Here is a 46,183-nt window from a genome sequence, read left to right on the forward strand (position 1 = left end):
AAATATGACCACTATGTTTGTGCATTATGGCAAAGAAAAAGAAGCTCTGTTACGAGCTTCCTAAAGAATGAACGCTAAATCGACTGTGAATAGTAACTAACGGCTTAGAGAATTATAGGAAAATATTTGACGACCCTATTCTGGCAAAGGGAATCAAAAACACACTTATTTTTGCTTTTGTGACGGTTACCGTACAGAGCCTGATCTCTCTGCCCGTATCGGTATTTCTGAATTCAAAAATCAAAGGGAGCAATATCTACCGCGCCATTTACTTTGCGCCGGCAGTTTTGAGCACTTTGGTTGTTGGTTATCTGTGGAAATATCTGATGTCCTCCAGCGACTACGGTTTTATCAACCAGGTACTTACCGGAATGGGATTTGAGAAGGTGAATTTTCTGGGCAATGCGCAAATTGCACTGTTCGCTATTATTACGATTTCTGTGTGGCAGTGGTTTGGCTGGTCCATGGTGATTTATCTGGGCAGTTTACAAAGCATTAGTGAAGAGCTGTATGAGGCCGCCTCGGTGGATGGGGCGAACGGATTGCAGAAGTTCTGGCACATTACAATTCCGGGACTGGCGCCGGCCATTAAGATCAATTTTGTAACGAGTACTATATCGGGCCTGAAGATATTTGACCTGATTCTGGCAACTACAAACGGGGGACCGGCACATCAGACGGAGACGATTCTGTCCCTGATGTTCTCCAAGTTTTCGGATGGAAATTATGGGTATGCATCGGCCTTTGGAATGGTATTTTTGTTAGTCAGCATGCTGGTTGCGGCAGTGATGCTGGGAGTATTTAAGAAATGGGAGGATCGGCTGGGATAATGAAGAAGAAAAAGATTTATATCAACGTTTTGAAGCATTTAGTTTTAATCGCGCTGGCGGTTGTTGTCCTGATTCCGGTCTATTATCTGATTGTGACTACTTTCAAATCAGGGGCCGAGGCTGCCCTGAATCCGATGGGACTTCCGTCCTCTATAGATTTTAGCGGTTACATAAAGGCATTTCAGGATATGCAGTATCCACGGGCATTTAAAAATACGCTGATCATCACGGCATGTTCGGTTGTGGGAATTATATTTACCAGCTCCATGTGCGGATATGTACTGAACAGAAAAGGAAAATATAGAATCACACAGTTCGTATTCCTGCTGATCTTATCAGGCATGATGTTTCCCTATCAGATGTCAATCATGGGACTTTACAAGCTGATCCGCGGGATGGGGCTTATGAACTCGCTGCTGGCTGTTATTTTAATCGATATTGCAATTAATATTCCATTTGCCACATTTTTGATGAAAAACTTCATCTCCACCGTCCCGATTGAGCTGGAGGAGGCTGCCAAGATCGACGGCGCGGGAGTATTCCGGACATTTTCAACGATCACATTTCCGCTGCTTAAGCCGGTGATTGCTACCGTGGCGATTTTGAATACATTGAATGTATGGAATGATTTTATGGGGCCGCTGTACTTCTTACAGACAAGGGAAAACGATGTCATCCTGCAGGAGGTTTACCGGAACATCGGCCAGTTTTCCACGGACTGGACCAGCCTGTTCCCGATGATGGTGCTGGGCGTACTGCCTCTTCTGGTCTTTTATCTCTTCATGCAGAGATTCATCATTAGCGGTGTAATGGCCGGGTCAGTCAAGGGATAGGAAGGAGTGTCTGCAGGATGAAATGGAAAACCAGCTGGGGGTATGAGCCCATTGACTATGGAAAAACGATCGGGCGGATAGAAGAAACGGCTTGCAGGATGTATGCAAAAAATAATCTCTCAGGAAATCGCGTAAGAGTCAGATTTTCAAATCGTTATGGAAATACGCCGCTTCATTTTCAGGCGGTCAGGATTTCAGACGGACGGAGAGAGCAGGCGGTTACGTATCAGGGGAGAGCAGAGATAACCATTCATGCGGGTGAAGAATTTTATAGTGATGCTGTGAACCTGCCTGTTCAGGCCGGAAATGAGATTATGGTTGATATCTTTGTTGGTGAAGTGCTCGAAATCGGCTCTGTCTGTACTACATTTTCGGCAGGGGGATGGTCTGCGTGGTACAGGAGGCGCCAACCGGAAGGGGAAAGCAGCGCCGGGAGGGAACTGGAAGAGATATTTCCATTTGTGAAGGAAGAAGCAATAAAACCTCAAATCATATTCGGTTTCACGGAAATCCAGGTATTGACTGACAGCAATGTGCGGGAAATTCTTCTCTTCGGCGACTCCCTTACTCATATGTCATTTTATTCGGATGCACTGGCGGAACGGCTCTATAGAAAGTATCCGGGAAAGGTATCGGTTATCAACGGAGGAATATGCGGGAACCGGGTCTTGCGCGACGCAATGGAGGTGGAACGTTTTGCGGGAAATGGCAGAGAAATGGGACGATCCGGCATCGGACGGGCAGAAGGCCAATACAGAGGATGTACGGATATTGCGGTCATACTCGAAGGGATAAATGACATACTGCAGCCATATGGTGAGAATCGGCTGGAGGAGGCTGTGACCTCCGGCGAATTGATTCAGGGCCTGTCACAGTTGATCTTCCTGCTGAAAAAAACAGCAAGGCAGGTTTACATAGGGACGCTGCCTCCGTTCCAGAGCAGAGATGCAGCATGGCCGTACCAATGTGAGAATATCCGGCAGGAATGTAATCAATGGATTCGGGAGCAGAGGTTAGCGAACGGGTTTGTGGATTTTGACAGAGCGGTTGCAGACCGTGTAAATCCATGCCGTATGGCGGAAGGGCTGCATCTGGGAGACGGCGTGCATCCCAATACAGAAGGTGGGATTTTGATGGCTGAGGAAGTCATGCATAAGTGTTTTGGTGAAAGGGGAAACGTATGAAAATAAAAACGGATCACAGAAAATGGAATCAGGCATTTGTGACAAAGGAAAATGAAGGAGGCTATCTGACATTTTTAGGACATAAAGACGATCAAGCGGGAATGAACTGGATCGAAGGCGGCAGGCTGTGGGGGGAGGTAATATGCCCGGATGGCATACAAGCCGAGGTGTCCAGGGAATTTACGGAGGCCGGGAACTTAAAGGAAACCTACCGGTTTCAGAATGTCTCCGAATTTCCCGTTTTTCTGCAAAAGACGGATACCGGGATCTGCACTACCTTTAATGACAGCTACGAAGAGGCGGAGAAGTGCCTTGCTTATAAATGCCATACGCACCTGTTCTGTGGAAATCATGCGGCCTATGTTATGGCGCTTCGAATGTCCGGGGAGGGAGCAAACCTGGGGTTAAAGCTCCTGCAGGGGAATATTGGGTCATACAGTATCGAACGGGATCTGAATCAGAGGAGTGACGACAGGGGGGACTTTATTCTCCACCCTGTAATCGGCTGTATCGAACCGGGGGAGGAGGCGGTGGTTCAATGGGAACTTTTCTGGTTTGACACGAGGGAGAGGTTTTACAGTGAGCTACTGGAGGTGCCGCATTTCCCCGTAGTATTTTTAGAGCGGAGTACGTATTTTACCGGTGAGACTATGTGTTTTAAAGCCGCGGTAAAGGGGGAGGCTGATCCAGGGGCAATCAAAATTATGCTGGGAGCCAGGGAAATTCCTTTTGCTATAAAGAAAGAGAAGGAGGTTCTCTGGATATCGGCGGAATATCCGGCAGAACAAGAAGGGGAATACCGGTTTCGAATAAACATGTATGGCAAAGAAACCTTTGCGTTATTGTATTGCGCTGCCGGACTTGAGGATATGGTGGACAGGAGGTGCAAATTCCTGGCTGAGAAACAGCAGTTTCACGGCAGCAGTACTTCTCTGGACGGGGCATATCTGATTTATGACAGGGAGGAAGACTGCCGCTATTACGATCATACTGCGGATGACCATAACGGGGGGAGGGAACGCCTGGCTATGGGGGCTTTGATGGCCTTATGGCTGCAGCGCCGCCGGGACGGGGATCTGGAAAACAGTCTGAAGGATTATGTAACATATGTCTACAGAGAGTTGTACCGCAGAGGTGAGGGGATTGTATACAACGATATTTCCTATAATCTGGATTGGCACAGGATGTATAACTATCCCTGGATGGCGGTTTTTCAGCTTGAGCTGTTCCGGCTTTGGAAGAAACAGGAGTATCTGGAGGATGCTTATCAGGTTATGAAGCGGTATTATGAACAGCGGGGAACCGAATTTTATGCAATCGGAATCCCGGTTTATGAACTCCGGGAAGAGCTGCTGAAAGCAGGTTTGTCCGGGGAGGCGGAAGTAATGGCACATTATGCCAAGGTGCATGCGGATCATATTTGCAATAACGGAGTGTACTATCCGGCATCGGAGGTTTCTTATGAACAGAGTATCGTTGCCCCGGCGGTGTCATGCCTTCTTCAGGGATACCAGATAACCGGGAAGGAAGAGTATTTAAGAGAAGCAGAAAGGCAATTACGCATATTATCATTGTTTAACGGAAGACAGCCGGATTACCATCTTTTCGAAAACGCGATCCGGCACTGGGACGGGTATTGGTTTGGGAAAAACAGGATGTATGGGGATACATTTCCGCATTACTGGAGCGCGCTGACAGGGGTGGAGTATGCCAGATACGGAGCGGTTACCGGGAACCACTGCATGGATGCGCAGGCTTCGGCATCGCTGCGGGGATGCCTGAACCTGTTCTTTGCAGACGGCTGTGCATCCTGTGCCATGGTCTTTCCGGAAAGGGTGAATGGGAGAAAAGGGCATTACTATGATCCCTGGGCGAATGATCAGGACTGGGCATTGTATTATGCGTTGAAGTATCGGGAGATTACGGAGGGGGGACGCTTAAAAACCAAGAAGCCTGCCCTATACCAGGAGAATGGGGGAAAATAGCTCCAGAGTATACTTTCTGCGGGCAGCGCTTTCAGCCAAAAAAAGAAGTATAATTAATAATATAAGCCATTGTTAGTTTTTGGCTGACAATGGCTTTAGCTCTGGCAAGAAATTATATTTTATGATGAATGAACGCTTTAAATTTCCCCATACGTCTCCTTCGCTATCTGCGTATACTTGGCAACAAAATCCGACTTCGAGTCCGTATAACTATCCCTGTCATGTTCAAACTCCTTCCAGAGCCTCAGCTTCAGCCGCTCATATTCATGAGCAATATCCGGATTTTCAATCAGATAATCCCTGAAATACAATTCGTCATGATCCCCAATATATCTCAAATGCAGATGAAATACCCTTTCAGCAAATCCATTTTCCGTGTAACCTTTATTAAAAGAAATTCTGCGGTTTCCCCGGGACATGCATAGATAACCATTGTCTTCTAATATGGAATTTATAAGCTCCATATCAGAATCATCCGGCACTTCTATCAAAATATCCACAATAGGCTTGGCCCAAATCGTACAAACAGAGGTACTTCCAATATGGCTGATCCGCATTGTCTCACGATGCGGCAGAATCCCCATAAGAAGGCTTGTCTCCTCCTCGTACCATTCCTTCCATACTGCCTGATGAGGTTCTAAAAAAATAGGGAACAATTCCCATAAATCTTCCAAACTCATCTCCGAAAGCGTACTGCTCATTAATAAACCTCCTAAATAAAATAACAGAATATCACGTTGCTTTAACAAAAATAAATGCCAATTTATTATAGCATAAAGGACAATTATCATAAACAACCTAAAATAAAGTACATCGTAAATATAACAAAAATAAAAGTAGTATTTTTGTGCAATATGTTAGTTTTCAGTATAATTTTACAAAATTATTGACAATATTAAATGAATAATATATATTAAATGTATCATACATTTGAGACAAATAAACAGGAGGTTAGTTATGGGGAAAGGTAAGGTATCGAACGTAAGCGGAAATGGCACGCTTCTTAAAAATTTAAAGGCAATGGGAATTTTGTGGGCGTTAATTTTAATTTGTATCATTGCAGCTATTATTTCCCCAAATTTTCTGAGACCGGCGAATATGGTCAATGTGGTGCGCTCGGTTTCTTTGAACGGAATTATTGCAATGGGGATGACATTTGTCGTACTGACCGGAGGCGTTGATCTGTCTGTGGGTTCCACTGTGGGCGTGGTGGCTGTATCTGCCGCGATTATGATGCAGAAAGGGATTCATCCGGTTGTTACCATAGCAGCAAGCCTTCTGATCGGAATAGTTCTGGGACTGATCAACGGGATCGGCGTTACTGTAGGAAAACTGGCCCCGTTCATTATGACGCTGGGTACCATGACGGCTCTGCGCGGTGTTGCAAGGTATATCGCGAATGGCTCTCCGCAGAACTGGAGGGATTCCGGTATAGATTTTTCCTTTCTGGGACAGGGCAGCATCCTGGGGATTCCGGTGCCGGTGTACATATTTCTAGCGGTATTTGTGGTAGCATTTTATGTGTTAAAGTATACGGAATTTGGACGGAGCGTTTACGCGTTGGGGGACAGCCGCGAGGCGGCAAGGCTGTGTGGGATCAACACGAAGAAGGTAGAGACGCTGTGCTTTGTAATCACTGGTTTTCTTTCTGCGTTATCCGCTATTATCTTTATCTCAAGGCTTGGCATCGGACAGCCGGAAGCGGGCGAGGGTTATGAACTGGATGCCCTGGCTATGGTTTACATTGGCGGTGCAAGTACGGCTGGAGGCAGCGGAAGTGTAGTGGGCACACTGATTGGCGCGTGTCTGATCTCTGTAATCAACAATATCCTGAACCTGATGGGCATTTCTCCATTTATTCAAAAGGTAATCCAGGGTGTCATTATTATTCTTGCGGTCTTGCTGGAGCGAAGGACCAAGAAGAACAGATAAGTAACGGCAGTTTAAATATAGAACAGCAGTATAGGACTAAAGAGTTTGTTTAGACAGAAACAGCGGCTCTTTAGATAGAGGGAGCAGTGCGGATAAAGGCTAACAGCACATAAGTGCTTTAGTACATATCAAATTCAAGAATTATAAGAGGAGGAACGGTGAATGAAAAAGAAGATTTTCAGTGTAATGTTATGTATGGCAATGGCAGCGACCATGGCGGCGGGGTGCAGCAATGGAGCCTCCAAAGAGACGAAGGCTACGAACGGGGAGGCAAAGACAGAAGATACGGATAAAGCTTCCGACAGCGGTGATAAGAAGTATGTGATCGGTGTATCGCAGGGAACAATGAACCACCCATTCCGTGTGGCCATGGTAGATGAAAATGTAAAATATGCGGAGGAAAATTATCCGGAATTTGAATGTATTACAACGGACGGACAGAACGATTCCGCAACGCAGGTGCAGGATGTGGAAGACCTTCTGGCCCGCGGCATCGATCTGCTGCTGATTTCTCCGCTCACCTCAGATGCGCTGACGCCTGTTTGTGAGAAGGCAATGGAGCAGGGCATCCCGGTTGTTACGCTGGACAGAAATGTGGAATGTGACGTTACCTGTTTTATCGGAGCAGAGAACAAGCCGATGGGCGTGGCTTCTGCAGATAAGCTGGCTGAGGCTCTGGACAAGAAGGGAAAGATCGTGGAAATTCAGGGTACGGCAGGCGCATCTGCGACAATTGACCGTCACGATGGCTTTGCAGAGCAGCTGGAGAAGGAATATCCAGACATGGAAGTAATTGCAACCCAATACTGTGACTACCTCCGTGAAGATGCAATGGCATTTATGGATGATACTCTTCAGAGATTCGGACCTGGTGAGATCGACGCCATCTACTGCCACAATGATGAGATGGCACTGGGCGCGCTGGAATCGCTGCGTGCGGCAGGCCGGGAGGATGAAGGCATCCTGCTCGTCGGAATGGATGGTACGGAGGTTGCATTTTCAGAGATTGAGGATGGCAATATGTTCTTCACTGTTGTATATCCATACTGTGCACCGGAAGGAATGCAGGCTGCATATGAGATTCTGGAGGGCGACGGAGTGGAAACCCGCTGGGAACTGGATACAACAATTGTGGATAAGGATAATGTAAAAGACTGGATAGGTAAAGGACTGTAAACAGGCACAGGAGGTGGCAGGGATGCTCAAAATGAACCATATTTCTAAAAGCTTTCCGGGAGTGAAGGCGCTGGATGATATATCAATTTCTGTTGAAAAGGGTGAGATCCATGCGCTGGTCGGCGAGAACGGAGCCGGAAAGTCTACCCTGATGAAGATTTTATCGGGGGCTTATTCTCTCGACAGCGGGGAGATTCTGCTGGACGGGGAAAAGATTGAGAATACATCGCCTGCGAAGATGATTGAGAGGGGAATTGCGGTTATTTATCAGGAGCTGATGCTGCTGCCTCACCGTACTGTAGCCGAGAATATTTTTCTGGGCAGGTACCCTAAAACAGGCTTAGGAAAGATCGATTATAAGAAAATGGAGCGGGATGCGAAGGCGGTCCTGGATGAATTGAAGCTGGAGCTGGATGCCCGGGCGGTGGTGGAAGATCTGAGCGTTGCAAAGAGACAGATGGTAGAGATTGCCAAGGCGATGTCCCGCAATGCCAAGATTGTCGTGTTGGATGAGCCGACCGCGGTTTTGGGCGACAGTGAGCTGGAGGGATTGTTTGATATTGTGAAGCGGCTGGCGTCGGAGGGGGTCACATTTATCTATATATCACATCGGCTGAAGGAGATTTTTGAACTCTGCACGAGCCTGACGATTATGAAAGACGGGAAAATGGTAGAAAGCGGACCTGTGGAGCAATATACGACAGAGATCCTGGTCAGCAGGATGGTCGGCCGGGATGTGAAGGATATTTATCCAAAAAGAACGCGGAATATCGGCGAGGTGGTGCTTTCGGTCAAAGGACTGACCCGGAAAGGGGTTATAGAGAATATTAATTTTGACCTGCATAAGGGAGAGATTCTGGGGATTGCAGGCCTGGCAGGAGCCGGGCGCTCGGAGATTCTGAGGGCAGTCATCGGGGCGGATCCCATAGATGAGGGTACCGTGGAGCTGGAAGGCAGGCCGGTGAAGTTTAAAAATGTGAAAGAAGGCATTCTGGCCGGGCTGGGAATTGTTCCTGAGGAGCGCAAGGCGGAAGGGCTGATGCTGCAGCAGAATATGATTTTTAATATGACCGTGCCTGCGCTGAGAAAGTATAAGAACCGCTTCGGCAGGCTGACGCCGGCAAAGGAGGCGGAAGTCACCAGAAAGTATATTGAGACGTTCCACATCCGGCCCGGTTCCGCTCATACAATTACCAATTTTATGAGCGGCGGCAACCAGCAGAAGGTGGTATTGTCCAAATGGATTGCCGCGGACTGCAAGATTCTGCTGGTTGACGAGCCGACCAGAGGTGTGGATGTGGGGGCGAAGGAAGAGATATATGAGATACTAAACCAGCTGATTGAAAATGGGCTTTCGATTCTTATGGTTTCGTCGGAACTGCCGGAGCTGCTGGGCACATGCGACCGGATTATGGTGATGAACGAAGGACGGCAGACAGGACTGTTTGATATTGATGAATGTTCGGAAGAGACACTGATGACATTTGCAACAAATTAAGGGCAAGGTGGCAGTATGTTTGATTTATGTGCAATCGGGGATGCCCTGATTGATTTTATCCCGGCGCCTCAGTATACTTCCGAGGCGCCAGTTTACCAATGTGAGGTGGGGGGGACGGTGGCGAATCTGCTGACGGCCGGAAGTAAACTGGGACTGAATACGATGTTTGTGGGGAAGATCGGCGAGGACTGTATGGGCCGTCTGATCCGGGAAAAGATGGCGGGCTATGGGGTCAGTATGGACGGATGTGTTATGGATCCGATGCATTTTACGACCCAGGCATTTGTGACGCTGGATAAAGACGGGGAGAGAAGCTTCAGTTTCTCCCGGCGGTTCGGTGCGGATATCTGGCTCCGGGAAGAGGAACTGCCGATAGAAAAGGCTGTGGCATCTTCCATGGCTGCTTTTTCGGGAATGTGTATGACGGATGAGCCTGTGCGTTCTGCAACCTGGCGGTTTTTGCGCGCGGTGTACGACAAGAAGATACCTATCGTATTGGATGTAAATTACAGATACAATCTCTGGAAAAGTGAAGAAGACATGATACGGATTATGCGGGAGACGCTGCCCTATGTAACGCTTTATAAATCCTCGGAGGAGGAGGCCTGTCTGCTGGCAGGCGCCGAAAGCTGGGACAGGGCCGCGGAGATGCTCTCGGGATATGGATGCAGAATCGTTATTATAACGCTGGGGGAGAAAGGGGCTTATTACTATATGGATGGCAGGTCCGGCCTGATTGAATCTTATCCGATAGAGGCCGTGGACACGACAGGGGCAGGAGACTGTTTCTTTGCCGGACTGCTCTATCAAATTAAGATAAAAGGCGGCATTGACAAGATCGTTCCGGAAGATTTTCCGCAGATCCTAAGCTTTGCGAATGCCGCCGGTGCTTTGGCTGCGACAAAGCGGGGCGGTACAAAAGGTTCACCCTCACTGCAGGAAGTTACAAGCTTTCTGGCTAAGCAGAAATAAGCTGGGTGGCAGGTAATCCTGCTCGTGTTTGGATTCATTTACAGAATGGGCTTTGGTTTAAAATCTGTATTCAGATAAGTAAGAGTAATATTAAAATGAAATTAACTCTAAATAAGAGTTGATAATAAATCATAAAAAGACAATAGGAGGAGACAAAATGAAACCTGATAAAAAGGCGTGTGACATGACAACCAGAGAGCTGGCCGCATACATTGATTATTCGGTCTTAAAGCCGGAATTCACTGAGGAAGAGATCATTGAGCTGACAAAGGATGGAGTAAAACTGGGATGTGCAACAATCTGCATTAATCCAGGATATATGGAACTGTGTGAACCATACGTAAAAGGGACAGACACCATGCTCTGCCCGGTAACAGATTTTCCATTTGGAACAAGCTCCACAGAATCCCGTGTACAGCAGATCGAAAATGTAGCAAAATACGATACTGTAAAAGAAGTGGATATCGTAGCAAACTTCGGATGGATTAAAGCAGGATTATACGATAAAGTTACCGAAGACTTGAAAAAGTGCGCAGAGGCGGCACACAAATACGGAAGAGAAATCAAGGTTATCCTGGAAACAGATGCCTTAAATGAGGAGCAGGTAAGACGGGGGTGCCACTGCTGTATGGATGCGGGGGCAGACTTCGTAAAAACCAGTACCGGTTTTCTCACCGGTTTTGAAGCCCATGGAGCTACACCGGAAATTATCAAAGTGATTATGGAAGAAGTGAACGGAAAGGCAAAAGTAAAAGGAAGCGGATGCATACGGACGAGAGAACACTTTCTTCAGCTGATCGATATGGGAATTGACAGAATGGGTGTGGGGTATAAGTCGGTACCTGTTGTATTGGGAGAAGAGGTTTAAAGGGGTCTGACCCTTTTGGACTCCATAGTCAGAAAATAGCAAAAAGATGCGGGAATTTTCCGGCATCTTTTTGCGTTATATAAAGAGAAAATACAAAGTGGTTTAGGAAACCCCTTAATTAGTGGGCGTATAATAGAATTTGCAAATTTGCCGGCAAAATAAAGATTCAGAATTGATGGAAAACGGAAGGCAAAGGGGTCAGACCCCTTTACTGTCTTGTCACCTGTAAACTTATGTGCTATAATGATGAGAATTTACCGCAGAAGTTTTTCTGCAAAGGAATACATAAGCCCCAAGGGGCGGGAGAGGTGTGAAAAAGATGACAATAGCCGATGAGATTAACAAGTTGAAGAAGGAAAAGAATGCTGTGATTCTGGCTCACTATTATGTGAATCCGGAGGTGCAGGACATTGCGGACTACATAGGGGATTCTTTTTATTTAAGCAAGGTTGCAGTAGAGCTTACGGAGCAGACGATTGTGTTCTGCGGGGTTTCTTTTATGGGAGAAAGCGCCAAGGTGCTGAATCCTGGGAAGACGGTGTTGATGCCGGATGCTTCGGCGGACTGTGCAATGGCGCATATGGCGGATACTGACACGATTAGGAAAATACGGGAGCAATACGAGGATTTGGCTGTGGTGTGTTATATTAATTCCACTGCAGAACTCAAAGAGCATTCGGATGTCTGTGTGACGTCGGCAAATGCGGTTAAAATAGTGAAGGCCCTGCCCAATAAAAATATCTTTTTTATCCCGGACAGAAATCTGGCCCATTTTGTGGCTGAGCAGGTTCCGGAAAAGAATTTTGTTTACAACGAGGGCTACTGTCCGGTTCATGAAAAAATGAGTGTTGCGGAGATCAGAAAAGCGAAGAAGATGTATCCGGAGGCGGAGGTTCTATCCCATCCGGAGTGTCCCAAGGCAGTGCTGGAGCTTTCTGACTACATAGGCAGCACCACCGGGATCATCGACTATGCGGGCAAAAGCAACAGCAGAGAATTTATTATCTGCACAGAAAATGGTGTCCGTCACAAGCTGGAGAATGATTATCCGGAAAAAAAGTTTTATTTTACGGAGACCGAGCCTGTATGTGAGGATATGAAGACGATTACACTGGGAAAAATACTGCATGTACTGAAGACCGGAGAAAATGAGGTCCGGGTATCGGATGAACGGAGAGAGAATTCCAGAAAACCACTGGAAAGGATGCTGGAGTTGGCGAAATAGGAAAGGCTGTGGGGCTGTTATGGAAATGAAAACAGAAGTCGTAATTGTTGGTACTGGTGTGGCAGGATTATTCTGTGCGTTGAATCTGCCGCGGGATAAGCAGATCCTGATGCTCACCAAATCGGATGTGGAGAGCAGTGATTCTTTCCTGGCCCAGGGCGGTATCTGCGTTCTCCGGGACGAGGATGATTACGACAGTTATTTTGAAGATACAATGAAGGCAGGGCATTACGAGAACCGCAGGGAGTCCGTGGATATTATGATACGGAGCTCCCGGGAAATCATAGAAGACCTGGTTAGATATGGAGTGGAGTTTGAGCGAAGCAAAGACGGTTTCGCCTATACGCGGGAGGGCGCGCATTCCACTCCCAGAATCCTGTATCATGCGGACATTACCGGACAAGAGATTACGGGTAAGCTTCTTGCCCAGGTTAAGAAGCTTAAGAATGTCACTATTTTGGAATATACAACCATGACCGATATTATAGAAGAAAACGGAATATGCACCGGGGTTCTGGCAGAGTCGGAGGCAGACGGCAAGATAGAGATCCGCGCGGATTTTACGGTCCTGGCAAGCGGGGGAATCGGGGGAAATTATAAACATTCCACTAATTATCCTCATTTAACAGGGGATGCCATAGAAATCTCGAAAAAACACGGCATCCGTCTGGAACATCTGGACTATGTGCAGATTCATCCCACCACGCTGTATTCACGGAAACCGGGCAGAAGATTTTTGATTTCCGAGTCAGTAAGAGGAGAGGGGGCCGTCCTTTACAATAAAAAAGGGGAGCGTTTTGTAAATGAACTCCTTCCACGCGATGTTGTGACAAAAGCGATTCACGAACAGATGGAAAAGGATGGAACAGATTATGTATGGCTTTCGATGGAACATATTGATAAAGAAACCATCATGAGCCATTTCCCAAATATCTGCCGGCACTGTCTGGAAGAAGGCTATGATGTAACCAGGGAATACATTCCGGTGGTTCCTGCCCAGCACTATTTCATGGGCGGTATCTGGGTGGATTCCGACAGCCAGACATCCATGGACAGCCTGTTTGCCGTGGGAGAAACTAGCTGCAACGGCGTCCACGGCGCCAATCGTCTGGCCAGCAATTCCCTGTTGGAGAGCCTGGTATTCGCAAAGCGGGCGGCTGGAAAGGTCAAAGAACTGTATGGGACAGAAACCCAAAAGGAAGAAACGGCGTGAACAGCGGGAAAATGGCACAGACCTGCCTTAAATGGAACGTTTGTGGTGGACCGGATTAAAAAATCAGTAAATAGAAGGGAGAACAGGACAAATGAATGATATTACAATGACATTACAGGCTGACCACCTGATTTTAGAGGCGCTAAAGGAGGACATTTCCAGTGAGGATGTTACCACCAATGCAGTGATGAAAGAAGACGTGAAAGGTGAGGTAGAGCTGATCTGTAAAGAAGACGGAATCATCGCCGGACTCCATGTATTTAAACGGGTATTCGAGCTGCTGGACAGTCAGGTTATGGCAGAGTTTTACTGCAAAGACGGCGATCAGGTCATGAAAGGCCAGCTCATGGGAAAAGTAACAGGGGATATCCGGGTGCTCTTATCAGGCGAGCGGGTGGCGCTGAATTATCTGCAGAGAATGAGTGGAATTGCAACCTATACGCATTCCGTAGCGGCACTCCTGGAAGGAACGAAGACAAAATTACTGGATACAAGAAAGACCACGCCTAATATGCGGATTTTTGAAAAATACGCTGTGCGGGTCGGCGGTGGATATAATCACAGATATAATCTGTCAGACGGTGTTTTACTAAAAGATAATCACATCGGCGCAGCGGGCAGCGTGGCGAAGGCCGTGCAGATGGCGAAGGACTATGCACCATTTGTGAGGAAGATCGAGGTTGAGGTTGAGAACCTGGATATGGTAAAAGAAGCGGTTGAGGCCGGTGCAGACATCATTATGCTGGACAATATGACGACAGAGGAGATGCAGGAAGCTATCCGCATCATAGACCACAGGGCCGAAACAGAGTGTTCCGGAAATGTGACAAAGGAGAACATCGACAGAATTACCGCGCTCGGCGTAGACTATGTTTCCAGCGGGGCGCTGACACATTCCGCGCCGATCCTGGATATATCGATGAAGAATCTTCATGCAGTATAAATCCGGACAGACAGAAAGGCAGGTGAAAGCATCTCATGATGACAGGTTCTGAACGCAGAAATGCTATAGTGAGCCATATAAAAAACAGTGCCATACCGGTATCCGGCAAGACACTGGCACAGGAATATGAAGTGAGCCGTCAGGTTATCGTGCAGGATATCGCCCTGATCCGCGCAGCCGGACACGATATCATTTCCACAAACAGGGGATATATTCTGAATGCGCCGAAGTCCGCCGGCCGGGTGTTTAAAGTGAACCATACGGACGATGACCTGGAAAATGAGCTGTGTTCCATCGTAGATCTGGGCGGCCGGGTCGTCAATGTTATGATTAATCATCGGGTATACGGGCACATGGAGGCGGAACTTAACATCAATTCCAGAAGAAAAGTCATGGAGTTTATGGAAGACATCAGGAGCGGAAAATCCAGTCCGCTCAAGAATATAACATCGAACTATCACTATCATAAAGTGGAGGCGGATAATGAAGAGACCCTGGACATGATAGAAGATATGCTCCGAAGAAAAGGATACCTGATCGAGCCTTAGATGGAGTTTCCTAATATCATAAAAAAGCCGGGGCTGTGAGCTCCGGCGGAGAAAGGTATGAAAAAGAAAATTTATCTGAAAAAGCATCTCTGCTTTGTATGATTATAATTTAAACAAAAAATGTGACAAAATTGTGATATCAGCATTAATAGTTTGTAAAAGAATCATTTAAACTTTATGAAGGGATCTTTAGAATTTATAAAGTCATACCCTTGACATTCGCAAATTGCTGTGATACGCTTTTTAACAGACCAAACAGAAATGAAAAACGCAGTGACGGAGAGAGTAGTCCGCAGGACATTCCACAGAGAATTCCCACAGTTCCTCAACATAGGAACGAACGCTGAGAGGGATGAATGAAGGGCAGATGAAGATGGCTTCTGAGCGGCGCACCGAACAGAGAACAGACGTGAGGCAGTCTGAGGAATTCTTAAGTATTTAAGTATGCCGCCGGAGGTTCTGTGCAAGGCTGCGATGGGTTCGCCCTTTACAGCGAAGGAGTGCTGGCTGGCACTTACTGAGGCTCTGTCCGTGAGGTCAGGGTGAATTGGAAGTGGTAACACGGATAGGATCCGTCTTCTTAATATTAATTAAGAGGGCGGTTTTTTGTGTTATAAGAGTACCAGTCTAAAGCGTTTTGGTACAGGTCAACAGTGAAATCGGGGCGTCCCTTCCACGGACAGGGCGGCGTTCTTAAAGGAGAGAGAATCATGTCAGAAAAACAAAAGTATTACATTACAACAGCGATTGCCTATACATCCGGCAAACCGCATATTGGGAACACCTATGAAATCGTCCTTGCAGATGCGATTGCAAGGTACAAAAGAAGCCAGGGGTATGATGTGTTCTTCCAGACAGGTACAGATGAACACGGTCAGAAAATCGAGCTGAAGGCAGACGAGGCTGGGATCACCCCTAAGGAATTCGTGGACAATGTGGCAGGTGATATCAGAAGAATCTGGGATCTGATGGATACATCCTATGACAAATTTATCCGCACTACTGACGAAGAACACGAAAAACAGGTGCAGAAGATTTTCAAAAAGCTGTACGACCAGGGTGATATTTATAAAGGGCATTACGAGGGCATGTACTGCACTCCGTGCGAGTCCTTCTTTACAGAGTCCCAGCTTGTGGATGGAAAATGCCCAGACTGCGGGCGCGAGGTTCAGCCTGCACAGGAGGAGGCGTATTTCTTTAAAATGAGCAAATACGCGGACCGTCTGATCGAGCATATTAATACACATCCGGAGTTTATCCAGCCAGTGTCCCGTAAAAACGAAATGATGAACAATTTCCTTCTGCCCGGCCTGCAGGATCTGTGCGTATCCAGGACATCATTTAAATGGGGAATTCCTGTGGAATTCGATCCCAAGCATGTGGTATATGTATGGCTGGATGCGCTCACGAACTATATCACAGGTATTGGGTATGACTGCGACGGAAACAATACAGAACAATTTAAAAAAGACTGGCCGGCAGATCTTCACCTGATCGGTAAGGATATTATCCGTTTTCATACGATATATTGGCCGATATTCCTGATGGCGCTGGATCTTCCGCTGCCGAAGCAGATTTTCGGGCATCCGTGGCTGCTGCAGGGCGACGGTAAGATGAGCAAATCCAAGGGAAATGTGCTGTATGCGGATGAATTGGTTGATTTCTTCGGCGTGGACGCCGTGCGTTATTTTGTACTCCACGAAATGCCTTTCGAGAACGACGGCATCATCTCCTGGGAACTGATGGTAGAACGTCTGAATTCGGACCTCGCAAACACCCTGGGCAACCTGGTAAACCGAACCGTGTCCATGACCAATAAATACTTTGGGGGAACGGTATGCGATAAAGGCGCTGCGGAGGATGTGGATGCAGACCTGAGAGCGGTCATGGAGGGGACGCCAAAGGCAGTGGAATCTAAGATGGAGGGACTGCGCGTAGCAGATGCCATTACGGAAATCTTCAACTTATTCAAACGCTGCAACAAATACATTGACGAGACCATGCCCTGGGTTCTTGCAAAAGACGAGGCCAAAAAAGACAGGCTGGAAACCGTACTGTGGAACCTGATTCAGGGAATATCCGCAGGAGCCGTACTTCTGGAATCCTTCATGCCGTCCACCAGCAAGAAGATTCTGGAACAATTGAACGGGGGCCATGTCACAGATAAACCGGAAATTTTGTTTCAGAGGCTTGATCTGGAAGAGGTACTGAAAAAAGTAGAAGAACTCCATCCGCCTGTGGCAGAGACCGGGGCAAAAGATGCGGAAGAAACCGTCATTGACATAGAGGCAAAACCAGAAATTACATTCGAAGATTTCGGAAAAATGCAGTTCCAGGTCGGAGAAATTATTGCCTGTGAAGAAGTAAAAAAATCCAAAAAACTGCTCTGTTCCCAGGTAAAAGTCGGAAGCCAGGTAAAACAGATCGTATCGGGAATCAAGGCATACTACAAACCGGAAGAGATGGTAGGCAAGAAAGTCATGGTGCTTGTCAACCTGAAACCAGCAAAGCTGGCCGGAGTACTGTCAGAGGGAATGCTGCTCTGCGCAGAAGACGCAGATGGCTGCCTCGCACTGATGACACCAGAGAAAGACATGCCGGCCGGTGCCGAAATCTGCTAAAAGGGGTCTGACCCTTTTGCGGAGGGGTCTGACCCCTCTGCAAAGGGGACAGACCCCTTTGAACTATCGAAACCCTTCTTCTCTCTTTACAATATATAGAGGCCGCTTTTTTGTTTCCATGTAATCTTTTGAGATATACTGCCCCAATACGGATATAAAAAGCAGCTGTATCCCGTTCAATCCCAAGATGAGCAGCACCACAAGCAGGATTCCGCTGGCTGCATAGCCTAAGATAAACGTCCGTACAGCCACGGCAATTCCGAGCAGCAGGGCGGCAGCCAGCAGGAGGCTGCCGGTTGTTCCGGCAAGCGTAATCGGGGCGGTTGAGAAGGAGAATATTCCGTCCAGGGCATACCTGAACAGGCTTCTAAAGCTCCATTTGCTGTTTCCCGCGGCACGTTCCACGTTGCGGAATGGAATCCATTTGGTATCAAAACCGATAAATGAAAAGATTCCTTTCATATATCGGTTATATTCCTTGAATTCCAGGATGGAGTCGGCCATCGCACGGTTCATCATGCGGTAATCCCCGGCCCCGTCACTCATGTTCATATCACAGATTTTGTTAACGATTTTATAGAATCTGCGGGAAAGAAAGCTTCTGACCCGCCCTTCTCCCTCACGGTCTTCCCGGAATCCGGCACAGCAGTCATAGCCCTCATTTTTCAGTACCCTGTACATTTCCCTGAGAAGCGAGGGCGGGTGCTGGAGATCCGCATCCATAAATACGCAGTAATCGCCGGAAGCATGCTGCAGACCGGCATACATAGCGGCCTCCTTGCCAAAATTCCGGGAGAACGACAGGTATTTGCAGCGTTTATCCCGATAAACCAGGCTTTGCAGTATTTCGGGTGTGTGGTCCCTGCTTCCGTCATCAATAAAAATGAATTCACACTCTGCAGTCTCTATGCCGCGGACTGCCTTGTCTGTTTCCTGATAGAACATGGAAAGCACCTGTTCTTCATTATAGCAGGGAACGATAATGCTGATTTTATCCATGGTTCATTTCCTCCTTTTGGAAAATCTTATACTTACACAGCACATAATTCGATAATACAGTGATTACGTTTACTATGATCTTAGAAGGCAGAGGCGGTATGCCCAAGGCGCCTGCTGTCAGACAGAGCAGGGCATTTTCCACCAGAAGCGTCAGGAACCTTAAACAAACAAAGGAAGAGAATTCCTGCAGGATCTGTTTCTGCGAGTGGAACACCAGTCTGCGGTTCAACAGATACGCCGTGATAACAGCTCCTCCCCAGGCCAATGTATTAGCTGCAAGGTACCCCACAGATATTTTTAAAAGCGCATAGTAAATTAAATAATTTACAAATGTTGTTACACCGCCGCTTAAGCAATAGAGTACAAGTTCCTTTTTGGTTTTCAGCATCCCGAGAAGCGCAAGCCTAGGAGCCCGGAGTGCATAAAGAAGATAAATCAAAAAGCTGCCAGTCGTAATAATAAATCCGGCCAGCTGTCCCGGCGCATGGAACCGGACGCTGATTTCATGAACTCCTCTTGTCAGATGAACACCTGCAAATGCTTGGTTCAAAGTAAGGATAGGAACATTTTTCCCGTCAACCAGGATTTCCATACCCCTTTGTACAGGAATGGAGGTTACAAAAAAGCCGTCCTCATCAAGAGATGCCCTGCAGGATAATATTTCACCGGATCGTGGCGCCTGTTCTTCAACCTCCGTATACTGTTTTTCCGCGAGGTTTTGTACGTCATAGGTATGCCAGTTTATATGCTTTATCAGATATTTTCCTTTGGAAAATGTAATAGTAAGCGTGTGAAGTCCCTCTTGAGAAGGACTGGTAAACTGGTAATGGAAAGTATTGTTTCCGTTGGGGTAAGGGGCGCCCGGACCGGACAGCTTATTTCTCATATGGTTTATATCAATGACAACCGCGTGCTGTCCCTGATTCTCAACTTCAAAATCCAGCAGCAGAATCTGTTCTTTCAAAGACTGGCTTAGTTTGAGCGCAGCTGTTGTTTCTTTCTTTACATTCAGAAGCCACCCCTCGTCCGTTTTTTCAGCCTGAATTGTGTCCGGCAGCTGAAGATCTTCAAAGGAAGGCTCATAAATCTTCATATTAGATTCCGCTGCGTCAGCAGGCTGATCGGCAGTATCGTTCCCAGGAACAATGGTATATCGGGTTATGGCATCAAGTCGGTCGTATTTGTTCAGTTTTTCATACTGTGACTGGCTCATGAGAGAACTGGTCGTATAAGCAACAGGCAGCACATTCTCATTTTCAGCCAGAACAGGAAGGCTTTTGCCGGCCGTGTTTTTTTCAGTGCCTGCAGCTTTCACGATTTGATATCCGGCAGGCACTTGATCCTGAAAGGTCTCAAGATAACGCACCCCGAGGAAATTCAGTAAAAACGGATTGGAAGAGGGCAGGATCGCCAGCCTGTTATTAATCTGAACGGGGGACAGCAGCGTATCATAATAAAAGTCAGAGTATCCCTCATTAGAAATAGAGGAGTACATGGCACTTTTCTGCTGCCTGCCGTTTACCGCAAGATTGCCGGTATTGAGTACGTCAGTCAGTGTGTCGTATCTGTAGAGAGGAGATCCGCCATACACCGGGCTGCTGTCCAGCACAGAGTTGTCTGTGAATACATCTTCTTTCTTTACAAACTGTTCCTTCTGCATGGTCTGGTAAAACAGCATACAAGGCATGAAGCATAGCAGAACCCGGCTGGTCACATACCTGTACTTCAGTAGGGGTTCTTTCACCTTTATTTTGCTGACCAGTACAACAAGTAGGAGGATTCCAAGGTCAGCAGCTATCCATGGAAATGTATTCTTTGAACGGAAAAAGAACAAGCATGAAGCGGCAATCAAACAGGGCCAAAGCTTCCAGGTAATTTTTTCCATGCGCAGTTCATTTAAAAGTTTCGCGCATTGCAGTACAACGAGCGGTACAAATGGAATCAGAATCTTTGCACGGGCATACAGTGTCCCGTTCAATATCCATGCAGCGGCTCCGCAGAAGGAAACAAAGAGCAGCATAATACTCTCAGTCCGGTACTTTTTATGGCAGAGCCCCAAAAGCAGCAGGTAAAGGCATATTGCGGTCAGCCCCATTCCGTAAGGACTGTACAGGAGTCCGTGCATATCGGCATTTGCCCCAAGTATCTCCATTAGATTCAGATTCTCAGAAGCGCGTTTGTGTTCCAGAATGACCAATGCAGTCGGTATAAGCAGAAGAGCCGCCATACCGATGGAAAGAAAGGCTGATTTTAAATATCGAAGCAATCCATGTTTCCAGAATTCCGTTCCCTCCTCACGCATCCAGTACCAGCCAATGACCGCGAGGCAGGATATGGAGTAATAAAAACTGTTAAGGTAAATCAGCAGCATGCATAGCGGAAGAAACTGAAAACGTTTTTTCTTAATGCACAAAAGTGCCAGCATCAAAAAGGGCATATAATTTACAAACATGATCTGCCGATGGGTCTGAAAAAAACATGCGGCAGTCAGGAAAAACAGGCTGCCAAGAAAGGCAGACCCCTTATCCTGCGTGTGTTTTAGCAGCCAGCAATAGCAGAGCATAACGGAACAGAAATATCCTGCCAGCATATAGCCGATCAGAAAATATACCATAGGAACAAAAGGAAACAGACATCCGATCAGAATGTCCGGCCTCAGGTATCCATAGTAAGAAAACTGATATCCATTACTCCCGCCCCCTAGCGGCAGAAAAGCCGGCACCAATGTACCCTGTTCCAGGCAGGCGCCGCGGATTGTCTCAGCAAGCCGGACATGCTGGCTCAGCCAGTCTGTATAAGATCCATAGAAATATCCCCCCGGAATGGTCAGAATCACCAGCATTATGAAGAGCCCGGCCAGCAGTGCGGGGAAGAAATACTTTTTGTTTGTCATACTCTCTCCTTTTTATGAGCGGTTACAGAATATTGTTTACATTAGTGGATTATACAACCCGTTTCTTAAAGAATTCCCAAACTGAATCTGAAGAATTCTTAAGAGTAACTATATTTTTTCTGAAATCATGTATAATGATATTGGAAACAAGGGGGTTGGTAAAAATGGAAACAGCCAGAATTTTAATCGTAGACGATAACCCGGAGATTCGTGAGATTATCAGAATCTTGCTTCAAGGGGAAGGATATGACATAGAAGAAGCAAAGAATGGAACAAAGGCCCTGGAAATGCTGGGGCTTAAGATGTTTGACCTGATTATTCTGGATATCATGATGCCGGGCATGAACGGATACCAGACTTGTCTGGAGATCCGGAAGCAGAGCAACGCGCCGATTTTGTTTTTAAGCGCGAAGGGACAGGAGAGCGACAAAACTCTGGGATTTTCCAGCGGAGGGGATGATTATCTGGTAAAACCGTTTTCCTATAATGAACTGGTCAGCCGTGCCAAAGCCCTGATCAGACGCTATCAGATATATAAAGGCAAGGAAGATCCTGATTCTGCCGCAGAGGATAGGAACAGCGAGGAAGGAAGCCAGGAAAAAAAGCGCCTGCACTTTCATTATCTTGAGATAGATGAGGAGCAGGAGACGGTGTATGCGGAAGGCCGGGAGATTGAACTGACGGACACGGAATATGCCATGCTCCATTTACTGATAAAGTACCGGCACCAGATATTTTCGGCGGAAAGACTGTATGAGGCTGTCTGGGATGAGCCTTACTATTATGGCGCCAATAATACGATCATGGTCCATATCAGAAATCTGCGGAAAAAGATTGAAAAGGATGCCAGGAATCCCGTTTTGATCAAAACCATATGGGGGAAGGGGTACCGCTGTGATTAAGAAGATGAAGACCGCAGTAAAAAGCTGGAAAATACGGACGAAGCTTTCAATACTTATGTTGGCAGCTGCGATTGCAAGTCTTTCCCTGTTTTGGGGGATCTGGTCTAATATGGGAAATGTATGGAAGTTCCTGTGCAGATTCCCTTCGATCACATGGGATGAGAATGCGCTGATTGAGGAACTGGAAGCAAATGCAAAATACTACGATGTTCCGGATCGGGAGGAAAATAAGGATGCGCAGGCCGAATTCAAGTCGTTCTTTGCTCCTAAGGATGAGTATACGGGTATATATGTTTACGAAATCGGCGGAGACGGGCTTTTCAGGGCAGGAGCATACCCGGAGATAACCGAACGGATGGTATACGGCAGCCTGCTGGATGCAGGATACAAAATCTCATCAGGGGAGATTGAGAACCACGATCAGAGGCCGATGGAGTTCCGCAATGGGAAATACAGCGTGATGATTTATTCCTATCACGCCATGAAAATGGTGTACCCATACCTTCTGTTCAGTGTGCTGATCAGCGTAGGTGCGTTCCTGACAATAAATCTGTTTTTTATTAACCGGAGGATGAAGGACGTTCTCTGCCTGAAGGATGAGGTGCTGCAGATGGCGTCCGGCAATCTAAAGCATCCGGTACCTGACTGTGGAGAAGATGAGATCGGTATACTGGCAGAAGAACTGGACAAACTCCGCACTGCGCTGGATGAGAATATCTGTCAGGAGGAAGAAAGCCGAAAGGCAAATCAGGATCTGATCACAGCCATATCCCACGACCTCAGAACCCCGCTGACGATTCTTAACGGATATCTGGAAGTACTCCAGTTAAAGAAGATACCCAAGTCAATGGAAGAAGAGTACCTGGCAAGATGCCTGCAGAAAACAAGCGATATCAAAGAGATGACAGATAAAATGTTCGAATATGCGCTGGTGTTTGAAGAAACAGAAGCGGTCAATATGGAAAAAGTCCCGGTACAGGATCTGCAGGAAATTCTGCAGGAGAACCTGGACTTCCTGCGTCTGGCCGGATTTGAAGCAGAAGTAAATATCGAAGAAAGCCAGGGGTTCATGAAGGGTGATATCGTAATTTTAAAAAGAATATTCAACAATCTGTTTTCGAACATCTTAAAATACGGGGACAAGAAAAACCCTGTCAGGCTCACCTTCAAAACAGAAAAACAGCAGCTCAAAACAACCCTTATAAATACAGTCAAAAAGGAAGTAAATGAAACCGACAGCAACCGGATCGGACTCAAAAGCGTGGAAAAAATGGTAGAAATCCATGGTGGAGAACTGTATGTGCTGAGTGAGGCAGATATATACACCATACAAGTCTCAATTCCAAGGGGGACGTGAGCGTTGCAGGAGGCGCGGCAGCATTCAGGGGCTGTCGGGAAATGAGATTCATAAGCTGCATATTGAGGCAGACTATAAAGTCAGGCTGCAATATATAGTATGAATCATACATTTCCCGACGGCCCCTTGGTTTTTGCAGGATGATAAAAAAGGATTTAACGGGCCATTTGGAAAATTTTAATTACATCCTCCTTATATAAGGTCTGGAAGAAGCCAACGTGTCCGCCGCCTGTGGCAACGCATTTTTCGGCCATTTCTTCAATTTGTGCATCTGTGGGAGTTACACCCAGTTCACGGAGACTGGTCGGCATTCCGATAGAGCGGCACCAGTTTTCCCAAGCTTCGATACCTTTGAGGGCAGTTGCCTCTGTATCATAGAAGTTCTGTGCTGCATCAAATACACGGACTGCAAACTGTGCGAATCTTGCCGGATTTGTCTTATATACGTATCTTGCCCAGCTCCCCCAGACGGCACAGAGGCCTGCGCCGTGAGCAACATCAAACATACCGCCCAGCTCATGTTCGATTTTGTGAGATGCAAAGTCGGATACACGTCCGGTTCCGGTCAGTCCATTGTGAGAAAGGCTTCCGGCCCACATCAGGGTTGCGCGAGCTTCATAGTTTTCAGGGTCTTTTACAGCAGTCAGGGCAGCTTCACGAACAGATACAAGAAGTCCTTCTGCCATACGGTCGATCAGGTCGACATCTTTTGTGTTTGTAAAATACCGCTCCATAGTATGCATCATAATATCAGAAGCACCGCTGGATGTCTGATATGCAGGAAGTGTATATGTAAGTTCCGGGTTCATGATCGCAAATTTAGGACGGGCGCAGTCATGGTTGTAAGAACGCTTGAGCATGCCGTCTTCGATGGTGATTACCATGGAGTTGCTTGTCTCAGAACCGGTTGCTGCGATTGTTGAGATACATCCGATAGGTGCAATTTTGTCGGTGGCAGTTTTGCCCAGCAGAAGGTCTTCCAGTTCAAAATCATTTGCAAGGCCGTAACCGATTCCTTTGGCAGAGTCGATTGCGCTTCCGCCGCCGATCGGAAGCAGAAAGTCAACTCCTTCCTCTCTACAAAGCCGGATTCCTTCTTTTACTAATCCAAGTCTTGGATTCGGAACAACTCCGCCCAAATCTACATATTCCAGACCGGCCTCAGTAAGTCCCTGGTGGATACGGTCTAAAGTACCGCTTTTCTGAAGATAATCGCCGCCGAAATGTACAAGTACTTTGTGCCCGCCCATTTCCTTGATGACCTTACCGGCTTCTGCTTCAACACCTTTTCCAAAAATAACTTTTGTGGGGTTATAAAATTCAAAATTAATCATGTGTAAATCCTCCTGATTATAAAAGATTATTGTGCTGTCTATTATTATAGACGTTTCCGAAGAAAAGAATATTTGATAAATTGCACCAACTAAGTGAAAAAGTATAGGCAGAGATACAAAAACACAGAAACAGTGTAGGATAAACGTAACCGGAAATTTGAAAAGTAAATAAAACAAACGAAATATCGGGTAATGTGCACAAAAAGAGGGGGAATAAATTCGACAAATGTGATATATTTACCATTGATTGCACTAAGTTCATTGGTTAAAGTGCAATTAACTGATTTGTAAATAACTGCTGAAACTAGGTATAATATCTACAGAACAGCAAGGAAAGGTGGTCAAATGTTTTTACCAAGAGAAAAGAAAATCCTTCATTTGCTCTATAAAAATGAAAATAAGTTTACCACATCACAAATTGCTGCGGAATTAAAAGTCAGCCCAAGAACAATCAAGGCTGATATAAAGAAGATCAGGGAGATTCTGGAGAAAAATTCCTGCAGTATTAAGACAAAGCAGGGGGTTGGCCTTTGGCTGTATTATGATGAAGCCGGAGAACAGTTTCTGCAGTCAGTCTTGTATGAGATGAAGGATTCCTACATCTCATCGGATGTGAGGAAGTATTATGTTGCTGCTTATCTGCTCTTACATAATAAAAAGTATATATCAATGGAATCAATTGCAAACCTACTTTACGTGAGTAAAGGAACGATTGTGAATGATGTATCGGAGTTGATTTCCTTCTGGGAGAAATTCGGTATTACCTTCATAAAGAAAGTAAAATACGGGATTAAGGCAGAAGGTTCGGAAACACAGATTCGATGGGCGCTGACAGATGTTCTGAAAAAGGTCGGCGGAAAAAGCGGAAGAATTGAAAATGAGAAGATACAGACGCTGTTTACAAAAGTGCGGCTGGAAAGTTTAAAGCGTATCATCCGATTGGCAGAGAATCGGTTCCATTTTGTATTGACGGATATTTCTTTTGATGAACTCTTGATTCAGCTTGCGATTCTGATAACGAGAGTTCAGATGGGATGTGTGACAGAGCCGGAGGAAAAAAAGAAACAGGCCAGTGAAGGAAGAAAAGCCTGGTTTGTAAGCCGTTATATTCTGGAACAGATATATGAACAGTTGGATGTTGAAATTCCGGAATCTGAGATTACATTTTTGATGACGTGTCTTCTGGCAGTCAGATATCAGATTCCTATGACGAAAGAAAAGGACAGAGAGAAAACCCGTGCCAGAGAGCCTCAGATGTTTGATGATATCATGTCACTTCTACAGGAAGTGGACGAACAGTATCAACTGCAGCTGGAGGAAGACAGCGAATTGGCATGCGCGCTGTTCGATCACCTGGAATGTATGGTTCACAGGTTCCAGAGCATGATGTATCTGGAAAATCCGATTTTGGATGCGGTGAAAAAGGAAATGTTCTACGAATATGAGATTGCTTCTTATCTGATATCAAAGTTCGGACAGAAATACGGACTGGAGACGACGGAGGATGAGATCGGCTATGTCTCATTTCACATAGGAGCAGCCATAGAACGAGCACGACAGAAAATGAAAAGAAATCTGTCTGTCACAATTATATGTATGACCGGTATCGGAACGTCACAGTTTGTTTCCATGAAGCTGAAACGATTGTTTCCGGAAATAGAAATCAAGCAGATTATTTCGGGAAACCAGGCAGATAGTTTAGAACCGGAGGCACAGGATTTTGTAATCTCAACAGTGCCTATTTATAAAGAAGGAATCGAAGTGCTTCATGTATCGTCGGTTTTGAGTGAAACGGATATTCAGAGAATCCGAAAATACATTCAGAAAAAAACAAGCCATCTACAGGAAGAAAATACTGAATATTTTTACCTAAAGAAGTTTTTGAATAGTTCCATCTCCATTATGAACTGCGATTTGAAGTCAAAAGAAGAAGTAATCAAACTTCTGGGAGGAAGGATGATCAGCGAAGGCTATGTAGATGAAGGGTATATACAGTCTGTATTTGAAAGAGAAGAACTTTCGGAAACTTCAGTAGGCAGTCTGGTAGCTATACCGCATGCATTTGAAGGGCACATACGTAAACAGGGAATTGGATTCATGACTTTACAGAAACCCATCATATGGGGCTCAGAGAAAGTACAGATTGTCTTTATGCTGGCGTTGGATGCAAAGGTGGAGAATAACTTTCAGCGGATTTTCAGCGATGTGCTGGATCTGACACGAAATATAAAAGATGTTGAACAGGTATTAAGAGCAAAAAAATTTAGCGAGATAGATATTTTGACAAAGGCATAGACATGCAGGAAAGGAATAAACACAATATGAATGTATCAGAAATGGTGAATGAAAAGCTTGTAAATTTTGGATATGAAGCCAAGACAAAAGACGATGTAATCAAAGGACTTGGCAAAATGATGTATGATGCAGGGAAAGTAAATGACCTGAATAAATATATTGAAGGACTTTACGAAAGAGAGGCCGTATTTTCCACGGGGGTCGGAAACGGTGTCGCAATACCCCATTGCAAATCAGACTGCGTCAGAGAAGCAGCATTTACGCTGGTTAAACTAAAAAATTCGGTGGAATGGGAAACACTGGATGGACGTCCGGTTGACTACGTGATTATGCTTGCTGCACCAAACACATCAGATAACGCACATCTTGAAATGCTTTCCAAGCTGGCAGCGAATCTGATGGATGATGATTTCCGGGAAACGCTGAAAGGTGCATCTACAGTCGAGGAAATCAAAGCGTTGTTTTCATCAAAAAAGGAGGAAGAGTAATATGTATATTTTAGGAGTGACAAGTTGTCCGGTTGGGATTGCACATACCTATATGGCAGCATCCAATCTGGAAAAGACTGCAAAGAAAAAAGGTCTGGAAATCAAAATCGAAACGCAGGGGGCTGCCGGTGTTGAGAATGAGATTACAAAAGAAGACCTTAAAAGGGCAGACGCAGTGATTATTGCGAGTGATGTAAGAATAAAAAACGCCGAGCGTTTTGACGACCTGCCGACACTGACCGTCGGTGTCAGCGAAGCAATCAAAGATGCAGAAGGAATTATAAAAGAATTATTGGAGGCGTTAGAATAATGGCAGAAATCAAAAGAAAAACAAAAAAGAAAAGCCAGGGAGCTTTTCTGAGAGATTCTATTATGACAGGTATTTCCTACATGATCCCGGTAATTGTAGGAGCAGGTGTAATTCAGGCAATTGCAAAGGCAATGGGCGGATATGATATCGGAAACCACATGGATCAGATTGATACAATTGCAAAAGCAATCATGCTTCTCGGACAGAATATGATGAACTATGTTGTACCGGTTATTGCAGCATTTATCGCATATGCGATGGCTGATAAACCGGGACTTGCACCCGGATTTGTAATGGGTGCTCTTGCAGGCGCAATCAATACCGGATTTGTCGGCGGGGTTGTCGGCGGTATCATGGTTGGTTATTTTGTACTTATGTTAAAGAAGATTAAGGTGCCAAAGGCAATACAGGGTATCATGCCGATTCTGGTCTATCCGGTAGTCACGACACTGGTCTGTGGTCTGCTGATGTATTATGTGGTAGGACGCCCAATCAGTTGGTTTATGGCATGGCTTACCTCAGGACTGATGGCTCTGAGCGGTGGTTCCAGATTCGTACTTGGTGCAGTAATCGGGGCAATGATTTGTATGGATCACGGCGGTCCTATTAACAAAACAGCAGCTCTGTTCGTAAACGGACTGAATGCTGACGGATTCTTAATTCCTACTTCTGCTAAAATGTGTGCAGGCATGACATCTCCTCTGGGAATTGGTCTTGCATGTTTCATCGGCGGAAAAAAGAAATTTACAGAAGCTGAAAGAGAGCAGGCAAAATCACTGTTTATCCTGTCGTGCTGCTATGTACAGGAAGGGGTTATCCCATTCCTGATGAAAGACCCGGTTCGTGTTGCAATTTCCTGCTGCACAGGAGGTGCGATTACAGGCGGTCTGTGTATGATGCTCGGACTTGAGTCTCCGGCAGTTCATGGTGGTGCATTTGTTATTGCCATGACATCCAACCCACTTTTGTTTATCGGTCTTTGGCTGTTAGGCGGTTGTATTACAGGCGTACTGTATGCAGTCCTCAGAAGACCACTGCCGGAAGGATATGTAGAAAGCGAAGAAGACATTGTATCTATTATTTAATTTCTCAGAAAGGAAGAAGCTTTGGCTTTTTCCTTTCTACACTTAAAGCAGAACCTGACAGACGGCTAGATATATTTTTACCGGGCGCCGAAAAGTATGTACGGCAGCCCGGGATATAAGGAGAATAATAATATGTATGTATCAATGAAGGATATGCTCTGGCATGCACATCAAAATAATTATGCAGTTATGGCAATCAATTGTGTAAATATGGAACAGGCGAAGGCGATTATCCAGTCGGCAGAAGAAGAAAAATCTGCGGTAATTATCAACATTTCCCCCCGTCAGATGAAAGCCCACGGACATGGGGATATTCTTGCCCCGATGATAAAAGGAATGGCAGAAAAAGTATCAGTTCCGGTTGCATTCAATCTGGATCACGGCGCTGACCTTGAAGATATAACAGCGGCCATGAAATATGGATTTTCAAGTGTGATGATTGACTCTTCCAGTTATGATTTTGAAGAAAATGTCAGAAGAACACAGCTGGTAGCTTCTCTTGCACACGGCATGGGACTGTCCTGTGAGGCAGAATTAGGACATGTAGGAATGGCGAAAGAGGCAGATAACGAAAAGGCAGACTTGTACACAGATCCACAGCAGGCTAAGGAATTTGCAGAGAAAACGGAATGCGACTGCCTTGCAGTGGCGATCGGAACGGCTCACGGAAGTTACCCGAAAGGATTTGTCCCAAAACTGGATTTTGACCGTTTGAAATTATTAAAAGAGACACTGCGGATGCCGCTTGTGCTTCATGGCGGTTCCGGTGCCGGAGAAGAGAATATCAGAAAAGCAGTAGCATATGGAATCAATAAGATCAATGTATGTACAGACTTGTTTAAGCATGCGAGAATCGCAACAGCAAAGGCTCTGGAGGCGAATCCGGAAATCGATTATATGGATCTTTGTATTGCGGCACAGGAAGCAATGAAAGATTTTATTAAGAGTTACATGAGAGTGATCGGTTCCAGCGGCCGCTATGATTTCGACAAGTATGAAGGGCCGGAGTTAGACTGATGGATTGAAAAAAGAAATACATTCTTTCCGACAATCGGCGGGGAATGTATACGAGGTGGACTATGGGACAGGATGTTTGGTTGGAATTACTTCCGGGGCTGCTCCTGGCAGTGGGAATGATTGCGGTTTTTAAAGGCGGAAGCGGATGGTATCTTTTTCGCCGGAGTATCTATAAAGAGATTTATTCTAATTACCTGGAATATGCAATGAGGAAGAAAAGCCTGACAAAACTGTCGGAAAGCTATTACCTTGATTCGCGGTTCGGCAGGCACAGGATTTTTTATCAGCTTGCCGCTGCGAAAGGGGAAAAGACCCCGCAGGCTTACGTTATCATCTTGCTGACCAGCGGAATGTATGTATTGGATATTAAGAATCAGACCGGCCAAATTGAAGCGTCAGTCCGGGGGAATTTTAAATATCAGGCAGTTGAAAAAGAAAAGAAAGGCAAAAAAGCCAAAGTAGAAATCAAAATGATGCGTAATCCTATGGATGAGATACAATATTTCCAATCGCAGATTATTCGGAAACTAAATAAAAAAGAACTTACGATTCATCCGATCGTCGTGTTTCCTGATGCGAGTACATTGACATGGAAAGACGGGAAAATACCAGATTTGGTTGCGGTCATTCACAGAAAACAAGTGTATCAGACAATGAAAGAGATACATGAGAAGAAAGCAGATGTTTTCAGTGAATCAGAAATAGAGCATATGTATCTGGCGCTTGCCGGAGAGGTGCTTGAAGCTGAGAAAAATAAACGATTCGGCTTCAGAAAAAAAGAGGTGTAATCATGTTAAATGGAAAAGATGTATGGAATATGTGGTTTCAGAAGGAGATGGGTGACCTGACTGTCGGAGACCGGACCGTTTATACTTTTCCGAAGATGAAGAAAAGTTTTTACGAGATGCTGAAAGATACGGCAGAAAAATTTTCTGAAAAAACAGGCCTTTGCGATAACTGGGGGCGCTGTTACAGTTATCAGGAATTTCTTCACATGGTGGATTCCATGGCGGCATATCTGAAATATGTGCGTCATTTGGAAAAAGGAAGTCATGTGGGACTGCTTTTAAATAATGGAATTGAATTTGCAACATCCTTTTATGCATTATGTAAACTGGGGGCCGTTGCGGTGCCGTTTCCGACAAAATACCGGGAACCGGAAGTGCGCTCTTTGATTGAAAAAGCGGATCTGCAGGGAATTCTGGCGAGTGAGGATTACGGATGGGTTCGGTCTTACAGTGAAGCCGGAATCTTCGTAGAGGTAACGGCAGATGAAGAGGAGGGATATGGTTTTGCAGAGGCAGTCGCAAAAGGAAATATCTCAGAGATGATGTGTGCGGAGCCGGGTTGTGGTGAATTGAATGATGAATTTATCCTGATGTTTACGTCAGGGACGACTTCAGCAAGTAAAGGCGTTATTTTAAAAAATTATAATGTCAATCATGCGGTGATGATTTATCAGAAATTGCTGGAACTTGGACCGGAGGATAAAACAATCATTCCCGTACCGATTTATCATATCACAGGTTTGGTGGCGCTGCTTGGGCTGTTTGTCTATATCGGCGGAACAATCTACCTGTATAAGCGGTACGATGCAAAGCGGATTCTTGAAGGTGTGAAGAGGGATGGAATAACATTTATGCACGGCTCACCGACCGTATTCGGACAGCTGTTGGATTACAGAGAGGAATTCCCTGAGCTTCCGGGCATCCGGACACTGGCATGCGGCAGCAGTTATATGCCGGTGGAAACGATGAAGAAGCTGCACCGCTGGATGCCGCTGATGAAATTTTGCAACGTTTATGGAATGACGGAAACTTCTTCACCGGGAACGGTATTTCCGTATGATGCTGCCACAAGTCTGTATCCTGGGTCAGAGGGGAAACCGGTCCCGGGGCTGATGCTGAAAATATTGGATGACGATGGCCGGGAAGTGCCGGACGGTACGGTTGGAGTCGTATATTTAAAAGGTGCAAATATCTGTGAATATTACTATCATCTGAAAACCCCGCTGATTACGGAAGACGGATGGCTCAATACCGGAGATATGGGATATATCAACGAGGACTCGTATGTCTTTATCGTAGACCGGAAAAAGGACATGATAAACCGGGGAGGAGAGAAAATCTGGTGTACAGATGTGGAAGATGAACTTGTTGCGGTCGAGGGGGTTAAAGACGCAGCAGTGGTAGGGATTCCGAGTAAAAAGTACGGAGAAGTGGCTGCGGCATTGATTGTTCTTGAGAGCGGCGTGCAGATGACAGCAGAGGAACTGAAAGCGGATTTGAAGAGCCGTTTGGCAAAGTTTAAGATACCGGAGCAGATTTTATTTGCAGATGCAGTTCCGAAGACACCGGGACTTAAGACAGATAAAAAAACAATCAAAACGATGTTTGCTGATGCGGACAGAATTTCGTAAGAAGATGGTTTGCGGCGAAATGAGTTGAAAGAGAAAGGAAAGAAGTTATGCTGAAAGCAAATTTTGTGAGTGCGAAGGAAGCGGCTGCTAAGATAAAGGACGGCAATACTGTATGCACGATTGCTATGACACTGGTAAGTGCCAGCGAATCTATTTTAAAGGAACTGGAAAAAAGCTATCTGGATACAGGACATCCGTCAAATCTGACATTGCTTCACTCTTGCGGGCAGAGTGACCGCAAAGACGGAATTCAACATCTGGCACACGAAGGTATGGTAACCAAAATCATCGGTTCTCACTGGGGCTTGCAGCCGCGTTGGATGGATATGATTGCGAACAGCCAGGTTGAGGCGTACTGTCTGCCGCAGGGCCAGATTGCACAGCTATACCGGAGCATGGCATGTGGCCTGCCGGGAAAAATGTCAAAAGTCGGACTGGGAACATTTATTGATCCACGTGTGGAAGGCGGAAAGATGAATGAGCGGACAAAGCCGCTGAAAGATATTGTAGATATCATCGAATATGATGGTGAAGAGTACATGTTTTACAAACAGATACCGATTGATGTATGCGTAATCCGGGGTACGGTTTGTGACGAGATGGGAAATCTGACAACCACCGAAGAGGCTATGAAACTGGAAGTGCTTCCGGCGGTTCTGGCTGCCAAAAGGTACGGCGGAATCGTGATCGCACAGGTCAAACAGGTTGTACAGACAGGTACTATCAATCCGAAGGATGTGACGGTCCCGGGAGTATTCATTGATGATATTGTTGTCTGTGAGAACCCCCGGGAAGACCACCGGCAGACCTCTTCCTGGTATTTTGATCCGTCGTACTGCGGACAGGTACGGGTACCGCAGGGCAATATTCCTCCGGCGCCGTTTAATGAACGGAAATTCATTGCTCGAAGAGGAACGCAGGAATTATATGATGGTGCAGTCGTGAATCTTGGAACAGGAATTCCAAATGATATGGTCGGAAAAGTGTGCAATGAAGAAGGGGTTTCCGATGATATTATGATTACCGTAGAGTCAGGAATCTACGGAGGAGTCCAGGCCGGAGGGATTGATTTTGGGATCGGTCAGAACCTGTATGCAATGATCGGACATCATGAGCAGATGGATTATTACAACGGAGCCGGTGTCGATATTACATACATGGGGCTTGGAGAACTTGGAGAGGACGGCAGTGTCAATTCGACCAAGATGGGATCGAGATGTACAGGTGCAGGCGGATTCATTGATATTACGCAGAATGCGAAGAAAGTAGTATTTCTCGGAACATTTACGGCGAGCGGAGCAAAATATCAGTTTGCTGACGGCAGGCTGACTATTTTACAGGAAGGAAAAATCCGCAAGATGGTAAAACAGGTTGCACAGTTGTCTTTCAACGGACCGATGGCCAGAGAAAAAGGCCAGGAAGTTACGATCGTAACAGAACGTGCAGTATTTTGTCTCTGTAAAGAGGGCGTGGAACTGATAGAAATCGCGCCGGGAATAGATTTACAGACACAGGTGCTGGATATGATGGATTTTCAGCCGCTTGTCAGCCCAAAGCTGAAGCTGATGGATGAGAGATTATTCATCCAGGATGGTCCGTTTGGACTAAGGTTAAAAGAAAAATCCTTGAAAATAAAGGGAAAACGAATTGACTAAATTGGGAGGTAATTGGGAATGAAAATTGCAGTAATTGGTGCAGGACTTATGGGAAGCGGTATCGCACAGACATGTGCGCAGGCCGGATATGAAGTGAAGAATATTGATGTGTTTGAACCAGCGATTGAAAAGGCAAAGGAGAACATAGAGAAAATATTTGTAAAGAAAATTGCCAAAGGAAAAATTACAGAAGCAGAGAAAGCCGAAGTACTTGAAAGACTGACATACAGCAGTAATATGGAGGATGTAAAAGGCGCAGATCTGATTATCGAAGCAGTTCCGGAGAAAATCGATCTGAAAAAATCCGTATTTGAGCAGCTGGATAAACTGGCTGATCCGGAGACTCTGATAGTGTCCAACACGTCAGGATTAAGTATTTCAGAAATCGCAGCAGCAACAAACAGACCAGACAAAGTAATGGGGGTACATTTTTTCTATCCGGCTCCGGTTATGAAACTGGTAGAGCTGATTCGCGGAATTGCAACTGCAGATGAGACTTACCATAAAGTAAAAGAATTTGCAATTGCGATTAAAAAGACAGTGGTAGATGCACCGGAATATCCGGGATTTATCGTAAACCGCGTACTTGTACCGATGCAGAATGAGGCAGCATTCATGGTAATGGAAGGCTGCAAACCGGAAGATGTCGATAACGCAATGAAACTGGGATGCAATTTCCCCATGGGACCATTGGAGCTGACAGACTTTGTAGGTGTGGATGTTATGCTTGCAACGATGACAGGACTGTACAACGGTTTCCATGACAGCAAGTACAGACCATGTCCATTGCTTGAGACTATGGTAAAAGCAGGACATCTTGGAAGAAAATCCGGACAGGGATTCTATAAATACGAATAAGATTTCAGAAAATTCAGAAAACGAAGGGCAAAGGGGTCAGACCCCTTTGCTGGGTGAGAGGAGAGACAGTGATGAAAGAAGTAGTAGTAGTCAGCGGCGTTAGACTTCCGGTTGGAAGTTATGGCGGCAGTTTAAAAGATATTTCAGCAATTGACATGGGTGCGATGGTAGTAAAAGAAGCAGTGGATCGTGCGGGGATTGATCCGGCGGTCGTAGATGAAGTAATCATAGGGCAGGTTGGGGAGGTTGCAGAGAATGGATTTGCTGCAAGGGCAATCAGTTTGAAAGCAGGAATGCCAAAAGAGACAACTGCATATTCTGTAAACCGTCAGTGTGGTTCCGGATTGCAGTCCATTGCAGAGGCTGTGATGGAAATCCAGACAGGTCAGGCAGAAGTTGTAGTGGCAGGTGGTTCTGAAAATATTTCTCAGCTTCCGTATTATGTAAAGGATGCCCGCTGGGGAGCAAGAATGGGACACAAAGTGTTTGAAGATGGTGTGATTGATATCCTGACATGGCCGCTTGACGGAAATCATAATGGTGTAACAGCAGAAAATGTTGCTGAAAAATATCACGTAACAAGAGAAGAACAGGATGCGTTTGCAGTACAGAGCCATCAGAGAGCCTGTGCGGCAATCAAAGCAGGAAAGTTCAAGGATGAGATTCTTCCGGTAGAGTTAAAAGACCGTAAAGGAAATGTAACAATATTTGATACAGACGAAGGACCGAGAGATGGGCAGAGTATGGAAAAACTTGCAAAGCTTCGGCCTTGCTTTGTAAAAGGCGGTACGGTAACAGCTGCAAACTCTTCCACCTTGAATGATGGTGCGGCGGCAGTTGTCGTTATGTCAAAAGAAAAAGCAGAAGAACTTGGAGTATCTCCGAAGTTAAAAATCGGAGGTTATGCAATTGCAGGGTTTGATGCAGAACTGATGGGATATTCACCGAAGTTCTCCAGTGAGAAGCTGGCGGAAAAATTAGGTCTGGATCTGAAATCCATCGATATGTTTGAAATTAATGAGGCATTTGCGAGCCAGGCATACGCAGTAAGCAGAGATCTCGGACTGGATCCTGAAAAAGTAAATATTTATGGCGGCGGTATCTCCATCGGCCACCCGATTGGCGCGACCGGTACAATGCTGACTGTAAAGGTGATGTATGAATTGATGCATACAGATAAGAAAGATGCGATGATCAGTATGTGTATTGGCGGAGGACAGGGAATTTCCATGTACTTTACAAAATGTGAATAAGAGATGATACCGCTAAAAGTTGTTTAGATTGAGTCCGAAAATGGGGCGCTGTCGGGAAATAGATAATCCGCACAGCGCCCCATACCCAATTCTAAAAAATTCTGATTCCCAAAATAATCTGATAAATATGTGAAATTAACACAATTATTGATTAATTTATAAAAAAAGAATAAAGTGTGTTGACAAAGATGAGCTTGTATGATATTATCTAACTAATCCAAGAGAGATAAATAAAAAAGAAAAAGATATCTCAAAGGAAATCATCTGAATGGACATAAATAAAAATGTTCCATTAGATTAAAATATCAGATGAAGGAGGAAAGGTCCAATGGACAATTCGACATCATTTATTAATCAATATGTTAGTGGTACGGCAAATGGAAGTTCCTGTGAAGAAGAGACCTTTACCGATATAAGATAAAGGAATCCAGTACAAAAGAAGAATGAAAAGGATTTAATCGGAGAGTTCTGAAGCTGGATTAAAATCAACGATTTACCATTTGCAGACGTATTGAATATAGATACCACATATAACAGAGTTCCTGACATGTGTAAAGAAACATTAACAGGATATCATTTCATAAAAAGTGTACATAGTTATAGAAGAAATAGCTTAATAGGATGCCGGAATATTGTTAACAATACTGCGGGAACCAAACAGCTATAGGATGAATAACCTAAGGTTATGCTTTAGAATTATGAATCGATACCAAGAGCGAAAGTGATTGGGTTCTAGTTGTATAATCGATTTGTATATTGAAGGACAGGAGGTTTAATAAGCCAGTCTTAGTGAACAGACTGAAGCATCAATAAACAAAGCGGTAAAGGTCTTACAGGAACGTAAATCAGGAGATTCCTCCGATTTATAAAATATATAGAATGAGAAAATTAAATAAGTCTTAAAAGGATGCTATTTTATTATAGCTCAGAAAATAAAAGGAAAAGTGCCGTGAATCCCTTATTTTGCGGCACTTTTGACGGTTCTAATGAGTATTAATCAGTCCTGATGAAAATCGAAAAAAACGGATCGGTTAGTAACAAATTAGTAACAAATCTTAATCTTTTCAATTTCTTCGCGCAAATCTTCCAGTGATCGATGACCATAGACCTTATTTGTAATGTCGTTGCCAAAACTGTGCCCGAGCATTCTTTTACGGTCATTTTCTGCAACATTGGAATCCTCACACAGTTTTGAAAAAGTATGCCGACAATCATGCGGCGTGTGTTTTTCTATCCCTAGAGCGTTCAGAGCCTCATACATGGAATTTCTAAAGGCATTTGAAGATTCGGTCAATAAAGCCCCATCTCTGCTTAAACGGCGTTTTACGAGGTCATATATGCCGCTGTGTATAGGCACAGTTCTTTTCTTGCTGTACTTGGTTTTTACTCCACCGTAGAAGGCTTTTTTATTAAGATCGACCTTCATGCTCTCATATGCCGCGATTCTGAAACCAGAGTAGCACATAATCAGTATCATTTCTACAGTTTCATTCTCCTTATTGTCCCATAAAATTTTCAATTCTGAATCTGTAAACGGTACGCCGTGTTCATCGTCATCTTCCTGATCGATTCGGACAAACTGAGCATAATTTTTATCGCATAGGTTATTGGCCTCCGCATACTGATACATCTGCCTAAAGAGAGTCTGGATAAGCTCCAGCGATGCGTGTTTTAACTCACATTTATCAATCACTTTTTGCATATCTTTTTGTGTAATCTCTATAAACGGCTTATCGTAAAGCGCAGCAGAATTTTTATAGGCAGCGCTCATGCTGCGTTCCATGCTTACTTTTTTTCCTTTGTGGCCATAATCCTGTTTAAACTTATCCTTGTAGTAACCCTCAAATACTTCCCTAAACGTTTTCGTGCCTTTGTTGGCCTTGGACTTTTGGGTATACTGGGAGAGGATTTCGGAAACTTGCTTCTCCAATTCCTTCTGGTCGGACGACAATTCGGCTTCCCGGCCCGGGTAATATTCATTGTTTTTGTACCAGGTGAGGACCGTAAAGGCTTTGTACCAATCATCGACGTAGCACAGAGCTTTGGGCGTTTGAGGTATTCCATCGATATTAAATTCTTTTGTAGGTGGGTGTACGGCGTAAGGATTCCGCCGGCCGTCCCCCAGGTATTTTATGCTGCCGTATCCGTTCGGCAGTTTCTGATGCTTTTTCCTTTTCTTTTTTGCCATAATATCATCTCCTGTCTGTAAAAAATTGTATAAAAAAGACAGCCTGTCTATTGCAGACCGTCACCGAAGATGATACAATAATATTGTTCTGATAATGTACATACCTTCGGGTGGTGTATTAAGCCGTTCGGTGTTGGTAGCACCGGGCGGTTTTTTATTTAATAAACTGAAAAATTAGTTACTTCTGGAATTTCGTTTGTTCCTGATACATTTGCTTCACAGGTGAATTCTTCACTCGTTCCATCGCTTCCGGTTACTGTGCAGGTTGCTTTTAAAAACCATGTGTTTTCATCTAAAGCATCTTCAGATATTCTTCCTGTAATACTATCCAAATCAAATCCATTGGGAAATTGTGATTCGCCATATTCTTTCATAGCAATCCATGCATGTCCGTTGTCGATTTTTGAACTTAAAGTTTCTTTTATTCTTATTGCTTCCTTATCCAATTCGTTCGCAACAGTAAATGTAACACTTTTACTTCCACCTACGGCAAGGACATCCGTAATTTCATAGCTCTTTTTTTCATTATCGTCGGATTCATTAATATAGTCGGTTAAATTCTGTCCACTGTTTTCACTTTTGCATTCCACTGAAAATCCGTATTCGTTTGCAGCTGTTATCCCATCATAAAGGCTCTGTCCAGTCATGGCGTTTAATTTTTCAGCATTGGAATCTATTTCTTCATATTCCTTTTCTTTTAACTCTTTTTTTACATTATCTTCGCTACTACCGCATGATACCATAGAAAGCGCCAGTGTTACTGCAATGATTACTGTTAATAGTTTCTTTTTCATATTTTCCTCTTTCCCCCGTACCTTATAACACCACATATATGTTAAGCCATTCGGCGCAACATCATTAAATATCTTCGTTAAAATTCAGATCAGTAATCCCGTCATTTATGGTTTCCAGAATATTATTGTTCTGCATAAAATCATCCCAGACCTGAGTATCGTCAGACTTGATTTCAGACTTCAATTTATCATACAGTGGCTGCATTGACTGTTTCCACATATCGTAGGCAGCGCGCTGCACCCTGCCCGGTTCCCAGCGGTTTTTTGCAGGGCGCTTCCGGTTCTTCTCCTCTTGGAAAGCAATAGCCTTTTCCATGAAAAGATTGTATCCTTCCAGAGTGTTTTCTAAGTATTCTAAAAAATCTTTATATTTCATATTCATGGTATTCCTTTCATTTACTATTTTGGGTATTCAGCAATATCTTCCATCGATATAATAAACTGTTGGTACCATTACCTGTGTTTAATGCATACCAATATCATCGCTAGTTATTAATATGTGTTATTCCTTCCTGTAATTATATTCTGTTAATCTTAATTCAATAAGTTCTTTAGGATATCCAGTGCAGTTACAGAATTGCTCAATAGTAAACCCATCGTATTCACGTAACACATCCTCGTCAATTAAAAGATATGCCGCAAATCTGTTTGCACGTTTTTCAGCCCTCGAATTAAGAAGAAGCGTTTTGTTACGAATAAAATAACAATTATCTTTTCTGTCGTAAATGGCATGCGCTAATTCATGAGCCATTACAAGTTTTAACTCATTATAGTTCAGTCTATTACTGAGAAAAATGTAACGGTGGTTTTTTAGGAACATATAACACCCTTCGTGCTTGCAGTTTCCGATCTGATATAAGACACCCAAATTATCAGCGATTTCAAACGGGTCTTGTGTACTATACTTCTTCTTATAATAGCTTACGAGACGTTTTATACGCTCAATTTCCCCCATAAAACATCACCTACTTTTTATATTTCTTTGGGGTGTACTTCTCTTTGTTTATTATTTTCAGGCGGCGAAGAGCTATTTCCAGTTCGTCTCGGAACAATTCAGCGGCTTCTGGGTCCAGTTCCTCACCGTCGTAACTAGCAGGCCCTGCATCTCCAGAGGAGAGTTTTTCCATAATATTATTCAGATCTTTTTTTATATCGCGTTGATCCTTTGCGGTTAGGGCTATTTCGTTTTGAACCTCCATCTTTCCGGTCATTAAATAAGTAATTGGTAAATTTAAATAATCTGATATAATTAATAGTCTATCAGAAGGGAATTTACCCTCCTGAAGTTTCCGTATATAGCCGTTTGAGAAGCCGCAGTCTCTTTCAAGCCTTGAAATCGGAATCTTACGCTCTTTGCATATCTTTTTTACAAGTTCTACGCTATCCATAATACCTCCCATTAATTTTAGAAAAAAGTCTAAAAATATGCTTGACAAATGAGAGATAACTCCGTATAATGAAATCATGATTTAGAAATAAGTCTAAATCATAAAGGCATTTATGAAGAGTAATCTCAATTGATTGATGGTGCTTTCATTTTAGAATATTCTCTATAAAATGTCAATGATAATTTTAGAAAATTTTCTAAAGGAGGTGGAGAAAATTGATATTAAATCAGATCGAAAAATGGTGCCATGAAAATAATACCAGTATATCAGCATTGGAAAAGGCATGCAAATTAGGAAATGCAACTATTCGATGCTGGGACACGTCAACGCCGCGTATTGATACACTTCAAAAAGTGTCAAAGGTGACGGGGATTCCGATCGAAAATCTGCTGGAAGAAGAAACCGGATAAGGAGGACGCATGAAAAAAGATAAAAACAATTTAGTCGAGTATCACGCAAAAATCGTATTAGATTCAAGTGATCTTGATAAGGCGATTGAAAAATTAGATGAACTATTGGAGAAAATCAAAGAGTTGAACAATGCATTGAAAGAGGCTAAAACGCTGATATCTGAAATAGCCTCTTCCAGCGCAAACATTGATACTGTCATATCTCTGGACGGAAAAGAAATTGCTAAAGCTGTTCGGAAATCCAATTATGATAACGGGAAAGAATCTCATAAGTAAATCTTGTTATCATGACGGCGGTTTGATTTCCAAGCAAATTGTCAGGGTTACTTGTTTCGGAACGCATTTTAGCTACCTCATCATTTACCCTGTCCGCTATTTCAACAAACTCGTCCTCAGGGATGGAACGCCAAAAATCATCAAAAGATTTCATATGTATGTTTCTCCTTTCTGTTGTACTCGGCATGCCACCGCCTGTAAGTACATTATAGATGGGAGAATATGGCAAATCAATAAAAACAAAGACAGTGTCCCATAAAACGGACTTTAGTTTGGAGCGTAGAGAAGGAGGTGCGAGATGAATGCAAAAAGAAACAATCTCCATTTCAGAAGCGGCCCATTTGCTGGGGTGTAACAAACAGGCAATAAGGGAGCGCATCCGCAAAAAGATATGGACATTCGGCGAAGTGATACCGAAAGAAAAAACCGGGAATGAGATCGACAGCTTTGTTATTTATCGCAGAAAGCTGTATAAGCATCTCGGAATAGAGGAGGTGCAAAGCGATGAAACGCAGACCACGTGACCGCCCGATGACACTATGGGACTGGTGCTATGTAGGAGTGGCGCTGGCAGTATTATTCCTGATTGGGATAGCAACAGTGTAAAATCAGCAGTTAGAGCAGGAGGCATAAATGGTGGTAACGAACGAATCCATTGTTGAAGTGATTGTGGAGTACATAAAAAAACATGGATACCCTCCATCTGTACGGGAAATCGGTGATTCGGTAGGGTTTCAAAGCACAAACACAACTTGGAAACGCCTACAGAAAATGCTCGAAACCGGAATGATTGAGAGCGATAATCCAGGAACAGCACGGGCGATCAGGGTTCCGGGGTACAAATTGGTTAAAGTGGATTTGGATGAGAAAGGAGCGTGAAAATGGTGATAAAAGAAATTAATATCCTTGGTGTTACATACACAGTGGAAGAGGTTGACACGGTCAATAAAACAAGCCCGAGGCGCGGCGAGATTAATTACCTTACAAATGAAATAAAAATTGATAAAAATATGCCTATATCATTAAAAGAACAGGTGCTTATGCATGAAATATTACATGCCGTATTTGACTTGATTGGACTTGATAAATTATCAGAAGATGAAAAAAAGGTGCAAAGCATAGCAACCGCCCTGCACCATGTTTTTTCCTACAATGCTCCTATTTTTTCTTCTTAGATGGAGCTTGAGAAAGAGCACTTCCAGCAGCCGTCTTTGAAGCTTTACCGGTTCTTCCGTCACGAAGAACTTTTGAAGCCGCAGAAGCTGCTTTCTGAGAAGTTTGTTTCTTGTTTGTAGCCATATATTCACCACCTTTCTATAATCGAAAATATGTTCTATCTCAATTATATTTGGGAATATATGGAAAGTCAATAAAATTAAGGAGGATAAAAAATGTATGATTCAATGACAGTAGTAGACACAGACGAGCTGATGGAGCTTAAGAAACAGGCGGAGGAGATAAATAAGCGGATTGCAGAGCTTACAGCCCCTAAAAATATTGCTTACAGATGCAAAGTTAAACCGTACGGACTTCCGTGTTTTCTGGATGATGATGCAAGAAATCCAGTAGTATTTACGGATCGTCATTATGACACGGATGCATGGGCGCACTTCCTGGCATTGGGAAAGATGATACATGCTGAAAATGGAGTGTTTAAAACCAGAGGTACGAGCTGGCGCAGAAAACCATTTTACGTTGATGAATTAGGAAAGAACGTTCCGAAAAAAGTTTCAGACTTGACGCAGGAAGAAGTGAGGATTTCCGCTGAAATGCTGGAGAAGATGATATCTATTTACAATGAGTACATGGTTCGGATGCATACATGCGTGACATTAGACTGTGAAGGCATCCTGACTGAGATTCCAGTTCAACATCCAGAGTCAGGGACAGAAATATAGAAAAGAGCGCATATCAATGGGCTGTCACCCGATATGCACTCAGATAATCAATCAACTTTATTGTAAACCAATTGGAGGATTTTGTAAATGAGTAAATGGAGAGTAGTAAGAGGTATTAACCCAAACAAGTACGATGCCCTCATAGATGCAGGGTGCAGATACATGAATAGCAAAGCGTTTCCAGTGATTGAGGAGCTGGCGGCAATAATTGGTTTAGAAGAAATCCCAGAGGAAGAACTGTGCAGTGAACAGGTCACTGAAATGGAAGACGGTGAGTAACACATGTACGGAAATAGATATATTTGTGAATACTGTGGGGCATACAACGACCCCGATGAACACTGTGAATGTCAATCAAAGCGTGACACTGCCATAAGGAAAAGACACGCCAAAAACGGAATTATAAGAAAATTGGAGGAATCAGAATGGATGCAGGAAGAATTAAAGATTTGCTATTAGGAACTGGTCGTGCAGGAATGAGTGATCTGATTAAATATATGGATGAATATGGCTTTTTTACAGCTCCGTGCAGTACAAGCTATCATCTGGCAAAAGAAGGCGGACTTGCCGAACATAGCTTGAACGTCTTTACGGTTGCAGAAGAGTTGTATCACCTGTGGGAGCTGCAGGCAGTAATACCGGAAGAAAGCGTAACCATATCAGCATTGTTACATGATATTGGTAAGATGGGACAGTTTGGCAAGGCTTATTATGTCCCCAACATGCTTAAAGGACGCGCAACTAGGGCAAACCCGAACCCGGAGCCGTACCAGTCGGATAAAAAGCCATACGTTGGGAACCCTGAGCTTATCTATGTAGATCATGAATGCAGAGCTTTGTCGGTAATTTCAAAATACATAGATATTACGGAAGACGAGCAACTTGCTATCCTTTGGCATAACGGACTTTATGGAAAATTCAAGTATGATATCCCGGGCAAAGAGACTCCTTTATATTTGCTGATTCATTTTGCTGATATGTGGGCGAGCCGCTTTATAGAGAAGGAGGATGGCGCTGATGAAGAAATTTAGGCCACTTAGGGCAGACGAGATCGAATGCCGTATAGCAACGGTAAAGAGCAACGGACTATCGCTGTTGCTTTATAAAGATGCCCGGTGTGACATGAATATTCTTGATGAGGAGATAGGCCCGGAAAACTGGCAGCGGCACCATATCAGAGAAAATGCGAATTGCATCGTAAGCATTTGGGATGAGAACAAAAAACAGTGGATAGATAAAGAGGATACAGGGACTGAGAGCTTTACCGAAAAAGAGAAGGGGCTTGCTTCAGATAGCTTTAAGAGGGCCTGCTTTAACTGGGGAATTGGAAGAGAACTATATACTGCCCCACGTATCTGGATTCCATCTGATAGATGCGATATCCAAGATAGTGGAAGAAAAGACTCTTACGGAAGAGCAATTTTAACATGCCATGACAAATTCTCTGTTGAGCAAATTATTTATGATGAGAATAAATGCATTGTTGCTTTATCCATTAGAAATACAACTCAAAGAAAAAGAGTGTTTACGGTTGACAACAGACCCGAAAAGGATGATCGAAAGTGAAATTCCAAGGCATTATAGATAAAATCGCTATCACTTTAGACAACAAATGGCTGCTGGTAACATTCAAATTTCCGTATCGTACTGCGCTGCAAGAAAGAGCCCAAACGCTTACAGAAAAGGATCTGGATATTGAATTTGACAAACATACAGAATCCAAGACAGATCAGCAAAGAAAATACTATTGGGCGCTTGTAAAAGAGTTGAGGAAGAAGATACGGAACGGCATAACAGAGGACGAGATACACGAAAACATTTTAAGAAGGGATGGTATTTCAGAGTGGCTTGCTCTTCCTCCAGATAAAATGTATGTTGCCAAAGAGTATTACAAAATTGTTGATGATATGGGGCCTACAGTATTAACAACACCGAGTGGAAAAGAAATTGAAGCCCGTCAGCTTAGATGCTGGAAAGGCCTAAGGCGTTATACAGTGGATGAGGCGTGTCTGTTAATTGACAGCCTGGTTGAGGAGTGCAGGGAGCAAGGTATTCCCACAGATACGCCAGATGAAATAAAACGCATGAAAGAGCAGTGGGGTGTGAATATTGGCTAAGAGACTATGGAGCATCTTCACAGAGGACATGGATCACTGCATGTATACGAAGCAGTACGGCGTAGAGCGGCACCACGTATTCAGTCATACGTCAAACGAAAGAAAGAAATGTGAGAAGTATGGATTTGTGGCTCCGCTCAGACCTGATCTGCATCCAAATGGTGTACATAGAGGCAGGTATGCCGGAGAAATAGACAAGGATCTGCGGAATAGATGCCGCGAGTATTATCTGCAACACTACGGAACGGAAGAGGACTTCCGCAGAGAATTTTTTTACAAAAGTTAGCAAGAAACCTTGCTATATAGTAACCCGTTCATGTCGGCTTACGGGTACGTCACGGTAATATCGTAAGCCATTTCATTACTTCCCGGCGTGCTGCCGGGAGGGGAAAGGAGGGCGGATGGCAGAGCAGTTACCA

The 46,183-nt window shown here is 44.5% G+C and carries 47 protein-coding genes; 37 read left to right on the forward strand and 10 right to left on the reverse strand.

All coding sequences use genetic code 11. The features are described 5' to 3' along the window. Positions 1-179 precede the first annotated feature (179 nt). The 4 genes from ARB69_RS18210 to ARB69_RS18225 are packed head-to-tail and all read left to right on the forward strand — an operon-like array spanning position 180 to position 4,832. The gene (locus ARB69_RS18210; RefSeq protein WP_055154608.1) at positions 180-830 is read left to right on the forward strand and encodes a carbohydrate ABC transporter permease; all 651 of its coding nucleotides are present in this window, start codon (positions 180-182) and stop codon (positions 828-830) included. After that, a complete protein-coding gene (locus ARB69_RS18215; RefSeq protein WP_082202777.1) occupies positions 830-1,663 on the forward strand; it encodes a carbohydrate ABC transporter permease in 834 nt (277 codons plus the stop codon). The genes ARB69_RS18210 and ARB69_RS18215 overlap by 1 nt, the downstream gene beginning before the upstream one ends. A 17-nt stretch (positions 1,664-1,680) precedes the next feature. Beyond that, a complete protein-coding gene (locus ARB69_RS18220) occupies positions 1,681-2,847 on the forward strand; it encodes a GDSL-type esterase/lipase family protein (RefSeq protein ID WP_055154609.1) in 1,167 nt (388 codons plus the stop codon). After that, the gene (locus tag ARB69_RS18225; RefSeq protein WP_055154610.1) at positions 2,844-4,832 is read left to right on the forward strand and encodes a hypothetical protein; all 1,989 of its coding nucleotides are present in this window, start codon (positions 2,844-2,846) and stop codon (positions 4,830-4,832) included. Before ARB69_RS18220 ends, ARB69_RS18225 begins: the two co-directional genes overlap by 4 nt. 137 nt (positions 4,833-4,969) lie before the next feature. Here the strand turns inward: ARB69_RS18225 and ARB69_RS18230 are convergent, their stop codons facing one another. Further along, the gene (locus ARB69_RS18230; RefSeq protein WP_050639361.1) at positions 4,970-5,533 is read right to left on the reverse strand and encodes a GrpB family protein; all 564 of its coding nucleotides are present in this window, start codon (positions 5,531-5,533) and stop codon (positions 4,970-4,972) included. 256 nt (positions 5,534-5,789) lie between these two features. Here ARB69_RS18230 and ARB69_RS18235 point away from each other — a divergent pair, with 256 nt between their 5' ends. From ARB69_RS18235 to metG, 10 genes are all read left to right on the forward strand, one after another. Further along, positions 5,790-6,764: an ABC transporter permease gene (locus tag ARB69_RS18235; protein WP_050639362.1), complete on the forward strand. Its 975-nt coding sequence runs from the start codon at positions 5,790-5,792 to the stop codon at positions 6,762-6,764. A gap of 162 nt (positions 6,765-6,926) precedes the next feature. Further along, positions 6,927-7,940, forward strand: a complete 1,014-nt coding sequence (locus ARB69_RS18240; protein ID WP_242843800.1) for a substrate-binding domain-containing protein — start codon at positions 6,927-6,929, stop codon at positions 7,938-7,940. 22 nt (positions 7,941-7,962) lie between these two features. Further along, a complete protein-coding gene (locus tag ARB69_RS18245; protein WP_050639363.1) occupies positions 7,963-9,438 on the forward strand; it encodes a sugar ABC transporter ATP-binding protein in 1,476 nt (491 codons plus the stop codon). Between the two features lie 15 nt (positions 9,439-9,453). Next, on the forward strand, positions 9,454-10,410 hold the full coding sequence (locus tag ARB69_RS18250) for a carbohydrate kinase family protein (RefSeq protein ID WP_055154611.1): 957 nt from the start codon (positions 9,454-9,456) through the stop codon (positions 10,408-10,410). Between the two features lie 157 nt (positions 10,411-10,567). Then, complete coding sequence (deoC, locus tag ARB69_RS18255; RefSeq protein ID WP_050639365.1) at positions 10,568-11,278, forward strand: deoxyribose-phosphate aldolase; 711 nt, start codon at positions 10,568-10,570, stop codon at positions 11,276-11,278. Between the two features lie 319 nt (positions 11,279-11,597). Beyond that, on the forward strand, positions 11,598-12,503 hold the full coding sequence (nadA, locus tag ARB69_RS18260; RefSeq protein WP_055154612.1) for a quinolinate synthase NadA: 906 nt from the start codon (positions 11,598-11,600) through the stop codon (positions 12,501-12,503). A 19-nt stretch (positions 12,504-12,522) separates the two neighbouring features. Continuing rightward, complete coding sequence (locus ARB69_RS18265) at positions 12,523-13,716, forward strand: L-aspartate oxidase (protein WP_050639367.1); 1,194 nt, start codon at positions 12,523-12,525, stop codon at positions 13,714-13,716. A gap of 91 nt (positions 13,717-13,807) precedes the next feature. Further along, positions 13,808-14,659: a carboxylating nicotinate-nucleotide diphosphorylase gene (gene nadC / locus ARB69_RS18270; protein WP_055154613.1), complete on the forward strand. Its 852-nt coding sequence runs from the start codon at positions 13,808-13,810 to the stop codon at positions 14,657-14,659. Positions 14,660-14,697: 38 nt separating this feature from the next. Continuing rightward, positions 14,698-15,207, forward strand: coding sequence for a transcription repressor NadR (locus ARB69_RS18275; protein WP_055154640.1), 510 nt, complete (start codon positions 14,698-14,700; stop codon positions 15,205-15,207). A gap of 710 nt (positions 15,208-15,917) precedes the next feature. Further along, on the forward strand, positions 15,918-17,828 hold the full coding sequence (metG, locus tag ARB69_RS18280; RefSeq protein ID WP_055154614.1) for a methionine--tRNA ligase: 1,911 nt from the start codon (positions 15,918-15,920) through the stop codon (positions 17,826-17,828). 63 nt (positions 17,829-17,891) lie between these two features. Here metG and ARB69_RS18285 read toward each other — a convergent pair whose 3' ends face one another. Both ARB69_RS18285 and ARB69_RS18290 read right to left on the reverse strand, forming a co-directional pair. After that, positions 17,892-18,827, reverse strand: coding sequence for a glycosyltransferase family 2 protein (locus ARB69_RS18285; protein ID WP_050639370.1), 936 nt, complete (start codon positions 18,825-18,827; stop codon positions 17,892-17,894). Further along, positions 18,820-21,720 (reverse strand): YfhO family protein, encoded by a 2,901-nt coding sequence (locus tag ARB69_RS18290; protein ID WP_055154615.1) that lies wholly within the window; start codon positions 21,718-21,720, stop codon positions 18,820-18,822. Before ARB69_RS18290 ends, ARB69_RS18285 begins: the two co-directional genes overlap by 8 nt. 164 nt (positions 21,721-21,884) lie before the next feature. Here ARB69_RS18290 and ARB69_RS18295 point away from each other — a divergent pair, with 164 nt between their 5' ends. Continuing rightward, positions 21,885-22,622: a response regulator transcription factor gene (locus ARB69_RS18295; protein ID WP_055154616.1), complete on the forward strand. Its 738-nt coding sequence runs from the start codon at positions 21,885-21,887 to the stop codon at positions 22,620-22,622. Next, complete coding sequence (locus ARB69_RS18300) at positions 22,615-23,979, forward strand: HAMP domain-containing sensor histidine kinase (protein WP_050639372.1); 1,365 nt, start codon at positions 22,615-22,617, stop codon at positions 23,977-23,979. The genes ARB69_RS18295 and ARB69_RS18300 overlap by 8 nt, the downstream gene beginning before the upstream one ends. A 155-nt stretch (positions 23,980-24,134) precedes the next feature. On the opposite strand, the gene ARB69_RS18305 is transcribed toward ARB69_RS18300, so the two are convergent. Continuing rightward, complete coding sequence (locus ARB69_RS18305) at positions 24,135-25,313, reverse strand: iron-containing alcohol dehydrogenase (RefSeq protein WP_055154617.1); 1,179 nt, start codon at positions 25,311-25,313, stop codon at positions 24,135-24,137. 345 nt (positions 25,314-25,658) lie between these two features. On the opposite strand from ARB69_RS18305, the gene ARB69_RS18310 reads away from it, so the two are divergent. The 10 genes from ARB69_RS18310 (at position 25,659) to ARB69_RS18355 (ending at position 36,693) form a co-directional block, all read left to right on the forward strand. Continuing rightward, positions 25,659-27,608, forward strand: a complete 1,950-nt coding sequence (locus ARB69_RS18310) for a BglG family transcription antiterminator (RefSeq protein WP_055154618.1) — start codon at positions 25,659-25,661, stop codon at positions 27,606-27,608. 26 nt (positions 27,609-27,634) lie between these two features. After that, positions 27,635-28,096, forward strand: a complete 462-nt coding sequence (locus tag ARB69_RS18315) for a PTS sugar transporter subunit IIA (protein WP_050639375.1) — start codon at positions 27,635-27,637, stop codon at positions 28,094-28,096. A gap of 1 nt (position 28,097) precedes the next feature. After that, positions 28,098-28,406 (forward strand): PTS fructose transporter subunit IIB, encoded by a 309-nt coding sequence (locus ARB69_RS18320; RefSeq protein ID WP_025654041.1) that lies wholly within the window; start codon positions 28,098-28,100, stop codon positions 28,404-28,406. Further along, entirely contained in the window at positions 28,406-29,491 is a 1,086-nt protein-coding gene (locus ARB69_RS18325) for a PTS fructose transporter subunit IIC (RefSeq protein WP_055154619.1), read from the forward strand. Before ARB69_RS18320 ends, ARB69_RS18325 begins: the two co-directional genes overlap by 1 nt. A 132-nt stretch (positions 29,492-29,623) precedes the next feature. Continuing rightward, on the forward strand, positions 29,624-30,508 hold the full coding sequence (locus tag ARB69_RS18330; RefSeq protein ID WP_055154620.1) for a class II fructose-bisphosphate aldolase: 885 nt from the start codon (positions 29,624-29,626) through the stop codon (positions 30,506-30,508). Between the two features lie 62 nt (positions 30,509-30,570). Next, positions 30,571-31,296, forward strand: a complete 726-nt coding sequence (locus ARB69_RS18335) for a nuclease-related domain-containing protein (RefSeq protein ID WP_055154621.1) — start codon at positions 30,571-30,573, stop codon at positions 31,294-31,296. A gap of 2 nt (positions 31,297-31,298) precedes the next feature. Next, positions 31,299-32,927, forward strand: coding sequence for a class I adenylate-forming enzyme family protein (locus tag ARB69_RS18340; protein ID WP_055154622.1), 1,629 nt, complete (start codon positions 31,299-31,301; stop codon positions 32,925-32,927). A 47-nt stretch (positions 32,928-32,974) separates the two neighbouring features. Next, positions 32,975-34,582, forward strand: a complete 1,608-nt coding sequence (locus ARB69_RS18345) for an acyl CoA:acetate/3-ketoacid CoA transferase (protein WP_050639380.1) — start codon at positions 32,975-32,977, stop codon at positions 34,580-34,582. Positions 34,583-34,600: 18 nt separating this feature from the next. Further along, positions 34,601-35,440 (forward strand): 3-hydroxyacyl-CoA dehydrogenase family protein, encoded by an 840-nt coding sequence (locus ARB69_RS18350; protein WP_083487148.1) that lies wholly within the window; start codon positions 34,601-34,603, stop codon positions 35,438-35,440. 71 nt (positions 35,441-35,511) lie between these two features. Next, positions 35,512-36,693 (forward strand): thiolase family protein, encoded by a 1,182-nt coding sequence (locus tag ARB69_RS18355; protein ID WP_050639382.1) that lies wholly within the window; start codon positions 35,512-35,514, stop codon positions 36,691-36,693. Between the two features lie 1,042 nt (positions 36,694-37,735). Here ARB69_RS18355 and ARB69_RS18360 read toward each other — a convergent pair. The 5 genes from ARB69_RS18360 to ARB69_RS18380 form a co-directional block, all read right to left on the reverse strand. Continuing rightward, positions 37,736-38,881, reverse strand: a complete 1,146-nt coding sequence (locus ARB69_RS18360; protein WP_055154624.1) for a tyrosine-type recombinase/integrase — start codon at positions 38,879-38,881, stop codon at positions 37,736-37,738. Positions 38,882-39,039: 158 nt separating this feature from the next. After that, entirely contained in the window at positions 39,040-39,675 is a 636-nt protein-coding gene (locus ARB69_RS18365; RefSeq protein ID WP_055154625.1) for a hypothetical protein, read from the reverse strand. A 64-nt stretch (positions 39,676-39,739) separates the two neighbouring features. Then, positions 39,740-40,051 (reverse strand): hypothetical protein, encoded by a 312-nt coding sequence (locus ARB69_RS18370; protein WP_055154626.1) that lies wholly within the window; start codon positions 40,049-40,051, stop codon positions 39,740-39,742. Positions 40,052-40,177: 126 nt separating this feature from the next. Then, complete coding sequence (locus ARB69_RS18375) at positions 40,178-40,630, reverse strand: ImmA/IrrE family metallo-endopeptidase (RefSeq protein ID WP_055154627.1); 453 nt, start codon at positions 40,628-40,630, stop codon at positions 40,178-40,180. Between the two features lie 10 nt (positions 40,631-40,640). Beyond that, on the reverse strand, positions 40,641-41,063 hold the full coding sequence (locus tag ARB69_RS18380) for a helix-turn-helix transcriptional regulator (RefSeq protein ID WP_055154628.1): 423 nt from the start codon (positions 41,061-41,063) through the stop codon (positions 40,641-40,643). A gap of 215 nt (positions 41,064-41,278) precedes the next feature. Here ARB69_RS18380 and ARB69_RS18385 point away from each other — a divergent pair, with 215 nt between their 5' ends. The 5 genes from ARB69_RS18385 (at position 41,279) to ARB69_RS18405 (ending at position 42,924) form a co-directional block, all read left to right on the forward strand. Next, positions 41,279-41,473 (forward strand): hypothetical protein, encoded by a 195-nt coding sequence (locus ARB69_RS18385; protein WP_055154629.1) that lies wholly within the window; start codon positions 41,279-41,281, stop codon positions 41,471-41,473. A gap of 9 nt (positions 41,474-41,482) precedes the next feature. Further along, complete coding sequence (locus tag ARB69_RS18390) at positions 41,483-41,749, forward strand: hypothetical protein (RefSeq protein ID WP_055154630.1); 267 nt, start codon at positions 41,483-41,485, stop codon at positions 41,747-41,749. Positions 41,750-42,051: 302 nt separating this feature from the next. Continuing rightward, the gene (locus ARB69_RS18395; RefSeq protein ID WP_055154631.1) at positions 42,052-42,273 is read left to right on the forward strand and encodes a hypothetical protein; all 222 of its coding nucleotides are present in this window, start codon (positions 42,052-42,054) and stop codon (positions 42,271-42,273) included. Between the two features lie 109 nt (positions 42,274-42,382). Further along, complete coding sequence (locus tag ARB69_RS18400) at positions 42,383-42,628, forward strand: hypothetical protein (protein WP_055154632.1); 246 nt, start codon at positions 42,383-42,385, stop codon at positions 42,626-42,628. Positions 42,629-42,630: 2 nt separating this feature from the next. After that, positions 42,631-42,924, forward strand: a complete 294-nt coding sequence (locus ARB69_RS18405) for a hypothetical protein (RefSeq protein WP_055154633.1) — start codon at positions 42,631-42,633, stop codon at positions 42,922-42,924. Here ARB69_RS18405 and ARB69_RS27240 read toward each other — a convergent pair. After that, complete coding sequence (locus ARB69_RS27240) at positions 42,908-43,048, reverse strand: hypothetical protein (protein WP_167702510.1); 141 nt, start codon at positions 43,046-43,048, stop codon at positions 42,908-42,910. The two genes, ARB69_RS18405 and ARB69_RS27240, sit on opposite strands and share 17 nt — an antisense overlap. Before the next feature lie 92 nt (positions 43,049-43,140). Between ARB69_RS27240 and ARB69_RS18410 the strand changes: the two genes are divergently transcribed. The 6 genes from ARB69_RS18410 to ARB69_RS18435 all read left to right on the forward strand — a co-directional run bounded on the left by ARB69_RS18410 (position 43,141) and on the right by ARB69_RS18435 (position 46,050). Then, positions 43,141-43,647: a hypothetical protein gene (locus tag ARB69_RS18410; RefSeq protein ID WP_055154634.1), complete on the forward strand. Its 507-nt coding sequence runs from the start codon at positions 43,141-43,143 to the stop codon at positions 43,645-43,647. 87 nt (positions 43,648-43,734) lie between these two features. Further along, complete coding sequence (locus tag ARB69_RS18415; protein WP_055154635.1) at positions 43,735-43,926, forward strand: hypothetical protein; 192 nt, start codon at positions 43,735-43,737, stop codon at positions 43,924-43,926. Between the two features lie 146 nt (positions 43,927-44,072). Further along, positions 44,073-44,678 carry an HD domain-containing protein gene (locus tag ARB69_RS18420; protein ID WP_055154636.1) on the forward strand — a complete coding sequence of 202 codons (606 nt, stop codon included), beginning with the start codon at positions 44,073-44,075 and terminating at the stop codon, positions 44,676-44,678. After that, complete coding sequence (locus ARB69_RS18425; protein ID WP_055154637.1) at positions 44,665-45,213, forward strand: hypothetical protein; 549 nt, start codon at positions 44,665-44,667, stop codon at positions 45,211-45,213. The genes ARB69_RS18420 and ARB69_RS18425 overlap by 14 nt, the downstream gene beginning before the upstream one ends. Further along, positions 45,210-45,764 (forward strand): hypothetical protein, encoded by a 555-nt coding sequence (locus tag ARB69_RS18430; protein ID WP_055154638.1) that lies wholly within the window; start codon positions 45,210-45,212, stop codon positions 45,762-45,764. The genes ARB69_RS18425 and ARB69_RS18430 overlap by 4 nt, the downstream gene beginning before the upstream one ends. Next, positions 45,757-46,050, forward strand: coding sequence for a phosphoenolpyruvate carboxykinase (locus tag ARB69_RS18435; protein WP_070102486.1), 294 nt, complete (start codon positions 45,757-45,759; stop codon positions 46,048-46,050). Before ARB69_RS18430 ends, ARB69_RS18435 begins: the two co-directional genes overlap by 8 nt. The last annotated feature ends 133 nt before the right edge of the window (positions 46,051-46,183 follow it).

Origin of the sequence: Faecalicatena contorta, assembly GCF_001404335.1 — a bacterium.
Lineage (GTDB): Bacteria > Bacillota > Clostridia > Lachnospirales > Lachnospiraceae > Faecalicatena > Faecalicatena contortus_B.

Coding starts and splice junctions, on each gene's coding strand:
- ARB69_RS18215 (WP_082202777.1), top strand. CDS start 830: ATGAAGAAGAAAAAGATTTATATCAACGTTTTGAAGCATTTAGTTTTA.
- ARB69_RS18220 (WP_055154609.1), top strand. CDS start 1,681: ATGAAATGGAAAACCAGCTGGGGGTATGAGCCCATTGACTATGGAAAA.
- ARB69_RS18225 (WP_055154610.1), top strand. CDS start 2,844: ATGAAAATAAAAACGGATCACAGAAAATGGAATCAGGCATTTGTGACA.
- ARB69_RS18230 (WP_050639361.1), bottom strand. CDS start 5,533: ATGAGCAGTACGCTTTCGGAGATGAGTTTGGAAGATTTATGGGAATTG.
- ARB69_RS18235 (WP_050639362.1), top strand. CDS start 5,790: ATGGGGAAAGGTAAGGTATCGAACGTAAGCGGAAATGGCACGCTTCTT.
- ARB69_RS18240 (WP_242843800.1), top strand. CDS start 6,927: ATGAAAAAGAAGATTTTCAGTGTAATGTTATGTATGGCAATGGCAGCG.
- ARB69_RS18245 (WP_050639363.1), top strand. CDS start 7,963: ATGCTCAAAATGAACCATATTTCTAAAAGCTTTCCGGGAGTGAAGGCG.
- ARB69_RS18250 (WP_055154611.1), top strand. CDS start 9,454: ATGTTTGATTTATGTGCAATCGGGGATGCCCTGATTGATTTTATCCCG.
- deoC (WP_050639365.1), top strand. CDS start 10,568: ATGAAACCTGATAAAAAGGCGTGTGACATGACAACCAGAGAGCTGGCC.
- nadA (WP_055154612.1), top strand. CDS start 11,598: ATGACAATAGCCGATGAGATTAACAAGTTGAAGAAGGAAAAGAATGCT.
- ARB69_RS18265 (WP_050639367.1), top strand. CDS start 12,523: ATGGAAATGAAAACAGAAGTCGTAATTGTTGGTACTGGTGTGGCAGGA.
- nadC (WP_055154613.1), top strand. CDS start 13,808: ATGAATGATATTACAATGACATTACAGGCTGACCACCTGATTTTAGAG.
- ARB69_RS18275 (WP_055154640.1), top strand. CDS start 14,698: ATGACAGGTTCTGAACGCAGAAATGCTATAGTGAGCCATATAAAAAAC.
- metG (WP_055154614.1), top strand. CDS start 15,918: ATGTCAGAAAAACAAAAGTATTACATTACAACAGCGATTGCCTATACA.
- ARB69_RS18285 (WP_050639370.1), bottom strand. CDS start 18,827: ATGGATAAAATCAGCATTATCGTTCCCTGCTATAATGAAGAACAGGTG.
- ARB69_RS18290 (WP_055154615.1), bottom strand. CDS start 21,720: ATGACAAACAAAAAGTATTTCTTCCCCGCACTGCTGGCCGGGCTCTTC.
- ARB69_RS18295 (WP_055154616.1), top strand. CDS start 21,885: ATGGAAACAGCCAGAATTTTAATCGTAGACGATAACCCGGAGATTCGT.
- ARB69_RS18305 (WP_055154617.1), bottom strand. CDS start 25,313: ATGATTAATTTTGAATTTTATAACCCCACAAAAGTTATTTTTGGAAAA.
- ARB69_RS18310 (WP_055154618.1), top strand. CDS start 25,659: ATGTTTTTACCAAGAGAAAAGAAAATCCTTCATTTGCTCTATAAAAAT.
- ARB69_RS18315 (WP_050639375.1), top strand. CDS start 27,635: ATGAATGTATCAGAAATGGTGAATGAAAAGCTTGTAAATTTTGGATAT.
- ARB69_RS18320 (WP_025654041.1), top strand. CDS start 28,098: ATGTATATTTTAGGAGTGACAAGTTGTCCGGTTGGGATTGCACATACC.
- ARB69_RS18325 (WP_055154619.1), top strand. CDS start 28,406: ATGGCAGAAATCAAAAGAAAAACAAAAAAGAAAAGCCAGGGAGCTTTT.
- ARB69_RS18330 (WP_055154620.1), top strand. CDS start 29,624: ATGTATGTATCAATGAAGGATATGCTCTGGCATGCACATCAAAATAAT.
- ARB69_RS18335 (WP_055154621.1), top strand. CDS start 30,571: ATGGGACAGGATGTTTGGTTGGAATTACTTCCGGGGCTGCTCCTGGCA.
- ARB69_RS18340 (WP_055154622.1), top strand. CDS start 31,299: ATGTTAAATGGAAAAGATGTATGGAATATGTGGTTTCAGAAGGAGATG.
- ARB69_RS18345 (WP_050639380.1), top strand. CDS start 32,975: ATGCTGAAAGCAAATTTTGTGAGTGCGAAGGAAGCGGCTGCTAAGATA.
- ARB69_RS18350 (WP_083487148.1), top strand. CDS start 34,601: ATGAAAATTGCAGTAATTGGTGCAGGACTTATGGGAAGCGGTATCGCA.
- ARB69_RS18355 (WP_050639382.1), top strand. CDS start 35,512: ATGAAAGAAGTAGTAGTAGTCAGCGGCGTTAGACTTCCGGTTGGAAGT.
- ARB69_RS18360 (WP_055154624.1), bottom strand. CDS start 38,881: ATGGCAAAAAAGAAAAGGAAAAAGCATCAGAAACTGCCGAACGGATAC.
- ARB69_RS18365 (WP_055154625.1), bottom strand. CDS start 39,675: ATGAAAAAGAAACTATTAACAGTAATCATTGCAGTAACACTGGCGCTT.
- ARB69_RS18370 (WP_055154626.1), bottom strand. CDS start 40,051: ATGAAATATAAAGATTTTTTAGAATACTTAGAAAACACTCTGGAAGGA.
- ARB69_RS18375 (WP_055154627.1), bottom strand. CDS start 40,630: ATGGGGGAAATTGAGCGTATAAAACGTCTCGTAAGCTATTATAAGAAG.
- ARB69_RS18380 (WP_055154628.1), bottom strand. CDS start 41,063: ATGGATAGCGTAGAACTTGTAAAAAAGATATGCAAAGAGCGTAAGATT.
- ARB69_RS18390 (WP_055154630.1), top strand. CDS start 41,483: ATGAAAAAAGATAAAAACAATTTAGTCGAGTATCACGCAAAAATCGTA.
- ARB69_RS18395 (WP_055154631.1), top strand. CDS start 42,052: ATGCAAAAAGAAACAATCTCCATTTCAGAAGCGGCCCATTTGCTGGGG.
- ARB69_RS18400 (WP_055154632.1), top strand. CDS start 42,383: ATGGTGGTAACGAACGAATCCATTGTTGAAGTGATTGTGGAGTACATA.
- ARB69_RS18405 (WP_055154633.1), top strand. CDS start 42,631: ATGGTGATAAAAGAAATTAATATCCTTGGTGTTACATACACAGTGGAA.
- ARB69_RS27240 (WP_167702510.1), bottom strand. CDS start 43,048: ATGGCTACAAACAAGAAACAAACTTCTCAGAAAGCAGCTTCTGCGGCT.
- ARB69_RS18410 (WP_055154634.1), top strand. CDS start 43,141: ATGTATGATTCAATGACAGTAGTAGACACAGACGAGCTGATGGAGCTT.
- ARB69_RS18415 (WP_055154635.1), top strand. CDS start 43,735: ATGAGTAAATGGAGAGTAGTAAGAGGTATTAACCCAAACAAGTACGAT.
- ARB69_RS18420 (WP_055154636.1), top strand. CDS start 44,073: ATGGATGCAGGAAGAATTAAAGATTTGCTATTAGGAACTGGTCGTGCA.
- ARB69_RS18425 (WP_055154637.1), top strand. CDS start 44,665: ATGAAGAAATTTAGGCCACTTAGGGCAGACGAGATCGAATGCCGTATA.